This is a genomic window from Arthrobacter psychrolactophilus (assembly GCF_003219795.1).
Classification (GTDB): domain Bacteria; phylum Actinomycetota; class Actinomycetes; order Actinomycetales; family Micrococcaceae; genus Specibacter; species Specibacter psychrolactophilus.
Genome location: NZ_QJVC01000024.1, coordinates 1 through 57,671 on the forward strand (window position 1 = coordinate 1; position 57,671 = coordinate 57,671).

The window sequence follows — 57,671 nt, forward strand, 5'->3', positions numbered from 1 at the left end:
ACCTACACCGAACCAAGCTCCCCGCCCCGGACTTCACACCCGGCAGCGCTGACTACACTCTGGATTCGGAAGAGCCCGTTTACCCTGAGACCCCGAACTTCGAGTTCTTCTCTATAGACCAGACCCCGGCGACCAGAGCGTAATAGAACCGCTAATCAGATGTCGAGCCAGCGAGCTCTTCCATTAGGTCGCCGCTATTGGTGTACACCCATTACAAGTAATGGAGCATCAAGGAAGGGACCATTGCTGAGGAATCTCTACTGCGGAATCGACTGGGCGGAAGGACATCACGACATCGCCCTCGTCGACGCTGAAGGAAAACTACTGGCCTCCCGCCGAGTTGGCGATGACCTGGCAGGGTAGAACAAGCTCTGCCCTACACCGATCGAGCACGGCCACCCGGGCCAGAAGCCTGTACCTATCGCGATCGAAACGCCCCGCGGGCTCTTTGTTTCGTCCCCGCGGGACCGCGGCTTCCCGGTCTATGCCATCAACCCGCTGTCGGCCGCCCGCTGTCGGCGGCCCGCCACCGGGACCGCCATTCCGACTCTCGGAAGAAATCAGACGCCCAAGATACCACCGTGTTGGCCAATATCTTGTGCACAGTCAGTCACGCGCACCGCCGCATGGCTGAGGATTCCGAGCATTGTCAGGGCCATCTCGGTCTTGGCAAGAGGGCAACAAGACGCCGTCGAGAAAAGGCAAATACATGATTATTGGACTCGTCGTGTAATGGTGGAGTGGGTGCATCATGAGGACCAAAATAGTTTGGGCGCCACAGCAAGGTGTGGCGCCCAAACTAATTGATCTATCTATCTCTATCCGGATGGGATAGTTCCATAGTTTGCATGAAGATTAGAGAACTCCAGCTCCGACTGGAACGGAAATAGAAGTGCTTGCGGTGCGAGTAGTTCCATCGCTGAAAGTTACTGTAAGGGTTACAGGGAAGCTAGCGAGAGCCTGAATCGTGACCAAATCGCTGCTGCCAGCCAATGCGAATTCTACTGGTACAACAAGCTGTCCATTGGAATCAACCGTAACGTTCTGCACGGAGGTGTAAGTAGTCAGCGGGAACCCGTATTCAACACCACCGATACCAAAAACGACAGGAGTTTTCTGGTATTCGATAGCACGGGTCGATGAAGGAGTTGCCACGCCGCCATAAGAGTAAACGCCGAATCCGCGGGCGCGTCCCAATGAAATATTAATACCTGAGGGACGGCCAACCTGAATTGTCACCGTAGCCGGGCCGCTAATTGCACCAGGACCATTGGTGATGGTGAATGCGGTCGGAACAGTCGGCAGTACCTGAGCTGTAACCACAGTTGCACTGTCCAGAACACGCAAGTTAGCCAATGATGAGCTACTAGCAGTCCACAGAACATCGGCGGTGGCAATGGATGCGCTTGCGGCCGGAGCGGCGATGGCGGCTGCAATAACGGGCACGGACCAAGCTGCACCCTTGACTACCGCACGGCGGTTGCGCGGCTTGTTTGCAAAGTTCTGCTGTTCGAGTTCAGACACGAACTCCCCCTAAAAATAGAATATGTTGTGACCACCCCCAATTGGATGACCCATATTGATTCAACCGTGCAGCGAGTCACATCGCAGCTTAAATGTGCCAGCCTGTCGCTAAAAGTGATCATTGATGTCGCGGCGAGGTTTTTCGTGTTAAATGTTTCGTTTTACACGGCTGGATCCACAACGTCGCTTGGTGCGACATACCCTGACCTAATTTCGCGAGGCTTGCCTAATTGCGCCTCGTGGAGCGTCCGGCGCATCTGCACCAAGGAAGAGAAACCTGCATGTTCTGCAATCTTCTCTAAGGAGAGCACTTCCAACTTGGGGTCTTTCAGAAGTTTTACGGCTAGATCGATCCGGTGGTTGCGCATGACTTCCGCAATGGTGAGGTTATTCCGCTTAAACTCCCGCTGAAGCTGCCGCAAAGAGACGGAGAGCTCCTCGGCCAACCTAGCGGGCGTGAGGTCTCTGTCCCCTGCGGTGGCACCAATGTATGCCATCGCTTGATCGAAGGTACTCTTCCTGCCGGTACCTGTGACCTTGGCGCCCAGGTCTTCCAACATGATGCCACCAACCATCTCGTGCAACAGCTTCTCCATGAAGTAGCCTGCAACTGACGATATTGGGAGCTCATGCTCCAGTGCCTGCTTAACAAATCCCAATGCAGCAGGTGCCAATGAGGGTATTGAAGCCAAGGCATGCAGTGATGGGAACTCCTTAATGCCAAAGTCCCTCAATACCTGCACAGGAAGGGTTATGGCCGTGAACGTGGCCTCTTCAAGAACTTCCATCTGAAATTCCGTTGCACGGTTATACATCCACGATTGCCCAGGGTGGGCAGTCAAACCAGGTTCAGTCTCATCCTCCAGCAACCGCATGGTCCCTGTGAGAATAAAGACGAGAATCAGGCTGTCATTTCCGTCAGCCTGACTCACCACTTTGCTTATTCCCGGCGTCAATGAGAATTTGAAAACGGAAGTCTCACCGAAATCGATCCCGCGCACAGAGAAGGACTGTCCAGGCCCCAACTGCAAATTGACTCCGTATGGCGTCAGCCTAGGCAACCGCCCGGGACCCACGGCACCGGGCGCCAATGTCTCGCTGCATACGCTGAACCTTCGTGCGACCATAACCGTCCCCCAAGGATGACCTAAAGTGCAGGCCAAAAGGCCGCCTTCCCAGAATATCCCGGAATTGAAGGTCGGCTCGCTGCTATCTATATCCGTCCCATAACAAAACCGGTTGAATGATCGTGTCTCTCTAGCGAGTCTGGTTCAGCGCATCCTCTGCTGCGACCCAGGCCAGCATGGCGCACTTGACGCGTGCCGGGAACTTCGAAACACCTGAGAGAGCCGCAGCATCGCCCAAGATCTCCTCGTCAGCTTGAATCTTCCCGCGAGAACGCATGACCTCACGGAAGTTACTCATGAGCGCATCCACCTCGGCACGATTCAAGCCAACGACCATATCGCTGAGGATTGAGGCCGACGCCATGGAAATGGAGCACCCATCCCCCGCCCAATGAATACCAGAAACCTGATCTCCCTCGGTTTCAATCCGCAACGTGATCTCATCACCGCAGACGGGGTTGAGCTGATGACACTGCCCGACGTTCTCGGGAAGGTCGTTACCGGCGAGAAGGTCGTTGGGCAGGTCTCCGCCGCGGCGGGCCTTGGACTCCTCCAGAATAATTTGTTGGTAAAGCGAATCAAGTGAGCTCATGCTGGCGTTCCGTCCACGCCAAAGTAGCCGCGCACCTCAGCCACGGAGGCCAGGAACGCGTCAACATCAGCGGATGTGTTGTACAAATAAGTGCTTGCGCGGGTTGAAGAGTTAAGACCAAGGCGGCGGTGCAACGGCTGTGCACAGTGGTGACCCACGCGGACGGCGATGCCGGCAGCGTCAAGGTACTGTCCGACGTCGTGCGCGTGAACGCCAGCCACCTCGAAAGCGGCCAGACCGGCACGAGGAGCGCCCGAAGCCGGACCCAAAACGCGAATGCCCTCAATGGCTTCCAAACCACGTACCAGACGCTGTCCGAGGAACTCTTCCCACGCGTGGACGCGATCCATGCCGGTCTCGGTCAAGTAATTGGCAGCGGCAGCCAAAGCCACCGCCTGCGAGATCGGCTGCGTACCGGCCTCAAATCGCTGCGGCGCAGGCAGGTACTCGGCCTCTTCCATCGTGACCTTGGTGATCATGGAACCACCGGTGAGGAACGGCGGCATGGCATCGAGCAGTTCGGCGCGCCCATAGAGGCCACCAATACCTGTCGGGGCCAGCATCTTATGTCCAGAGAACACGGCAAAATCAACGTCGAGCGCCTTGACGTCTAGGGGAAGGTGAGGCGCGGACTGGCAGGCGTCCAAGACGACCAAGGCTCCCACTCCGTGGCCCATGGCGGTCAGCTCGGCAGCGGGGTTGATGACGCCGGTGACATTGCTGACGTGGGTGAAGGAGAGTACCTTGGTGTTTTCATTCAGCAAGGTGGCGGCGGCAGCCATGTCGAGGGTGCCGTCGTCGTGAATGGGAATGAAGCGAAGCGTGGCACCCGTGCGGCGGCACAGCTCCTGCCAAGGAATCAAATTGGCGTGATGCTCCATCTCGGTGACAAGCACCTCGTCTCCTGCCGTGAGGGCAAAGCGCTCGGCCGCCTCAGAAACCTTTCCGACGCTGGCGTTGCCGAAGGCGTAAGCAATGAGATTCAGGCCTGCCGTGGCGTTTTGAATCCATACGAGCTCGTTGCTCTGGGCGCCGATGAAAGCGGCCACGACTTCGCGGGCGTCTTCGAAGGCATCAGTGGCCTCGACGGCTAGCGTGTGGGCACCGCGATGCACGGCGGAATTACGCTGCTCGTAGTACTCCTGCTCGGCCTCCATGACACTGAGCGGATTTTGCGAGGTGGCTCCGGAGTCCAGGTAAACGAGTGGCCTACCATTGACTTCCGTTTCAAGGATGGGGAAGTCATTACGGATGCGCAAAACTTCGGCGTCACTCAAGGGAAGGTGGGTATTGTGCGTGGCGGATTCTGTCACCAATTGAATGCTCCTCGGCAATAGTGCAGCCAGCCGACAACCGACCAGCACTGACGCGCCGCTAATACGTCACGTCTATATCACTTAATTGTCGCACCGTTTGCTGACGAGGGCATCAAAGGTGGTGCTTACCTAAGCCGCTCCATCGACCTTGGCGACGGTAATTCCTCGGAACTGGACGGGTAAGGCTTCCGGGTAGCCCTTGTGCAGGCTGATGTACCCACCTCTGTCAGCGGCGTTTTTTATTTGCAGCATCCACTCGGGATTGCTGTCACGTACGATGCGAATTTCCTCCGGGTTCACGAAGATGGTGAGCGAAACCCATCCCTGCTCTTGTAAGTTCTCGGTCTGCATTGATCCAAGAAGAGTCCCTCCTTGCATTCCGGGACCACCGGAAAAGAGGCCAAGTTGCCCGTCTGGCTGCAGCGCAAGGTAATAGCCGGTGGCTGCCGCATCGCTCTGATCGGTGAGCTGGCCGAAGGCGATGGCCGCATATTGCTGTGGTTTGGGCAGCCATACTGGCCAGCGAAGGTCTACCGTAAGTGAGTAGTTCGTCTCGGCGATGGGACAAAGTGAGCCGAGCAGGTAACCGCTCGTTTCAGGGGTCTTGATCGTTACCGATCCAGCCGTGGCGTCGATGATCGGCTGAACACCCCACCCCTTCTCAAGATCGCTGGGAAGGTCGCCCGCGGCTCGCAAACCACTAGCAAAGGTGTCCGCGGAATGGAGCGCCTTGTCGCGGCAGACGTAGGGGATGTTGGAACACATCATTCCCCGCACGCCCAGCTCTGACAACCTGTCGCGTTGGCTTCGGGTGTGCACCTCCCACGCCATGACAGGTTTGCCGTATCCCACTAAGCGTCGAAAGAGGTCGTCGTCCGCGTCAACGGGTAGCCCGACGAGGTCCAGCGTCGGGACAATCGCTGCAAATTGGGCGGCCTGATCGGCGTCGAAGTATCCCCACACCTTGTAACCACGCGACTGGACCGTGGTCGTGTGCGCTCCCCGAAAGCTCTGCTTCCAAATGAAATGCTCCGTGGAATTCGGATATCCCTCCATCAGGTCCAGCAGAGCCTCGGTGTTTGTCCCCTGTTTATCCTCGATGAAAATCACCTGCGTACCAGCAAAGCGGTCCAACACATCCTTCAGATCCGGGATCGTCTGGGGCTTGGATGCCGGTCCGAGCCACAGCCTAGCATCGAGGGATAGGCCGGCGAGGTCCGCGTGCGTCAGTTGCGAAATCTTGCGAGGATCACCCGTCAGACGCTTGAGCGTACTGTCGTGATGGCATACGAGGACACCATCGCTCGTTGCGTGAACCGATACCTCCAGTGCTCCGACGCCGAGCCTCACGGACTCGGCATAGGATTCCATGCTGTGTTCGGTCCAATTGTCGCCAGAACCTCGATGAGCGACATAAAACGGCGTCCGAGATAGCAGTCCCTCAACCGTGGTGGTGGCCCCGGGCTGAAGAATGCCTTGGGGTTTCGCCACTGGCCCTACGCCTTGGCATGCCGCGAGCCCGACTCCCCCAACCAGTGCCGCGGCAGTAAAAAACAGCTGCCGTCGGCTCAGATCTGGGTTTCCCGACATCTCAATAGGCTCCCGTTGGCGCGACAACAACTTTTAGTGTTCGCCAGAGAATCATGATGTCACCGGTCAATGACCAGTTCTCTACGTAGTAGAGGTCCAATCGGACGGCCTCCTCCCAGGGGAGATCCGACCGGCCGCTGATCTGCCAGAGGCCGGTAATTCCGGGTTTTATCAGAAGTCTGCGCCGTGTGGGGCTTGCATAACCGGCCACTTCCTCCAGCAGCGGTGGCCGCGGCCCGACGAGGCTCATGTGGCCCATGAAAACATTCCAGAATTGGGGAAGCTCGTCTAGGGAGTGCTTGCGCATCCATCGACCGCACCGGGTGACGCGAGGATCATGAGCCATCTTGAAGAGCAGCCCGGAGCCTTCATTTTCTGCCAGTAAATCGATCTTGTGGGCCTCGGCGTCGACCACCATGGAACGAAACTTCACCATGTTGAAGGCTTGACCGTTCTTGCCGACTCGTCGTTGGAAGAATAGGGCCGGGCCAGCACTGTCGCGTTTGACGATCATGGCCAAGGCGGCGAGAACCGGGGACAAGATGAGGAGCGCAGCCGCCGACAAGATCACATCCATTCCACGCTTAATCATGTGACGCATTCCCGAGTAATGCGGCATCTCCACATACATGAGGGGCAGGCCCTCCACCGGCCGGAAGTGAACGCGGGGGCCGGCGATATTCGTCAGACTCGATGCAAGAACCAACTCGGTGTCCATATCCCCGAGTCTCCACCCCAACTCTTGAATGGCCGTGGCGCCACCGGGAAGTTCGCCGGCCACTACTACTGCCTCGGCCCCGCAGGCCTCCACAATCTGGTCAATGTCGGCGATTCCGTGAAGGACGGGCATGTGTTGCCATGGGGTGGCGCCGCGCATGTCCCGCGTCAGCGAGGTAAGGACGACACCACCAACGCGGTAACCCACACGAGAATTCCGCTCGAGTTGTTCAACCGCATACTTGGCTTCCTGGCTGCTGCCAACAACAACGACGGTCGATAGCATGCGACCGTTCTTGCGTTGGCGACTGAGCCAGCGACGCCATTGCCAACGTTCCAGCATCAGTAGCCCGAGGCCAAGAGGTACCGCGAGCGCGAAGAACCCCCGCGGCACGGCGATTCCCAGTGCCACCATAAGCATTGCCATGACACCAAAGGTTCGCAGGGTGGACTGGGCAACCCTGCGGTACTCTGCTACCCCCGAGCCGATCACCGAATGCCCTCGTGACTTGGCGTATTCCAGGTCGACGTTCCACAGCACAACACCGAGAAGGCAAATCCCGAGGTACCACGCTTCGGAGGTTTGCATGTGTCCAGGGGTCCAATCGGCGCCAATCCGGACTATGAAGGCCACAGCGAGGACGACCACCGACACGAGTGCGTCACTGAGCCGCAGTTTCAGGATGAAGCGCGCCCGCCAGGTACGATGGCCGGCTCGAGGCGATTGATGCGGCTGTGGACGATCGCGTGCACCGATCCGTGGTGCTGCCGCAATTGCCGATTCCATACCGACGGTGTGTGTCACGCTGTTGTAGATGACGGTTGTCGCGGCCTTGCGGTGCTTCCTATCCTGCCCGATGCCGGCTTGCTCCACGGTCATGGAGCACCCAAAGACATTGTTCCCAGACGAAGATAGGGAGCCGACGACGGCTGGGGGAAAGCCTTGGTCTCAGAAGGCTTATCCGCCGCCGGCTCCGATTTGGGAGGCCATGCGCTGAAGCATGGCCATGTGATGTGCGAGTCACGATGACGGGGATACGGTGCTGCCGCGACAACTGTGTATGTCTGAGGCATCGCCGCACCCTCTCCTGTCATGTGCCCGCCCTGCGTGTGATGTGAACTGATTCAAGTCAATTACCTGCCGGCCAGCCGTGCACGAGTGATTGTTACCCGTCATCTCTGCGCAGTCACGGCAGCTGGTCGGAGGATTTACTTGCCGGTGAGCGTGGCTACTCTCATTTGTATCGGTAGTTCCCGCGCCTTGCCCAGGACGCTGCCCGAATGGCGCGTTTTTCATTGATGTCGGCATGGGGCCTCCTTAGACTCGGAGCCACTGGGGAGGGCTTCTCCTCGCTAGGGAAAGGATAAGCGGCATGAGACCACGGGCATTTATCACCGGCATCACGGGTCAGGATGGATCGTACCTGGCCGAGCTCTTGTTATTGAAGGGCTACGAGGTGCATGGGCTCATTCGCAGGGCCTCCACATTCAACACCACCCGCATCGACCATCTCTACGTTGATCCGCACGAGGACGAGGTGAGGTTGTTCTTGCACTATGGCGACCTCAGTGATGGCGCCCGACTCGTGACGCTATTGAGTCAGATTCAACCCCATGAGGTCTACAACCTGGCCGCGCAGTCGCACGTCCGGGTGTCGTTCGACGAACCCATCCACACAGGCAATACCACCGGCATCGGCTCGGCCCGGTTACTCGAGGCCGTACGAACCATTGGACTGGGCACCCGCTTCTATCAGGCCTCGTCTTCCGAGATGTTCGGGGCCACTCCCCCACCTCAAAGCGAGTCCACACCGTTCTATCCGCGTTCCCCCTACGGCGCTGCCAAGGTCTACAGCTATTGGATGACCCGCAACTACCGCGAGGCCTATGGCATGTACGCGGTCAATGGCATCCTTTTCAACCATGAGTCACCCCGCCGCGGCGCCACTTTTGTCACAAGGAAAATCACCCGGGCCGTCGCCGCCATCAAGGCCGGGCGGCAGGACGAGTTGTACCTCGGCAATCTCGACGCCGTCCGCGACTGGGGATACGCCGCCGAGTATGCCGAAGGCATGTGGCGCATGCTCCAGGCAGACACGGCCGACGATTACGTCCTCGCCACCGGGCAGGCGTTCAGCGTCAGGGACTTCCTCAAATTTGCCTTCGAACATGTCGGCCTGGACTGGCGCAATCATGTCCACTTCGACGAACGCTATCTACGGCCCACCGAGGTCGACGCCTTGATCGGGGATGCCACGAAGGCCAAGGAGGTCCTGGATTGGTCTGCCTCCGTCACCTCTCCCGAGCTCGCGGCCATCATGGTCGACGCCGATATTGCAGCCCTCGCGAGCCCAGACGGAAAATGGGTAGACAAGGTCACCCTTGATACCTGGGCGCCGAGCCCCCAGTGGCAGATTAAGTCATGACAATCACTATGGACCCACAGGCCGTCTGCTATGTTGCCGGGCATCGCGGGCTGGTCGGATCTGCTCTGTGGCGCAACCTCAAAAACGCCGGATTCACATCTCTTATTGGTGAGTCGTCGGCCGACCTTGACCTGCGAAACCGGGACGAGGTCTTCACCTATATGAGCCATCACCGACCCAGGTACGTCATCCTCGCCGCCGCGAAGGTGGGTGGAATTCTGGCCAACAGCACCAGCCCGGTCGATTTCCTCAGCGACAACCTACGCATTCAACTCAACGTCATGGATGCCGCCGTGGCTCTCCGAGTAGAACGACTCCTCTTTCTAGGGTCGTCGTGCATCTATCCCAAGTTCGCACCCCAACCCATTCCCGAGTCGGCCCTCATGAGTGGATATTTGGAGCCAAGTAACGAGGCCTACGCTGTGGCAAAAATCGCCGGAATCACGGCCGTCAACGCGGCACGCAAGCAGTACGGCCTGCCATGGATTTCCGCCATGCCCACTAATCTCTACGGCACTGGCGACAACTTCACGCAAGGGAAGTCTCATGTACTTCCGGCCCTCATAAGTCGCTATCACGACGCCGTGTTCCAAGGCCTGGACGAGGTGGTCAATTGGGGCACGGGAACACCCCGGCGCGAATTCCTTCACGCCGACGATGCCGCCTCAGCATGCATCCATCTTCTGGAGCATTACGACGGTGAGTCACCCGTCAATATTGGTTCCGGTACGGACCTGAGCATCAAGGAACTGGCGGAATTAGTCGCTACCACGGTGGGCTACACAGGAACCACCAGCTGGGATGTTCAAAAACCGGATGGAACCCCTCAAAAACTATTAGATACATCACTTGTTACGTCGCTCGGCTGGAGACCACGCATCACTCTCGAGGACGGAATTGCCACGACTTATCAATGGTTTAGAGAGAATTTGGGGGCATTACGCACGCGCGCTTCATGACGGGAATTCGCCAGGCGGAACCGACACCGATTTGTTACCAAATGAATCGTTGGCCATACTGAAATTGGTCTCAGAGGGTAACAAAGGGCACAGCCCTATGCTCATTTCGCATTCGTGCGTCCTCCACCAAGAGAGTTCCCAAACTTCATGACAATCACGCCTACAGGCGCTCCTCAGTCGCGCTCCAAAAAGGGTCCCGCAAAAATCGCTGCCGGTGTAATAACCGCAGCCCTGCTCGCCGCATTGGTTCCGGTTATCACCGCCAATGCCGCCGAACCCAACTACGTTGCCTCATCTATTCTCCTCAATGACACGATGAGCCGCACCGTGAGCAATAGCTGGGGCAACGCCACAAGCGCCATCAACTATTCCGCTTCAAACTCTGCCCTTGGCGTCGCCAATGGCACGGCGAAAATCAGCCTGCCCACCCCGGGTAAGTCCATGACCACCGCCACGAGCGTCAAGGCAACAAACGCCGATGCCTCCTACGTGGTATCCGTTGACAAGCTGCCCACATCTGGCGCCGGACTGTCCACCTCGCTGCATCTGCGCCACAGCAGCACCGGCTTCTACCGCACGGTCCTGCACATCACCCCGCAGGGCACCACGACCCTGGAACTTTCACGGTCCAACGCGGGAAAGATCACCGTGCTGAAGAAGGTGACGCTTCCCCTCATCGTGAAGTCGGGCCAGAAGATCAATCTTGAACTGCAGGCGCTAGGCACCACCTCGGTACAGGTGCAGGCCAAGGCGTGGGCCGTCGGCACCACCACCCCTGCGAACTGGAGCGTCAGTGTCACGGATGCCACCACCTCCAAGATTTCCACGGCCGGAGCCGTTGCCGTGAGCGCCTACCTCACGGGTAGCAGCCAGGCGTCAACGCTGCGCTATGACGACATCAAGCTCGCCTCCATGGTTCAGGAGGCCGTCGCCCCCACTACTCCCCCGGTTTCCAGCGCGTACCGTCCGGGATGGGGCGAGCCTGTCTTCCAGGACGAGTTCACCTCCAATGTGAGCAAGTGGAACGTTCGCGATAACGATTCTCTTTCCTACGACAAGGCCCGTATCAAGGCAGCCAACGTCTCGGTCAGCGATGGCCTGCTCCACATCGTGAGCAAGCGTGAGACCGTGGACGGCCGTGACTTCACGAGCGGCTACCTCGACTCCATCGGAAAGTTCGAACAGCAGTATGGACGCTGGGAAGTCCGCGCCAAGATCCCCACGACTCCGGGTGATTCACGCGGCATCTGGCCCGCCTTCTGGCTCCGCAACGCCGGCGTCGGCGAAGTAGACATCATGGAAGCATGGGGTGATCCCTTCACGAACCCGACCATCGTGGGAACCTCGTCATTGACGGCTCACGAATCCACCAACGGCGGCGGCGCACGCAAGGGCTGGAACTGGGAAACCATGGCCGGCACCACGGTCAACTCCTCCGCCGCATTCCACACCTGGGCCATCGAATACACCCCTACCGAGCTCAAGGGTTACTTCGATAACAAGCTCGTCGTGACCGCCACCAAGGCTGAGTTCCCGTGGCTCTGGGGTCCCAATTTCCAGACGAAGTTCAACATGCGCCTGAACCTGCAGGTTGGTTCTCCCTACCACGGCTACCCCGTGGGTCCGGACTACGTGGACACCAAGTCCTACGCTGATTTCCAGATCGACTATGTACGCGCCTGGGCCTACAAGGGCTAATCAACAACACATCATAATTTTTTGAATAAGCGAGGGCGAGCCAGTCATTGGCTCGCCCTTAGCTGTTGGCCATTCATGATGGACAGGGCCAGTCGCAACTGGGTGCTGGAGGTGTGCGCCGTGTAGGGGAAGTACATGACTTCGACCCCCACCGCGGCAAAACGGGCCTCGAGTTCCCTGCCTTTGAGTGTTCCCCGCCAATCATCACCTTTGAAAAATATGTCGAATCGCAGCCGCTCCCACGTTGCGATCTTGTCCGGCAGAACTTCCGCCACCGCCTCGTCGACGAATTGAATGGACTGCACTATGGCCAGACGCTCCGTAAGGGGCACGACCGGCTCGTGCCCCTTGATGGAGGCGCAGAGCTCGTCCGACACTACGCCGGCGATGAGCCAATCGCATTGACTTCTGGCATGTTTGAGAATGTTCAGATGCCCAATGTGGAAGAGATCGTACACCCCGGCGGCATAGCCGATCCGCTGCACCATGACGGCGCCCCCTTAGAGATTGTTGTTTACCTCCACCAACGCTATTGATCGCATTCAAGCCGGTCACGGGTAGCAACGTCCCGTAGTACCTCGGTAATACTCGGGGACATCTCGACTGCTTACGTGCCGCGGGGTGGCGCTACTTACCACGGACTCATTCGGTACTGCACTTAGCCAAAAGCGGTGCCCGTTATGCCTTTTCACGCCATTTTTCCCTTGCTCCTCCACCATCACGCGCCTACCGTGTGAGCTATCTGCCGGACATCCAGCCGCCGGCACCTTATGGTTGCGAACTCGTAAGGAAGAACAGTGAGCAATGACAAGACTGTTCCAAGACCCCACAGGGGATCCATGCCGGCGCGACGCCGGGTGCTGTGGATGTTCGTTCTTGCCGTGGCGATCGTCGCCGCCGTGGCGTTCGCCTTGTCTCAAAACACCCCAGTGGTATTGAGCAATCCGGTGCCCGTAGAGACCGCCACCGCGCAAGGTACCGAAACCGCTCGGACAGCGATGTCCAGCGCGGTCACGGCACCTGTTCCAGCCGCAAGCAGTGCCTCGGCGATCCCAAAGGCACCGACTGCAACCACCGCACCATCCGCCGGCCGCACAGCCGAGCCGATCCCAGGATCGATTGTTCCGCCGGCGGCCATTGGCAACGAGAAAATAAGCGCCCTGGTGAAAACCGCCGTGGCGGGCTTCATCAACGAGGCGGGCCAAATCGCCACCGACTCGCCCGCCGCTCCGACCCCCGGTGTCCCGGCAAGCGCTCCAGCAGAGGTCGACTTTACGGCCGTGGCCGCAGGGGTGGCCCTGGGTGAGCTGGAGGCCCAACATCAAGAATTCGCCTCTAATGGTTGGCAGCAGTCGGGCACCGTGACGGTAGTCGGAACGCCCGCCGTGACGACACAAGGTCAGGGCGCAGATCAACGGATCACCGTGATGGTCTGCCTCGATTCCAGCGCAGTACAGCTCGTCGATAACACCGGCGCCACCGTTTTGAAGGCGGAGAAGGCCGGCACCCGTATGAACCTCAATAACTATGTGGTGCAGGAAGTCGACGGGAAGTGGTTGGTCATCGATCACTCATTCCCCGACGATCCGCACTGCTAGGAACTCCTCAAATCGCAAGGATCGAGCACATGAAATCCAGAACAGGCCAGCGCAGGCATTCGCTGCTGCGCACGGGAGGCGGCATTTTGACCGCCGCGGTGGTGCCATTGTCACTCATTTTTGCCTTCACGCCCGCGGCGGAGGCCGCGGACCCTCCCGTATATGACGGCTCGAGCGCCGGGCAGGCCGCGGCGTCGTGCTGGGAGGTCAAGGCGGTGACCCCTGCCGCGCCGTCGGGCGTGTACTGGTTGCGTACCCCGGAAATGGTGGCCCCGACCCAGTTCTACTGCGATCAGACGACCGACGGCGGCGGGTGGGTGTTGATCGCCCGCGGCCGCGATGGTTGGAAGGAAAACTATCAGGGGTACGGGACCACGGCGCAGGTCCGGGAGACTGTGACAGGTACCGGCGCATTCGTCCCGCGACAGCTCTCATCGGTCCTTGTGGATGGACTGCTCAATGGGGCGCGGCCCGATAGCCTCGCCGACGGGGTTCGCTTGGTTCGCGCGACGAATGCCGCAGGAACCAGCTACCAAGAGGGCCGCTACAAGTTCACGAAGCAGGAACGCTGGACATGGACCTTCCGCTCGGAAACACCCGTGGGCGCTTTCACTCTGGCCGGGACCAACGGCAATGGCGGCCAGACAGGAAACTTCGGAACCGATCAAAACCAGCGACGCGTCTTCATGCAGACCGCGGCGGCTCAAAGCTGGCGCATCGGGTTCTCCTTCGGAACTCAGGCTCGTGGCACCAACAGTGCCACCAGCTATATCTGGTCGGCATCTGCGACGGCAGGAAATCCGCAGCCTTTTACGCAGGTGTATCTGCGACCGAAGCTGCGCCAGAGCAACTTCACGGGGACGACGATCCCGGATGCAGGATCGACAGCCTGGGCGCAAACACCCTTGGCGGAGACAGGATCCCTGCCCACGGTATGGGGCGTTTCCGGCCTTGCCAATGGCAGCACGAGTGAAATGTCGACCGAGGTTCAGGCCTTTACTCAGTCCGGTAACACCGTGTTCGCCGGTGGTAACTTCAAGTACGTTCAGCAGAACAAGGCCGGCGCCGGGCAGGTTGAGCAATCCTATCTGGCGGGATTCAATGTCAACACGGGTGCCTGGATGTCCGGCTTCCGACCGACCTTTAATGGACAGATCAAGGCGTTGGCCACGCTACCCAACGGACTCATTGTTGCAGGCGGCGAGTTCACCCAGGCCAACGGCCAGCCACACGCCGGCGTCGTGGTTTTGAACCCCGGGGACGGCAGCACGAACACCTCGGTCAACGTCAATGTGCGCAACGCACTCACCGGCGGCGTCATTCAGGTTCGCAGCCTCAAAGTTGAGGATGGCTGGCTGTACATCGGCGGCAACTTCACACACCTTGGCGGTGGCACCCATCCGGCCACCACGGTGTATTCACGGGCGGCGGCACGTGTGTCCATCAGCGATGGCACCCCCGATGGAAACTGGAACCCGTCCTTCAACGGCACGGTCACCGAGGTGGAACCCAGTCAGGACGGTAGCCGACTCTATGCCACCGGCTATTTCACGAGCACCAACTCCGTGGCAGCCAATAAGATTGCCGCGCTGAGCACGGCCGCCGGGGCAACCAAGATCGCACCTGACTGGACCATGATCTCCAGCGGCAACGCCGACTTCCAATTCACCGTCAGCGAGGCAAATTCCCGTATCTGGCATGGTGGCTCCGAACATGACTTGTTCAGCTACACAAAGACGGACTTCACCCGCCTCTCCACCAATATTGCCAAGTACAATGGCGACTTCCAGACTTCCGAGATCAGCAACGGCGTCCTATATGCCGGCTGCCACTGCAATGACTTCATCTACGCGGGCGCAACCTTTTGGCCCAACCTTGGGACAGGGTGGAGTGTCGCCGACAAGCTCGGATTTGTGGGAGCCTGGAACGCCGAAACGGGCATCATTGAACAGTCCTTCAACCCCGTTCTGGACACGCGTGCCGGACACGGGGCGTGGGGTACCTTCGGGGACTCCACAGGCGTCCTGTGGATCGGTGGCGACTTCAGCAATTCGGTGTCCGCCGCCGGCGCAAGCCAGTGGTCCGGCGGCTTTGTCCGCTTTGCACCCCGAGATGCTGCGGCTCCTCCGGCACCAAGCAATCTGAAGGCAAGCTCCAATGGCCTGGTGGATTCACTCACCTGGCAGGCATCCTCGGAAGCTGGCGTCAGCTACCAGGTCCTGCGCAATGACCGGGTGATCGGCATCGCCAACGGCACAAGCTTAAGCACCGACACGGCCACGGGAGCTAAGTACTTTGTCAGGGCCGTCGATCAGGCCGGCAACTTCTCCGCAAGCACCGCATTCGCCACGGCACCGGTGGTTGCAAACCCGCCGGAGGTCGTCATCCCGGAGAACGCCTCGTGGTCGTACAGATTCGAGAACACGGCACCCGATCCTGCGTGGACCTCCAACGGTTACGACGGCTCGGCCTGGGCCGTTGGACCATCACCACTCGGCTGGGGTTCCGCCTCCATCGCTACGACGCTCAGCGTTGTCGGCACCAAACCGCTGGCGGCGCAGTATCGCAAGACGTTTAACGTCGCGGATGCCTCCACAATCGCCTCACTCGAGCTGACCACCAAGGCCGACGACGGCATCATCGTCTATGTCAACGGTGTCGAAGCCGGCCGGGCCAATATGCCCGCCGGGACGATCGCCTGGAACAGTTACGCGACGGCCGCACCGTTGACCGCCAATGCCGCACCGGTCACGTTCACCGTCCCGGGCTCTGTCCTCGTCACCGGCAGCAACACCGTGACGGCACAGATGAGCTCCAACTATCGCACCACTAAGGACTCCAGTTTCGCGCTGACGGCCCTGGCCATCAAGGGAACCCAGCCTCCGCCCCCGGCACAGGCGAAGGTGCTGGTCGCGCCGACTGCCTCATGGAAGTACAACTTCCAAGATTCCGCACCCGATGCTTCCTGGTTCGCCAGTGACTACGACGACGGATCATGGAACTCCGGGGAGGCACCCCTGGGGTGGGGGCACAGCTCCATCGCCACCGCCCTGACTACTCAAGGGACCAAGCCGGTTGCCACCCAGTACCGACACGCGATGACGGTGGAGGATCTGGCGACGATTGACGCCGTCCAGATCACGACCCGATCCGACGACGGACTGGTGTTGTATGTCAACGGGCAGGAGGTGGCACGTCACAACCTGCCCGCGGGCGCCATCACCCACACCAGCTATGCCACGGCGGCTCCCCGGACGGCCACGGCGATCGCGACACCCATCACGCTCTTGCTTCCCTCCTCGGCTTTTACGGAGGGCAGCAATAGCATCGCCGCCGCGGTCCATTCGAACTACCGCAGCACCCCGGACAGTAGCTTCGCCTTGACGGCCGTTACGGTCCCCGTGGAAGTTCCCCTATGAGTGGCTAGCATCCTCGCGGCGATGCCGCTCCAGCACTGACATTCACAACGCATCGTGGGGGACATCATGGAACAGTACACCGCAGGTAGGGCGGCGGCAGAACGAGCCGACACGAGCTATCGTGGCATTTCGGCGCGACTGCGGTTCGCTCAGAAACCTGGCCATGGTGTCCCCGCGTATACCCGCTGGATCAATCGCGGGTTAGCTCGCAGTGTTGCGGCGCTGTGTGCCTCTTGGGGCTGGAGCGCCAATATGGTCTCAGCCGTCAGCGCCGTCGTCTCCCTTGCGGGGCTACTTTTGCTCCTGCTGCTCCCCGTGGCGCCATTGACCGGCCTGCTTGTAGCGGTGTTGCTGGCCGCGGGATATGTGCTGGACTCGGCCGATGGCCAGGTGGCCCGGGTAACTGGCACGGGCAGCCGCGCCGGGGAATGGCTCGATCACGTCATCGACTCCGCAAGGACCCCTGCCGTGCACCTGTGCGTCGCCGTTGGATTCATCCACTTTTACGGATCCGATGCTTGGCAGTGGTGGTTGCCACTGCTGTACTGCGTGGTTTCCACCTGCCACTTCATGAGCCAAATCTTGGCCGAACAACTGCTACGCCCCACGGCGGCGCCGTCACCCTCGGCCCCGGTCCCCCGCGGATCGGTGGCACGTTCCCTAGTCATGCTGCACACCGATACGGGAATCCTGTGCTGGATGTTTCTAATCTGGGGATTCGCACCGCTCTTCCTCGGCTTTTATCTGCTCATGTTTGCGGCCAACACCCTGACCTCGATCGTGTCCATGACCCGGAAATTTCGGATGCTCTCCCTCACGGAAAGGAGCACCTCATGAGCGAGCATGTACGCCCCACTCCCGACGCCCTGATCAGCGTCGTCATTGCCACGATCGGCCGGCCCGACATGTTGCGCGACGCGGTGCGGGCGATCTTGGCGCAAACCTACCTCGGCCCCGTGGAAATCCTCGTCGTGTTCGACGGCGGCAACATCGACCCCCTATCCGACGTCGTTGTCCCCGCGAATCGTACCCTGCACCTCATGCACAATGCGCGAACCAAAGGTCTGGCAGGCGGGAGAAATACTGGAATTCTGGCGGCCTCCGGGACCATCATCGGCTTTTGCGACGACGATGACCTCTGGGCGCCACCCAAATTGCAAGAGCAGCTGGAACTGTGGGCTTACCAACCCGATGCCATCGCTATATCGGGGGGCATTTGTGTCCGCTCAGAGTCGGGGACAACGGAACGCTTACCACCGGAACGCATTCGATTCGAGGATTTTTTGGCATCCCGGGTCACGGCGGTTCACCCCTCCACCATGTTGTACCGCCGCGAGGACCTTCTTGGACGGATCGGGCTCGTCGACGAGCTCCTCCCAGGCTCCTACGGGGAGGACTACGACCTGTTGCTTCGGGCTACCCGCTTTGGTGATGTTTACGCCGTCCCGTACCCCCTTGTCACGGTGCGCTGGGATCGGCCATCACATTTCGCTGGCAAGTGGCAGGATATGGCCGCGGGATTGAGTTATATCCTGCGCAAATTCCCCGAGTTGGAACGATCACCCAAAGGTACGTCCCGCATCGCCTCTCAGGTGGCCTTTTCCTTGGCCGCGGTCGGCGAGCGCCGCACCTCCTTGACGTGGATTCGTTCGGCACTGCACCACAATCCGTTGCAACCACGAGCCTACGCCGCATTACTCGTGGCCATGGGGTGTGTCCCCGCCCAGACGCTCCTGGATGCCGTCAACCGACATGGCCGCGGGCTATGAACGCCAAGTCCTTCGGGACGGTTCCGGGCGCGCGGGCACAGATCCGCCATACACCTCCCCTGTCTCCTACCGATTCCGGGCTGCCTGCCTGGCCGATGCTCGTCCTGCTGGCCGGTTTTCCTGTGTGGTGGGCGTTCGGTGCGGCCCCCTTTGCTCCCATCGGACTAGCCGCCATCATGCTGGCGTTACTTGTGTGCCGGGGGAATGTGACGCTGGTTCCCGGGCTCTTGCCGTGGTTCGCCTTTCTCGCCTGGGCGTGTGTTGCGGCCATAAATCTCCCCGATGGTGGAACGGCCCTGGGGTATGCCCAACGTCTGGGAAATCTCATGGCCGTCGGGGTGTACATGGTGTACTACGTCAATGCCCGCCGTTCCCTTCCGGCACAGAAGGTCATGACCGGTATCGGCGTCGTCTGGTTGACGGTGGTGGTTTTGGGGCTCCTCGCCATGATGTGGCCCGAGTATCGGCTACTCACCCCGATCGGCAAGATACTCCCGGGCGGCCTTTTGAAAAACCCCCTCGTCTACGATCTCGTGTTCCCTCCCCTCGCGGAAATTCAGCAGCCCTGGGGAGCGCCGGAACCGTTCAATCGACCCGCCGCACCCTTCCCATACGCGAATAGCTGGGGCGTTGCCTTTGCCTTGTTGACACCCTGTGCGGTGTATCTGCTGCTGCAAGCAAGGCGTTGGTGGGTTAAAATTGGGATTCTCGCTGTCATCGCACTTTCCTTCCTACCCGCCCTCGCCACGAGTAACCGTGGCATGCTTCTCGGGCTCGCGGTCGGCACAGCATATGTCCTGCTCCGGGTAGCCGCACGGGGACAGCTGATCAAGGTGGCGGGATTGGGTTTGGCGATCGCCGGCGTCGTGGGAGCCCTGCTGATCTCAGGCGCTCTGGGAGATATTCTGGGCCGGCAACAATATAGTGACAGCACCTCCGGACGACTGAGCATTTACGATGCCACCCTGGCCGCGGTCCTCAACTCACCGTGGGTGGGCTACGGTGCACCCCGGATGGATGCAACCATCGGCATCTCCCTGGGCACCCAGGGGTATATCTGGATGCTGATGTTCAGCTTTGGCTTCGTCGGATTGGGCCTCTTCTTGTTGTTCCTGGGCAATGGCATCATCCGTACGTGGTCGGCTCCTGGAACCACGGGATTGTGGCTGCACGGTGTGCTCATCACAACCGTCGCCATCATCCCCTACTACAGCCTAGACATCATGCAGATGAGCGTCGTCGGCCTAACCATGACCGTGCTGCTGCGGGCACGGGCGTACGGGGAAAACCTCGAGCGGTCGGCATGACTCAACCCATCGTGTTCCAGGGCGATCGGAAGACCGTCACCCGATCAAGCATCCGAACCTTCGCGACAGTAATTTTCGGCGCCGCCGTGGCGTTCGGAACCACCCTCTTCGTCAGCAACACCGTGGGCGATGGCGGAGCCGGGGTTTTCTTCCAAATTCTGGCGTTCTTTGCCATAGCTTCCACGGCCTGCGCCTTCGGCTCCGAAACGGCCCTCGTCAAATTCCTGACGGCACAGCTAACCCTCGGATACCGAGCCGACGTGTTCAGGACGATTGCCGTGGCCCTGATACCGGTCTTCATCATCTCCAGCGTCCTGGCAGGCACACTGTGGTTCCTTGCCCCCATGCTGGCCACGTTTTTCCACGACGCCCAGGCCCAGCAACTCATTCAGCTTCTTGCCATATTCATCATTCCGGGGTCACTGTCGACTGCCATGTTCGGAGGTCTCCGCGGTTTCGGAAGGGTTGGCGTCTACACCACCTTGCAGAACGTGTTTCTTCCGTCTCTACGATTCGCCTCCGTGGCAGCCGTGATTCTTCTGGGCCTCGGGACGGTGGCCCTCGCAGCTGCCTGGGTGATTCCCGTAGCCTTGGTACTCGTCATCTCCGCGGGTTACATGTTCCACATCTATCGCAGCTACCAGTCGAGTGCCGCCGGATCCCTCCAATCCCGGACCGCTGGGACGACGGCGCACCCGACAAAGTCTTTCTGGTCTTTCGCCGCAGGGCGGGGTGCCGGATCTCTCGTGGAGATTGTGTTGGAGTGGATTGATGTGATCCTAGTGGGTGTGTTCCTCGGACCGGCCGCGGCCGGGGTCTACGGAGTGGTTAATCGCTGTCTGAGATTGGGCCAGATGGCCGACCACAGCGCCCGTATTGTGATGGGACCCATGTTGGGGGCGGCCATTGCCCTCTCGGATCAAGCCCGGGCCCGCGCCATCTATTTGATGTCGACACGGGTGTTGCTGCTGGTTGCCTGGCCGTTTTATCTGCTGCTGCTCATTGGCGGTCCAACGATTCTGACGTTGTTTGGTCCGGATTTTGTGGCCGGATATCCGGCCATGGTCATCATTTCGATCGCGATGGCATTGACGGTCCTAGTCGGTGGCGTGCAGAGTGTCCTGCTCATGTCGGGCCGGAGCCGGTGGCAGGTCAATAACAAGCTAGCGGCCTTAGCTGTTGCACTCATCGGGAATTTGACGCTGATTCCCATCCTTGGTTTACCGGGCGCCGCCATTTCCTGGGCCGCGGCGGTCCTGGTCGACTCTGGGCTGGCGGCCTGGGAAGTCCATCATTTCCTTCATCTCGGGCTTCCCCTGCGATCCGTAGCGCTGTCGGCAACGCTTCCGTTGAGCGTCTACGGCGCCGGTTTAGGTCTGGCCCGTCTGAGCTTCTCCCCAACAGGGTTCAATCTGGCAGTTGAATTGACCGTGCTCACCGCGGTGTATGCGGCCCTAGTGTGGCGGTTCCGGGTGAGGTTGGGGCTGGGCTAAAACCGCACCCACTGCTCTGGGACCAGATCCGGAGCGGTGTCACCGCTCCCGGCAATCCACTGGAGGGGTGCGATGATCGGCGATTCCTCGCTGGCCGGCTGTCCTAACCACCCGCCCCACCAGCTAAAACTACTATTGGCGATCACACGACTCGAGCAGGCAGCCATGAGCGCAATCTCGCCACCAGCGGCCGTCGTCATCCCGGCCATCATGGCCGGGGTGGCCACGATGTCCTCTGCTCGTGCGAGCTCGTTCCTGACCCACTCGGTGTCGTCACTGAACCACATGACCCGGTGTTTACCGAGGTCGCGGACCAGCTCCAACGCCTGTGCGTAATAGTCGCCCTGCAGATTTCCGTGGTGGGCAGCGGCCACCGGATTGTTGACGTAATCACCGCGGCGTACATGCACGGCCACGGTGCCGGGCGTCTGTGACAACTCCCGCGTCTTCGATACTCCCGCCGGCGTCAACATGCTCTCAAGATAGCCCAAAACAACAGTCCGTACGGCGTCTTCTTGTCCCGCAAAGTATTTGGGCGATTGGAAGTAGCCAAGCACATAATTTCGCCCGTGATCGCCAGTCAGGAGCCGATCTACCAAGTGCGGGTCATGAGAGAAGCCCGATTCCGAGACCAAGCGGAGCTGATTGGCGAGCGGCGCAGTCCGCGTCAAGAGTCCGCTCTTATGAGCCAGCACGGCCGCATATCCCCAAGGTTTGCGCAGGCGCTCGTACCCTCGGAGTAGGCCCCCGATGGCCAGGGGGCGGTTTCCACGGCACCGCACGGTGTCAAAGGCGACCCGGCCGCCGCTGGCCGCCAGTGTATGGGCAAGCCCCCATTCAAAGAGCTGGTTTCCTAAGCCGCCTTGGATGGAGAAGATGTTGACGGGCCCGTGCTTCTGACTCTCGGGAGACTGGGCCCGGTGCTTTGCTTTGCCGGCTTCAAGGTCTTGCGTACTCATACTGACACTCCTCTAGGAACCGTGCGTGTGGGATTCCCTGGCATGCAATAGTTGATTGATCCGGCGCATGACTCGGCCCTTGTCATGATCGGCGATGCCCGCCAGGAGCGCCGCCTCAAGTTTGTCGGTAGCCAGGTCCGGCCGAGCAATCCGGGGACTCGTAGCCACAGTGTCGGGCGCGGCGAGCGCTTGCTCGAGTTGAGTAATGAATTGGGGGTAATCTTCGACCATGATGGCGTCGCCTTGTTCGACCATGAGCGAGGTAAACAAGCGCTGATGACCATCCACCACTTCGTCAAGATCGGCTCGGCGGGGAATGGCTATCGGGATGCGCCCAACTTCACGGGCATCCAGGATGGATCCAGGTCCGCCTTGGACCACCACGACATCAGAGCGCCTGTACAACTCAAGCAGTTCCTCCCGTGGCATGCGTTCGACCGACCTCGCCACACGAGGTTCCTTGCTGAATCCTCGCTGCACGAGGCAATCGACGGGTTCCTTACGGTCCAGAATCCATTGGTCGATCCAGTCAATGAGCCGGTCAAACTTATGATGATCTGTGCCCAAGGAAACGACCACGAAGGGCTGCCTCCCCTCCGACATCACAGAACAGGTCCCAAATTGATTGCGTCCGGATAGCTACGCAGTTGTTGCGGCCACTGGACGCAAAAAATGTCGGACATGGGGTAGCAAATCCGGCCACTGAGGGTGGGCATTTCGACTCGATCAAAGCATTCAAGGTACACGGTCTTGATGCGTAGAACCTTGGCCACCAGGAAGAAGGGGACACTGACGCCGGCGCCGTCGGAAATTACCAGATCGGGGCGCACCTTCAACAGGGTGGGCCAGGCTAGGAAGAAGTTCCTCGTCGCATTGACGATGCTTCTGGTGGTAGGGAAATACGCCCACACGACCTTTTCCCCGGCTAACGCGGATTCCACCTCCGGCAGTTTGAAGGACACCCATGTCCGTTCATGCTTGCTCCACCAGGGTTCGAGTGGCAGCAGCTGTGCTAGATGGCCTCCGGCCGATGAGACAAGAACAATTTTCATTGTGAATCAATTTCCTTTCTTGAGCCTTTGTGGGACGAGAACGCCTCGAGGAGCCTCGCGTGGAGCGGACGAATCGAGCTCATGACCCGGTTCGAGGTTCTTTTGATTCGCACGGCCATCAAGCCGCGATTCCGGCGGTACATACCGCACCGGAATGTGAGGCTTCCTGGACTTCCGCCGCGAGGTCTTCTTCTTCCGGCTTGGTACGTAGTAGATGGGCTTAATCCGCTCCTGTGGCATGCCCGCGATCAGTGTCATGGTCGCCCTGAGGTGCTTGAGTCGAGTCGACTTCCCCGAGATCACAAACAGCATGTCCATACGCTCGGCCAGATCGGCCAGTCGGGTACCGGTGAGCTTATTGTCTATCTCCACATAGACGACATCGTGTTGAATCCATTGCTCGGGATTACTCCTAGCGGGCCAGCCTAGATCGATGGATTCCTGGGAAATGTCATGAGCTACGACGGTGGCGACATTGAGTTTATGGGCCTGAGTTAGCTCCGCAAGCCACCAGGCCAGCCCGGCCGGGCCGCCACCGGGAAGACTAATAATTCCGACGAAGGTGGTGTGCTGCCGTGGCTGGCGGGAACCCAGGCCTCTGACGTTGCGGACCAGCCACCGCACCGATTCCTGATCGTCGTCATTGAGGCGAACCAGCTCGCTGTCAAAGAACGCGCCCTGTCGAGCGGTGCGGCGAACCAGCGGGTCCGTCCGTTCCCGCAGTAGCGCCAACCCCATTCCGAGCAGGAGGCCACCCATAGTGCCGGCCGCTAGGAACACGAGTATGCTCATCGACGACTGCCCCGATGAGGACGTGGCGTAGCCGATGATGCGCCCCGGGGTCGCAGACGCCAGAATGAGGGACGTGCGCTGTTGCATGAGGTCCTGCAGTTGTTGCAGCTGCCCATCGCTAAGAACGCTCTGATCGGTCAGGGTTTTGATGCGGGCATCAAGTTGCTCGATGTAGCCAGCGGCGACCTCGGCTGCTCCCTCCGAGCGAAACTGCAGGTACGCCTTCGCCAGTGCGTTGGCTTGGTCCGCGGCCTTCTGACCGTCCGGCAACGTCACGCTTACCTGAAGTACCTGCGACCCTGACGGTGCCGCGGTCTCGGAGTTGCTCTGCAAGGTTCCCGGGGTGACCTTCTCGCCCAGATCCTTCGCGGCCAACGCGGCCACCTCACCGGAGGCCAGAATGGCCCGTTCCGTGGTGATGTTGATTTGCTGGTTCACTGCGGCACTCGAAAATGGGTTGGTGGTAATCGGCGACACCGTGAGGCTTGCGGTGGCCGTGTACGTTTTTGGTGCAGCCATGCCCAAAAAGGCTGCGATGCTCACGCAGCAGGCAAGAGTGACCACTATGACCAGCCAGCGGTGGGCAATAATCTTGGCCAGGTCGGAGAGCTTCACGGTCGGTAAAAGTTCCTTCTGTGACATCGTTGATCCCCCTAGCCATCGCTTGTTCGGCGGACCGTCAAGAGTGTCCGTCTACTTGTCAGCCTAAGGGCGGCTTCCGGCCCCGTCCCGAGTAATCTCTACCCCTTCCCGCCGCTGCTACTTGGGGGTCGAGACGCACATACCTAGCCTTGGGAACAGCTACTTACCCGTCGTGGCGAGCAGTTGAGGCAGCCACGGTTCATAGAGCTCTTCACGACTGCTGATGCCGAGTTTCGAATAGATCTTATAGAGGTGGCCCTCGATGGTGCGCTGTGAGAGCGTGAACTTTTCGGCAATATCCCGATTCGAGAAGCGTCGGTGCACGAGAACCGCGATCTCCGATTCCCGTGCACTCAACTCCGCCGCGCTCGCCAGCACGGCAATGGCCGGGCTGCCCGTCGCTTGGAAGGGAAATTCCATACCTCGCAGTTGTGCCAAGACCTTCGCGCGGCCGTCATGGTTCCCGCGGCGACGATGTAGCTCCAAAGCGTGACCGAGAGCCTCGGCGGCGAGCAGGGTATTGCTCTCCGCCCCGGGGAAATCCGCAATACCTTCCAACATTTCGGCGTCCTCAGAGATCAGCGCCCGTGCCATGGTTTTGATCATGGGGACTACAGGGCCGGTGCTGACGATCTCGATGTCCAGTATCCGCTCCAGGTAATCGGAGCATCCTGCCTGCATCAAGACCTTATGGATGGCCAGTTCGACGGCGGCCGCCCCATAGCCGCGGGCTTGTTCGGCTAAATCATTTAACGCCACGAAGCTGCCACGCCGCGACGTGCCCTCGACAACCACCAGACAAGCTTTGGCCACCAACAAGATGGGGACGGCGTCGTCGTCGATGAGCTGGTGATACTGCCGGGCAAGGTCCCTGGCCCGCGTTGAGTCTCCAACTAAATAGCTGGCGTAGGCCGCCTGCGAGAGCGCATATGGCAGGACGTACACGGGGTCCGATTCGGCTAGGGCGCCGATGGCAACATCGAAACCAGCCACAGCCTGGCGGAGCCTGCCCTGACTCATGGCGGCCAAGGCCCGTACAAACTCATAAAGTCCCTGAATCTCGCTGGCCGCCGGGTGTCCCACGGCCGCGGCACGTCGCTCATGGACTATCTCAAGGGCCCGATCGGGGTAGCCAAGCTCGGCAAGGAAGAGCATGTGCTGACCCAGGAGCACGTTGTTGAATAGCCCCAACCATCCGAGGTGTCGTACCAGAAGCGACCTAGCTCGGGTGAAGTCACGTTCCGCACCACAATGATCGCCCCGGAGGACGGCGGCATGGGCCAGCAATGCGGTTGCCGCGCATTGAAGCCCGATCTGCCCCTCAGCGGCCGCCATCGACAGCAGCCGCTCATGCTGACCCTCTGTCAGGGGGTATCCGGAGCGAACAATGACCAGCGCCTGTACCAGATCCGCCCCGGCACAATCGTCAAGACCAAGAATTCGATAGTGCTGGCGCCAGCGTTGCGCGAGAATCTCCAGCCTGTCGGCCGGATAGCCATCCAACGCCAAGATCATCACACCCAATGCACCAAGGGCATCACATTCCTCCCCGGTGGTCACCATGGTCACCAAGTCTTCCAGCAGAGCCTTGGCGACGGATATTTGGTGCAGCTTGATTCTTGCCAGTACACCCTCCAGCCGGGCCCGAAAAACATACCCGGAATCGTTCACCGCCACACACAGACGCAAGGCAAGTTGCGGCTCCTCGTGCGAGTTGGCGAGCCGCGCAGCGTGAAGCAAAGAGCGATCCGACACGGGGACGCCGCAGTCGTAACTCCACGCGATGTGCCGCATAAGCGCCTCGCTCGAAAGCGAGACCTGCGCCCGAGCCTCCACGAGTTGCCGCCGGATCGAAACGCTGCGGCCAACGGGGATACATTGCCGCAGGACCTGTCCGAAGATAGGAGCCGTAAACTCCACCGTCGAGGATGCCCCCGGGGCCAGCCGAATGAACTCCGATTGGATCAGCGCCCCATATCCCTCGCCCGGAAACAGCCGGTGCAAGAGGGCCACGGACAATGGCTCCGCTAGGGCAATGGCCTCAAGAATGCCTTGTTCAGCCTCCGTGTACTCCTTCAAGAGGTCCAGGGAAAGATCGGCAACATGGCTAGAGATGTCGGTCGCCGCAGAGGTAAGAACCCAAACATTCCCATGCCGCACAATCGTTCCCAGCTCAACTGCCGCATCCAGCATGACTCGCAGGAACAAGGGATGACCACCGCAGGCATGACCGAGCACCAGCGCGGCTCCCGGAACAATTTTCCCGCCGAGGCGGCGCTCGCAGATACCGACGACCTCGGACGGGGTGAGAAAAGGAATCCAATGCTGGGCAAACAGGGTGTCATCGGTAAAGAGCGGGCTCTGCGCCACTTCGTTGTCTCCGGGACGGCAAAGCAACAGGATCCGAACAGCGCCGGACACCGCCAGCTGCTCCACCACCGCGCAACTATCCCGGTCTAACCACTGCGCATTGTCAACGACGAGAAGACTCTCCTGACCTAACTCCGCCCCACGGTCGAGTAGAGCCGTGTACAACATTTGCACGATACTCATGCCAGCGGTTGTCTGATCCGCCGCCACGACTGCCGGAATGCCCGGCAAGATCGACTCAAAGATAGCGAAGGGCTGCCCCGACAGAAGCCGCTGCCCGCTCAGCCAAGTCACCAGAATCCTGCCCGCGAGGGCAGCCTCAACTTCCTGCCCCATCATGGTTTTCCCAAGTCCTGCGCCGCCCCTCACAAGGCATCCAGCCAGACTCGGATTGGTCACTTCCCCAAGGACGCGTTCAAGTATTTCCGCCCGTGGATTATTCACTGGGCATCCTGCCGCAGTAGGGGGGAAAGCTCGACGCGGCTGGTGACCTGCAGCTTTGCGTAGACCTGGTACAGATGACCCTCGACCGTACGAACAGAGACGCCCATGTCATGGGCGATTTCCTTGTTGCTGGCGCCGGCGGCGGCCAACAGCCCCACTGACTCCTCGCGTTCGGTGAGTCGTGCGCTTAGTTCATGTGCCGGCTCCGATAGGTCGGCGGGCAGGTGAACAAGTCTTTGCAATTGCCTCCGAATGCTGCGGACACATCCCGGTGAGGCAAAGCTCAGTGCCTTCTCAGCCGCGCGGGCCGACAGCGCGAAGTGGTTGAGTCGGCATGCCCGTTCAACCACCTGTACCAGTACGGTACTGTCTCGGCTGAGTACCCCCTTGGCGTAGATGCCAAGGGTCTCGGCCAGCGCTCCCTGCTGTGTTCCGGCCACCATGATCAATTCTTCGCTGCGTTCAGCGCCTCCCTCGTCCAGCCGTGCGGCCAGAAACAGCATGCATTGCAGCGACGTGGGTGCGGGGAGGCTCAGGTCCACTGCGAAATTGCTTGAGAGCCACAGCGTGTCGGGAATCCGTGTGTGAGACGGTACTTGTTCCAGAAGCAGGCACTGGACCAGTGTGGCGAGAAGGGTAGGAATTGTGCGGTCCGCCAGAACGGAAGCGAGCATTCCCTCCAGTGCGGTCAGTTCCTCTGAGGTCATCCGGCGCGTCAGGTGAGAGACTCCTTCGTCTGACTTCTGCTGAGCGAGCGTGGCCCCGTACTCGCCTAGGGAGGCAAGAGCCTGCCACCCCGGCCGATCCGCTTGTTTGAGCTGGGCTGATGCCTGGGACAGTTCCTGAAGCCCCGCGCCATAATTTCCTTGATAGCTCTGGATGATTCCGCTGCTTACCTCGAAGTCCACGCAATCTACGGCGTCCGCGTCGAATCCGCGTTCCTGACATGCCGCTAAGAGCTCTTCGAGGAGTTTCCATTCTCCGCTCGCCGTGTAGATGCGCTGGAGCGGAGCGGCAAGCCGAACGGATAGCGGTGCCGATATGGAGGCCCTGACCGAGGCCATGTCCGTCAAACCCAGTCGGTGGGACAGCATCTCGGCAATACCCAGGGCATCATCCTGCCGCCCCGTCATGGCCAATTGCTCCGCGTGCTCAGCCACGGCGATCGCCTGGATTTCGGAGCAGTGCCTGATGGTCTCCGCGTCAAGATACACATCACTAAGCGTCGCTGGATTCTCCGGTAGGCGGATCGCCGACTCGCCCTGGTGGGTTCCGTCGCGGTGTTCTTGATCCGCCGATATCGGCGGGACGGCGTTGGCAATGAAGGGATGGGACACCACGACGGCGAACTTCCCGCTGCCGGCATAGTCCAGATCCCCAAAGTCAAGGAGCTCATCGATCTCAGGGCAGGAAAACCGTTCGGTCAGGGCTGCCACAGACTGAACTCCGGCAGCGGCGACACATTCGAGGATCTCGATGTTTCCGTGGGCTGCATTCATGAGTCGCCTGATGGTCCCCGAGGCCAGCGGCGTCGTCGCGCCGAGGCGGCCTTCGTGCCACACCCAGGTCTCATCGACCATCGTCACGGCCCCCATGGAAACGGCTTGATTCAGGAGCGCCTTGAGGAACAGGGGGTTGCCGCGGGAGCGCCGCCACAGTTCATTCGCCACGCTCAAGGAGCAGACACCTTCGAGTTCCTGGCACAGCAGTGAGCGGGTTTCAGAGGCGGTCATGGCCGTGAGCTCGACACGGAGCAGCTGACCGGCACGCCATAGGCTAGAAAATTCTAGGGTCAGGCCGGTGATGCGTCGACAGAGAAGGATCAACCGGATCTTTCCGGTCCGTGCGAGTTCCGAGAGGGCCAAGGCCGACCACGTGTCGGCACATTCTGCATTGTCCACGACCACCAGCGGGATGCCTCCCGAGCCCGCGGGCCTCATCCGTTGGGACAGCGCTGTCATAACTTCTGCCAGTGAGAGCTGCCGCGCAGCGGACAGCCCGCTCCTGCCCAGCAGCAGCCCCAGGATGCCATAGGGTGTGCCGGCTGTGAGTGCCGTCCCGCGCAGATATTCGGTCACTGTGTGGGCGGGAACGGTTGCTAAAAATTCCTGAATCAGTGCCGTCTTGCCAATTCCACCCTGTCCGAGGACGACAGCCCCGCGCCACGGAGCCTCCTGCGTGGCACGCCTGAGCTCTAAAATATGAGGTAACCGACCGATGAAGGTGCGGCCGGTGGGCGTGTGGCGTTCGGGCAACCGGGGGGATAATTCGCTACGGTGCTGGTCCACGGCGGATTCAGAGCTGAACATATGTAAGACCTTCTTATGTGAGACCCTCTGACACATCTAGTAATGATTCAATCCGAGGGGACACATTTCCACACGAGTGAGCCATACTTGTTTCTCGCTGTCTCACATACTCAGAGAGTCACCGAGTACTCACGTAATACCTGTTCTGTACTCGGGAAACCCGTCCGCCGCGGAGAGGGACAGCGCTAGTTCCTCGCGGGTGGAGATGCCCAGTTTGGCGTACGTGCGGTACAGATGGCCCTCCACAGTGCGTAGAGAAAGCGTGAGCTCCTCAGCAATGTCCCGATCGCTCAACCCTTGTGCTGCGAGCCCTGCTATCTGACGCTCGCGCTTGGTCAAAGCTCCACCCTGAACTGATTTTGTGGGCACAATCGCCGCACCCGAACGGTCCGAGAGCTTGCGCAGCTCCTGCCGCACAGTGTGAGCATGATCCTCTAAGCCTGATCCACTGAGCAGTGCGGCGGCTTTGCTCAGCGACAGCTTGGCAAAGCCCAGCATCCCGACCTGACTTAGATACTCGCCGGCCTCTGTCAGAGCAGCACCGTCACCGGCAAGCAGCGCACTCGCGTACTGCCTCAGGCCACGAGCCCATGGGCCTTCAACCCCGGACGCCACGTCGACCACTCGGCTGGCAACGCTTTCATCCCCGAGTTCCAGCATGAGTGCTAGGGCATTGAGTTCGACCATGGCAGATTTCGATTCATGGGCGAAATTTGCCAGCGTCAGCAGCTCGGACGGGCCTGTGCCGTCGGGCTCCAACAGTTCACGTGTTGCAGCAAGATAGGCCCGTTCGTGGGCGAGCACGATAAACATGCCCGTGCTGTCGATATGTTCTGCAACCAACTTGGCAGCCAGCTCTCGCTGCCCCAGGCGCGCGGCGCAATACGCGGCCATGGCGGTGCAGTAGCCCAGGAGCTGCTGCGGATCGCTGAGCTGGAGAGATTCAAGACCACCCCTGAGCGTGATGAGCGCATTCGCCAGAGCCCCGGCACGCACCATCGCCATGCCGCGCACGACGCTGGCACCTCCCCCGAAGGTAAACACGATCGGGCCGTCCTCCATGGAGAAGCTATCCATGACCTCGGTCGCGGCTGACCAGTAGCCCGCACACAGCATGGCGGTCAGATGCCGGAGCATAATGTTTTCGGGCAGGAAGAAGACCTCGTTTTCTTCGGAGTGCTCTATTGCGAACGCCTCGGCCGCGCGTTGCGCGCCTTGCTCCGGGAAGCCTTGGGCGGTCAGCCGTTCCGAATCCATGGTCAGCGCCATGGTTCGGTTCAGCCGATCGGCGGCGGTAGGCAATCCCTGCTGCGATGAGAGGAGGTCCATGAGTTCGGTCATTTCCGAATATCTCCCAGCCTGCGAGAGCCCCATAAGTTCCACCATCAAGGCGCTACTTTGCGAGTAGGCAAGGATGATTTCGGCTCCTGCGGGGTTCGCGAACGCCATGGCTTCCCCAGCTTTCCGAAGATCCTGTGCGTCTGCCAGAATCATCGCCACCGACATGCCCAGGGCCGACCGTGTAGACGCCCGTAGCAACGCCCCGTACGTGAGGTCCTGTACATCAGCCGGGTGCTGCGGCTGTTCCATGAGTGTGAAAGCACCGCGGTAGTCGCCCTGGTTATATTTGGCTCTGGCCTTGACCATCGTGGCCCGGAGTTGATAATCCGGGCCACGAATCGCTTCGGCCAGGTGTAACGCCGTGGCCGATTGGAAGAGTTTCGTAGCCAGGACGGCCGCCCGCAACAGGGTCGCATCACTAACCTCGACACCCACTTCAAGGGCCCAGAGAACTCGGCGCAACAACGATTCCTTAGGTGCGCCGTCGTCCGTCAGGTCCCCTATCAATTGTTCGTGAAGAACCCGACTTTGGGTGATCGGCACCAGCTCGCGAATCACCTGTCCATAAATGGGGTTGGCCAGCACCAGGTGCTCGGACGACGACGATTGGTAACTTATCAGGGGCCAGGCAAGAAGTTCCGCAACCGCATCAGGTGAGAAGAGTCGTTGCAGTTCTGATTCGGCCAGCGGCTCGGCCAAGGCAACGAGATTCAGCGCCTCTTGTCCTTCTCTGGTCAGTCCGCGTAACATGCCCATGACGGCATCATCTAGCCGCCGCCCGTGCACTAACGTGGCAGGTTCCCCCACCCATGTCCCATCGTGCTGGCGGAGTAAACCTTGTTCCACGGCCTCGTTGATCAAAAGGTACAAGAACAACGGATTGCCCGCCGCCGTCGACCAGTAATGCCAGCTCGTGGCCGGGGTAACGTGGCCCGCAAGCATGCTTTCACAAAAGGTGTGGCCCTGCTCCTGATTCAACGGCTTCAGAATAATATTCTCGGCTATGCCGGTGGACCACAGTTGCGGGAGCGGGTCAGGCATTCGTTTCCGTTTGGAGTGAGATGCCACGATGTTGATCGTGCCGGACTTGACCAGGCTGACAAAGAGTTCTGCTGTTCCTTCATCGATGGCGTGGGCGTCATCGATCACCACGAGTGGTAGATCTGAGTTGTGGGATTTGGGGCCGCCGCGTTTTGCCCGCCGCTCGTCGATGGTCGACAGGATTTGACGCATCACCCCCAATCGGAAGGTTTCCGTGGGCGTGTCTTGCAGGTTGAGAAATGGGGCCAGCACACCGAAAGGAATACGCGCCAACGATTGCGATCCGTGCACCGCGAGGACCGGAACATTTCCCTGCGCGGCCTCAGCCAATTTCTGCAGAATGGTTGACGCACCTAGTCCGCTGTCGGAGGTCAAGAAGACTGCTCTACATTCTTCGGCGCTGATGGCTTGGACGATGTCAGCCAGTTCCTCCTCCCGGCAAAACGGCATGTTGAGTCCTCCCGGCCGGCCCCGCCAGAGGCCCGTCACAGGTTGACCCATTTTTCGAGCTCGGTGCGTGAGGTGATGCCCAACTTGGCAAACACTTGATAGAGGTGGCCCTCAACCGTGCGGACGGACACGCCGATTTTCTTGGCGATGTCCCTATTGCTCATGCCCCGAATGGCATGACGGGCAACTTGCAGCTCTCGAGGAGTCAAGGCAACGACGCCCGGCCCCTGTGCGTTTTTCTGCTCTTCCGCCCATTCAAGCCCGCGCAGTCCGGTTTTCGCTTCCCGCTGTAATCTCTTATCACCTGTTGTCGTCGCAAGTTCGAGGGCTAGCTCCGTGGCGTACCGCTCCATATCGACAAGTTCCATGCGATGTGACTGCATCGCTACATCAAGGGCCATACGGGGACCATCATCTCCCTGAGCCCGCACCGCCTTCGCCAGCTCGATCGAAAGGGCTGCCAATTCCCCTTGGCAGTATTGCGCGGCCTCACCTAGGCGTTCCAGCAATGCACTGCCGCCACAGATGACGGCGGCACGTAAGCCACTGGCGGCTGGTCCCGCCCGCCCGGCAGAAAGGTCTTGCTCAGCGGTTGCGGCGAGCCGTCCGACGGCGGCCACGTCACCCAACGCGTGGGCGGCCAAGGATTGGAAATAGTCAGAAAGTGTCCGGTTGACCCACATGTTTTGTGGTCCAGATTCCTGTGCCAACTGCAGATAGTGCCGGGCCTGATCCGGATCCTCCAAACGTGCAAAGACACACGCTAAGGCTGAATAAACTACCTCAGAACTCGTGTAGGTATTCCTGACTTCAAGTTGAGCCGCAGCAACCAGCAGAATCGCCGCCGCATCCATATCTCGCCCGGCAAAGGCATAAAGTACCCCAAGGGCAAGCTCGATGACCCCTGCCTGATAGTGGAGGGCGCTGTTGGAATAGTCGATACCGTGTTGCAGAGTCTTTTCACAGCTGCTCCATTGGCCACTCCAAATGTGGGCCAAAATGCTCCCGTACATCTGCCAGCCCTGCATTCTCAAGACAACGTCGAAGCGTTCCGCCTCTTCAAGAATCTCCTGAGACAGTTTGATGGCGTCCAGCTCCTGCCCCGTCGCCGTCAACGCCATCGTGAGCAAACAGCAGCAATTCAACCGGTACGTCCTGTCGTAGCGATCCTTACTGGCAATCTTGAGATCATCAAGCACCTGGGAAAATTCTCCACGGTTGGCGTGCACCTCAAAGCGAGCGACGTTGTAGAACTTTTCAGCGTCCAAACGATCGTCACCGGATGCCTCTTCGATGCGTGACGCCGCGCCCCAGAGGACCTCATCCACCCGGTTTCTTGTCCCGGGTAACCAGACAAGTGCGGTGGCTAAGTCCATGGACCATGCGGCATAGTCAGCAACAGACAACGTCTCCAGAACCGAGCTGTCAACGGCCTCTAATACCTCGGCCGCCTTACTATAGTCGGCCATGAGATAGTGGGCGCGGCTCCGCTTTTGGGCGGCCTGGACGGCCAAGGGATGATCAGGGGGGACGTGCCTGGCGCAGGCCAAGGCGAGATGTGGATCAAAGAGCTGCAGCGCCGTTTGTGCAGCAGCCACAGCCACGTCCGGTTCCATGACTAGGCCTGCCTCATTCATCCAGCTGGCATAGGTCAATACTTCCTGTGGGCTCAGCGCTGCCACATCAAAGGAAAAATTGCTCGAGAACTCCCGAAAATAGTCAGCCTTCTTCGACGGCGACAACTGATTGCGCACTGTCTCCCCCACGAAGGGTTCGGCGAAGCTCACGGTTCTACCGTGATCTGAGGCGATGGCCATAAAACCATGCTCTTCCAAAGCTGTCACCTCATCGGAACCCAGTCCTTGAATGGCAACCGCCAGCGGCACATTCTTCAGCAGCGAAAATTTCTCCAGGTTGATGCGCATCTGCGGCGATTCACGAGCCAAGCGTGACTCGACAAGATCGAAAAGGACATCGTCGGTCCCTTTTTCCAGGCGCCCTGCCTGCACCCACACACCTTCATTGGCACGCAGGACACTACTATTGAGGAATTCGTGGACGAGCGCATGCAGGACCAGCGGGTTTCCCCCGCTGGCCGTAAAAAGTGTTGCGACAACAGATTCGGCGACCGGGCCCTCCAGTGCTTTGACCAGCAAACGGCGCACCTCCACCCTGGTAAACGGCGCCAATCGCTGCTGCGCGAGCAGACCGTCTCTGACCATCCAGACGAGGTCCTCTGGCAAGTCTGTCGCGGATCGGGCAACGACTAGCAGCTTTGCCTTGCCGCTCAGGATCATGTGCATTAAGATGCCCATGCTCAAGGTGTCTATCCCGGGCAACTCATCCAGTACAATAACGATGGGTCTGCCGCTTGCCTCGTGAAATATTTGCTCGACCACGGCGCCAAGAATCGCTGACGGGCTACCACTTTGCCGAGCGTTGAGCCTAGCCATTTGCATGGTGAAGATGGAATAAGGAACCTCAGTTGGCACGCCCGTACCAAAAAGGCTGACGACGTGAGAACTTTCCTCGAGGCGCTGGGCAACATTACGCGCCAACGTGGTTTTTCCTACGCCCGGGGGTCCCAGAATGACGGCACCATGAAGCTGCGGATCGGCAATATACGCCTGAACAATGGCAATATCGTCTTGGCGCACTAAGGAAGACCAGCGGCGCCTGTCACTTGCGCCTAATGCTCGTCGCTGTGAGCGCGGTTCTCCCCACCGCGCCCTCGAAGCCGCACCAATCCCCCAATTGCTGGTCATAGTCATTCACCCTCTAGGTCACGAAGTACCCGCGAGACCGGAGCACCAATGCAGACGGTCGCAACCTAGGGAGATTATAACAGCGATTATGACTTAACTCACGTGAAAGAGAGCGGGTGTGTCAAGCAATAATGCAGCTCGAGGATAGCAGCACTACTAGTGGAATTTATCCTGTGCGGCGAGCAACCCGTCTGTGACAAGGAGTTCCACGGCATCTGCTGAGTTATCAATCAGGAACGGCAGGGTCTTATTCTCCACTGTTGAGAAGTCACGCAAGACGTGACTTGCCGCGTCCGCGCGACCGGGAGGACGGCCTACTCCGGAGCGCACACGGTAGTAGTCTTTGGTGCCCAATGTCCGGGAAATATCACGCAAACCGTTGTGACCACCTTCGCCGCCACCAAGTTTCAGCTTCACCGTGTCAAAGGGAATGTCGATCTCGTCGTGGACGGCGATGACATTCGCTGCGGGGAGGTTATAGAACTTGGCGAGTGACGCCGTCGGACCTCCACTGAGGTTCATGAAAACTGAAGGCTTCGCCAATATCAGTTTGTGCCCACCGATAGGAAGCCTGAGTGTCGCCACCAGGGCCTTAGCTTTGTGGGTCTTGAAAGTGGCCCCATGGCGGGAGGCTAATTCCTCGACCACCATGTAACCAATATTGTGCCGGTTACGGCTGTAGCCGGGCCCGGTGTTCCCGAGCCCGACTACAAGCCATGTATCACTCATAAGAAGTGAAGACTACTCAGCAGCCGGAGCAGCTTCGGCTTCAACAGCCTGCTCAGCCAAGTGAGCGATCAGCATGATGTCTTCGTTGCCCAACGCAGCGTCGGCCGGCAGAACCAGGTCCGAAGCGTAGATGTGCTGACCGGCGGTGCGGCCGGTGATGTCAACGTCAATGCGAACCGGAACGTTGGTGGCATCAGCGGAGAGGCTGATGGTCATTTCTTCCTGGTTGACAACAACGGAGGGAGCAGGCTCGCCAACGAGGTGAACGGGAACGTCAACGAGGACCTTCTCACCCTTCTGAACGGTCAACAGGTCGATGTGCTCAACGATCTGAAGTACGGGGTCCTTCTGGACGTCCTTGACGAGGGCGAGGTGCTCAACACCATCGACCGTAACGGTCAACAGGGCGTTGGAGGCGCGGATGGCGCGAACAGTTGCGCGCTCCGGGAGAACGATGTGCAAGGGAGCAACACCGTGGCCGTAGATGACTGCGGGGATCTGGGCTGCACGGCGGATGCGACGTGCGGCACCCTTACCGAATTCGTTGCGTGCTTCGCCGATCAGGTTCAAATCAGACATGAAAAAGCTCCTTCATTTCTTAGGGGTGGGCGTGGACTAAACAGGTCGACACAATCCACAACAAGAACGTCAGGAGCGTAGAAGACCCAGTCGATCACGGACACTTTACGCGTCCCTCGCCAAGGTTTACTGATCAAGCTTAGCAGACTGCAGGTGCGCGGACGGACCACCCTTGTTCCCCCAAGACTCAGGATCCGCGTTGAGTTGAGCGCATAAGTCAGCATGCGTTGCGCTGCCTTACGGTATGGAGCATGCCGAAAGTCTGTTAAGCCTATGCGCCGAACTCAGCCCTCAAAGTGATGCAGAACTGATCATCGCGAGCGTCTGACGAACCCACTTCAGCATGATGTCTGGGCGCCCTAGCACCACCTTTGCTGGAATGCGCAAGCACCACAAGCCTTTGATCACCAGCAGGTTGTCTCGCCGCAGATCCTCAGCCCAACCACTTTCGGTGTTGTGGTATCTCTCCCCGTCTGTTTCCACACCCAGGACGCCTTCAACTAACAAATCCAAATGGCCAACATCTTTAACGTAAAACTGACCTTGGACGTTGAACCCGGCCGTGCGTAGGTAGTATCTGGCCACGGTTTCGGCAATGGACATGGCCTGAGGGTCAATCATGTCGATGATGGACCTGGCACGCGCATCCTCGCGTCTAGTGAATTCTGCCCGAAGTTCAAGGATGGTGCACTTCTTGAGTACCACGGCAGACTCCAGCACCACCAAACCATCCACCTCGGAACCACATTTGACGCACTGGCGCAGAATATCCATAAAGGACAGAGGGCCACTCACTTTGTGAACCACGCACCCAAGAATCGGCCTGCCATGTGCGGCGGCAACGTGTGGAAGAGACGGAGGCCTGATGATCCACAGCCCCAGCTGGGCAGCCTTCGTCAAGCATGACCGCCGGGCCTGAAACTGGGCTAGGTGTAGGTCCAAGGGATCAGCGTCGGGCAGCGCATAGTAACCACGGCAAATCTGGCGGACGGTTCCAGCTGCCACGGCTTGTTTTAGGCCCCAGGCCGTACATCCCCTCGAGAGTAGGTCTTTCCTTCTGGCAACCTTGCCGTACCAGGCCACTTCATCCGCTACTGAGTGCTCTTTTACTGCTTCTGAAAGGGTCATACACTCAAGCCTGCCCATCAAGCTGCGGACGTGGCATCCCCGCCGGCAAAACTGTGAAAAAGTAAGCCTGAGCGGGGCCTGTGGAGGAGCAATGGCTTCCTTCATGCGCAGAACTGCACCGGGAATCTGCCGCATACAGTCGGGATGGTTCTCTTGTGCTCCGGGCTCGTGATGAGTTGAGCGCTCGGAACACCGCGCGCCGAACTCCGTGGCAATGGGGCGCATAAGCGACGGAACGGGCAATACAATCGGGGCACGGAACGACGGGCCCAGCGTGCGCAAAAGGCACACGGTGAGGTGTGCGCCGTCGTGCTTCCTTAAAAACAGCTGCGGCCGCCTCCCCCAGGGGAAGCGGCCGCAGCTTTACTGCTGGGACTTAGGCGTCGCCGTCGAACAGGCTCGTGACCGAGCCGTCCTCGAAGACTTCCTTGATCGCACGAGCCAGGAGCGGGGCGATGGAGAGCACCGTGAGGGTCTCGAAACGCTTTTCTTCCGGGATGGGCAGCGTGTTGGTCACAACAACCTGGCGCGCGCCACAGTTAGCCAGACGCTCGGCGGCCGGGTCGGAGAAGATGGCGTGCGTGGCGGCGATGATGACATCCTTGGCGCCAGCATCCTTGAGGACGCGAACGGCGCCGGCGATGGTTCCACCGGTGTCGATCATGTCATCGATGAGCACACAGGTGCGTCCCTCAACCTGACCCACAACGGTCTTGGAAACAGCCTGGTTGGGAACCGTCAGGTCGCGGGACTTGTGCACGAAGGCCAAGGGTGCGCCACCCAAGCGTTCTGCCCACTGCTCGGCAACGCGCACGCGGCCGGTGTCAGGGGAAACAACGGTCACGTCGTCGTCGCCGACGATTTCGCGGATGTGATCAGCCAACAGCGGGATCGCGAAGAGGTGATCGACGGGGCCGTCGAAGAAGCCCTGGATCTGCGCGGTGTGCAGGTCAACGCTCATGATGCGGTCGGCGCCGGCGGTCTTGTACAGGTCAGCGACCAGACGTGCCGAGATCGGCTCGCGGCCACGGCCCTTCTTGTCCTGACGGGAGTACGGGTAGAACGGTGCAACAACCGTGATGGCGGCGGCCGAGGCGCGCTTCATGGAGTCAACCATGATGAGCTGCTCCATGAGCCAGTTGTTCAACGGTGCCGGGTGCGCCTGAATGATGAACACTTCCTTGCCACGTACGCTCTCCCCCGAGCGGACGTAGATCTCACCGTTGGCGAAGTCGTAGGCCGACATCGGCAACAGTTCGGTGTTCAAGCAGCGTGCCACTTCCTCGGCCAGCTCTGGGTGTGCTCGGCCCGAAGCCAACACCAGTTTCCTGTCGACGTTATGACTTAGTTCGCTCATGATTTTCTTTCTCGCGGGGGTGGGGTAGGTGAGAAGTCTTAGTTAGTGGCGTTTTCGGCAGCGGATTCCGCCGCGTGCGCGGGGATGCTGCCGGGCCGGTTCGCGGTGGTCCAGCCCTCAGCGTTGCGCTGCGGGGCAACGGTCAGCGTGAGCGCTCCGGCCGGAACGTCCTTGCGAACGATGGCGCCAGCGCCCGTGAAGGCACCGTCACCAACCGTCACGGGAGCCACGAACACGGTGTTGGAACCGGTGCGCACGCCCGAGCCGATCTTGGTCCGGTGCTTGTTGACGCCGTCGAAGTTGGCCGTGATGTTGCCGCAGCCGATGTTGGTGTCTTCGCCAATTTCGGCGTCGCCGGCGTAGCCGAGGTGGGACAGCTTGGAGCCGCGGCCGATCGTGACGTTCTTGGTTTCATAGAACGCGCCGATCTTGCCGTCTGCGCCGAGCACGGTGCCGGGGCGCAGGTAGGTGAAGGGGCCAACGTGGGCGTTCTCGCCGATGATGGCGCCGGATCCGTGGGTGCGAGTCACTTCAGCGCCCTCACCAATCTGCACGTCCGTCAGGGTGGAATCGGGGCCAACGACGGCGTCACGGGCCACGGTACTCTTGCCGTGCAGCTGGGTGCCGGGCAGGATCGTGACGTCCTCAGCAAGCTGAACTGTGGAGTCGATCCAGGTGGTGGCGGGGTCGATGATGCTGACGCCGGCGCGCATCCAGCCTTCGACGATGCGGCGGTTGTGCTCGGTGCCCAGCGCTGCGAGCTGGACGCGGTCATTGGCGCCTTCAACCTGCCAGCGGTCAGTCGTGGCAACGGCGGCGACGCGGCCGCCGGCGTTGCGGGCCAGCGAGAGCACGTCGGTCAGGTACATCTCGCCCTGGTTGTTGTCCGTGGTGACGCTCTTGAGTGCTTCGCGCAGGACGGCGGCGTCAAAGGTGTAAATTCCGGAGTTGATCTCACGGATTTCACGCTCTGCGTCGGTGGCGTCCTTGTGTTCCTTGATGCCGAGCACGGTGCCATCTTCGTGGCGCATGATGCGGCCGTATCCGGTGGCGTCCTCGAGCACGGCGGTCAAAACCGTCACGGCGTTGTTGTCGGCGTTGTGCGTGCCGACCAGTTCGGTCAGGAGCTCGGTGGTCAACAGCGGCACATCGCCATAGGTGACGACGACGGTTCCGGTGAGGAGTTCATGGGAGTCCAGGGCTTCCAGAGCCTGCTGGACGGCGCGGCCGGTGCCGGGAACTTCGTCCTGGTCCACGATTGTGGCGCTGTCATCGAGGCTCGTGATGTGTGCGGCGACGAGATCGCGTTCATGGCGGACAACCACGGCGAGCTTGGCAGGGTTCAAACCCTGTGCGGCTGCGATGGCGTGACCCACCATGGAGATGCCACCGATGGTGTGCAAGATTTTGGGTGTGCGTGACTTCATCCGAGTGCCTGCACCGGCAGCCAAGACGATGACTGCTGCTGGGTTTACGGTGGGGATTTCTTGGGGGCTCACTAAGTAGCACTCCTGCCCGGACCTGTAGTCCGTTTTCAAACGTACGCAATGGGAAACAGTTCCATGGTACCCGCTCGAGCCACTTGACAGATGCGCTCGATATTGTTCCGCCCATAGGATTCGAACCTATACTCCACAGCTCCAAAGGCTGGGGTGCTGCCATTACACCAGGGCGGACCATGCACTTCCCGCTCTTGGCGGAAGGTCACGAGAATATAGTGTGCCATGACGAGGGCATATTTCGCGAGTTGAGAGCGCCGTCGCGTGCATATTTCTCAATGCCCGGTGGCCAACGTCACATAGAAATCCCGGAAGCTGGCGGCGCCCACCTCATCTCATCCCGGGCAGCTGCGTTGCACGAATCCGTTTGAGGGCCTGTTCCACCCATCCGAGCATGATGTGCGGCTGATAGAGCGCCACCGCCGCCGGAATTCTCAGACGCCACATCCCTTCAAGGACGTACATGGTGTCTCGGCGCAGATCTTCCTTCCACGCAACTTGATCGTTGTGATAGGCCTCGCCATCTATTTCTAAGCCCAGAATCCCATCGACCAGGATGTCTAGGTGACCTGCATTCCGGATGTACGCCTGGCCTTGGACGTTGTAGCCAGCCGCGCGCAAGGTGTATCTGCAACAGGTTTCCGTAATGGCCATGGATTGCGGATCGATCATGTCCACGATGGCGCGCCCGGCAGCATCCGAGCGGGTGCTGAACGAGGTGCGGAGGCTATTGATGGAGCATTTCTTCGTGACCACGGCAGATTCGAGCACAATCAGGGCTTCTAGTTCGCTGCCGCATTTCACGCATTGATGCAAAATGTCCATGAGGCTCTGCCGTCCGCTGACGCGATGGCTCACGCAGCCCGGAACTGGGCGGCCATGTGCCGTGGCGACATGGAGCTTGCCCGGCTTAGTCAAGAGCCACAACCCCAGCCCGGTGACGGCACTCAGGCAGCTGCGCCGGGCTTGGTGACTGGCCAGAAAGGCATCTTCGGCAGAAATCTCTGGCAGGCCATAAACGCCTCGGGCGCAATGTACCAAGCGCCCGTCAGCGACGGCCTGGCTGATGCTGCGGCTGGAGTAGCCGCGGCTCGCGAGCACATTCTGCCGTGCTGTACCGCCGCATGCGGCTATAAAAGTTTCCAAGGGCGGCCGTTGACGGCTTCTGCGTGGGCTCATGACACCAGATTCGGCGATGCCGCGCCGCGGCGACAGGCCCAGTGCCGCCAAGGTGAATAAAATACCCGGTTGCCCCTGCTGTGGAGGATGCAATCCCCCAGTTCGGGGATCCCCCGGCGTCTGAATGTTCGGTTCTGCGTTGAGTTGGATACGAACTTGCCGCACAACAGTGTTGTGCGGCAAGTTGGCGCCGAACTTTACGCAGAACCGAACATTCACCGCAGAATGGGCGCGAATGCTACTCGAGAACCTCGGAGGCGCCGAGCCATTCCAGCTCTAGGCCTTCGCGCTCTTCGGCCAGCTTGGCCAGCTTGGTCTGAAGCTCGCCCAGGACGTCGTAGTTACCCACATTCTCAGCCATCTGGGCGTGAATCTTGGCATCTGCTGCCGAGTTCTTGCCCAGTTGGCGCTCCAGGCGGTTCAGCACCTTGCGGGCATCACGCTTCTGCGCCTCGGTGGGACCGGACGGTGCGGGGGCAGCAACGGGGCTGCCGGAGGACGGTGCCAGGCCGGCCTTCTCGCGCAGTTCCAGGTACTGGTCCACGCCGCCGGGCAGGCCGCGCAGCTTGTTGTCACCCAGAAGCGCCATCTGGTGGTCAGTGACGCGCTCCAGCAGGTACCTATCGTGCGAAACCACAACCAGCGTTCCCGGCCAACCATCGAGGACGTCTTCCACGGCCGCGAGGGTGTCGGTGTCGAGGTCGTTCGTGGGCTCATCGAGCATGAGCACGTTGGGCTCACCGACCAGCAGGCGCAGCAGCTGCAGACGACGGCGCTCACCACCGGAGAGGTCCTTGACCATGGTCCACTGCTTGTCCTTGGTGAAGCCGAGCTGCTCCACGAGTTGGCCGGCCGTCATGTCCTTGCCACCCACATCGAAGGAGCGCTTCTCCCGCTCAATGACCTCGATGACGCGCATGTTCAAGACATCATCCAGCTCACGCACTTCCTGCGTCAGCACCGCCGTGCGGACCGTGGTGCCGGTCTTGACCTTGCCGGAAGTGGGTTCCACCTCGCCGTTGAGCAGGCGCAACAGTGTGGTCTTACCGGCACCGTTGACGCCGACCAAGCCAAGACGCTCACCCGGAGCCAGGCGCAGCGTGATCTTGTCGAAGAGTGACTTCTCGCCGTAGCTCAGCGAGACGTCCTCGAGGTCGATGACGTCCTTGCCGAGACGGGCCGTGGCCATCTTCGACAACGCCACGGTATCGCGAGGCTCGGGGACGTCAGCGATGAGCTCGTTAGCTGCCTCGATGCGGAACTTCGGCTTGGCTGTACGGGCCGGGGCGCCGCGACGCAACCAGGCCAGTTCCTTCTTGACCAGCTGAACGCGCTTGGACTCGATGACGGAATTCATCCGGTCACGCTCGGCGCGGGCCAAGACATAGGCGGCGTAACCGCCGTCGAACGGGTCAATGATGCCGTCGTGAACTTCCCAGGTACGGGTGCACACTTCATCGAGGAACCAGCGATCGTGGGTGACCACAACGAAGGCGCCTTCGTTGGCACGCCAGCGCTGCTTGAGGTGTTTGGCCAGCCAGGCCACACCCTCCACGTCGAGGTGGTTGGTGGGCTCATCGAGCATGATGACATCGTCATCACCAATGAGCAGCTTGGCCAACGCCACGCGGCGCTTCTGGCCGCCGGAGAGCGAGTGGATGTTGGCGTGCCAATCCACCTCGCCCACGAGCGCGCCCATGATTTCACGGATCTTGGGGTTGGAGGCCCATTCGTGATCGGCGGCCTCCCCCACAATCGCGAAGCCCACGGTGTCATCGCCGTCGAGCACGTCGGTCTGGTCGAGGTAGCCGACCTGAACGCCGCCGCGCACGGTGACGCGACCGGAGTCTGCCGTCTGCCGCCCGGACAGGAGGCGCATCAGCGTGGACTTGCCGTCGCCGTTACGCCCCACGATGCCAATGCGGTCCCCTTCTTCAAGACCGACGCTGACACCGTCAAGGACGGTTCGGGTGGCGAAGGCAACGCTAAGATTTTCGCCGCCAAGCAAATGAGCCACGTGGTACCACTTTCCTTCAAGAATTAATGAAACAAGAAAATTTAGGGGATGATTGCTGCGCCGTGCACGGGACCTGTCACGGCCCACGCCTCATGGCCATGGCCCGCCAACGCCGCCGCCACAGCCTGCGCATGATCGGCATCCGCGACCAAGAAGGCCAGGGTTGGTCCGGAACCAGAGACAAGCGATGCCAGCGCACCGGCGTCCTCACCCTGTCGCAGAACCTCGGCCAAGGACGGCGCGAGCGATACCGCAGCCGCCTGCAGATCATTGTGCAGCCACGGAGCTAAGGCCTGCGCGTCCCCGACTCGCAGTGCGGCCAGCACTCCTGGATCAATCTGCCCCGGTTCCGGGACCTCCGCACCAGCATCGGCGCGTAGCTGATCCAAAGTTCCGTAGACGCGCGGCGTGGAGAGTCCAAAGTCGGCCGGCACCAGAACCCAATGCAGCGGAGTGGGGGCCAGTGCGGCTGTGAGCTGGTCACCTACGCCAAGTCCGACGGCGGCACCCCCCAAGAGCGCGAACGGCACGTCAGCTCCCAATTCAGAGCCCAACTGGGAGAGTTCTTCCCGGGATAACCCGGTGTGCCACAGCGCGTCGCAGGCTACCAACGCCGCAGCGGCGTCGGCCGATCCCCCGCCCATGCCACCGGCGATGGGAACCCGCTTGGTGATCTCAATATGCGCGCCAGTGGGATTCTCGGAAATTTCGGCAATCAAGAGCGCGGCGCGCACGGCCAGGTTACTGGCATCCAGGGGAATCCCGGCAAGCAGATCGGCGTCGAGGGTGCTCTCGGGGCTGATGCTGACGGTGATATCGGTGGCCGGTGTCCCGGGCTTCGAGGTCACGGCCAGCTCTTCATAGAGCGATACCGCCAAATAGGTGCTGGCGACGCCGTGATAGCCGTCCTCGCGCAGCGGGCCGACACGGAAGAAGGCATTGATCTTGCCCGGCGCACGAACCTTGACGCGCCGGGGTGCTTGCGCCCAGGCAGGTTCGCCGGCAAAGGGATCAAGGGCTGTTGTGGCAGCCCGCCGGGATTCGGCCTTCTTCGATGTGTCCATGGCTACGCCGTGAAGGGAAGCTTGGCTTCGGCGATCCGGGCATAGGCGGCCACATCGATGACCTCGCCGCGGGCGCTGGGATCCACTCCGGCCTCACGCAGGTACTTCTCTGCCTCGGCAGCGCCACCGGCCCAACCAGCTAGGGCCGCACGGAGCGTCTTGCGGCGTTGCGCGAACGCTGCGTCGATGACGGCAAAGACCTGCTCGCGTGAGGCCCGCGTGACGGGAGGTTCGTGGCGGACAAAGCCCACCAGGCCAGAGGAAATCTTCGGCGCCGGCCAGAAGACGTTCATGCCGATCACCCCGGCCTTACGCATCTGCGAATACCAGGCGCCCTTGACCGACGGCACGCCATAGGTCTTGGAGCCGGGGCCCGCCACCATACGGTCAGCCACCTCATCCTGAACCATGACCAGGCCATGCTTCAGCGACGGGAAGTGTTCCAGCAGGTGCAAGACCACGGGTACGGCGACGTTGTACGGCAGGTTCGCCACGAGCGCTGTGGGCTCGGCCGGCAGTTCGGTGACCCTCATGGCGTCGGAGAGTACGACGTCGAGATTGCCCGCCAATTCTGGGCGGAACGCGGCAACCGTCGACGGCAGCTTCGCGGCGAGGACCGGATCGATCTCGACGGCGACCACGCGGGCGGCGGCATCGAGCAGGCCAAGGGTCAACGAGCCCAGGCCAGGGCCCACCTCCAGCACTGTCTCACCGGGGTCAACGTTGGCTGCGGCGACGATGCGACGGATGGTGTTGCCATCGATAACAAAGTTTTGTCCCAGCGTCTTTGTGGGGCGCACACCGATTTCTTCCGCGAGTCGGCGGATTTCGGTGGCACCTAGCAGTGGCAAGGGTGTGGGGCTGGGATCTGTGGAGGTCACTGAACAATGGTATCTGCTATTAACGCACACACTCCCCTGACTGTGCCGAAGCTATCAAGGGAGTGTGTGTAAAACGTGTGAATCTTAGCTGACGCTAGTGCCTAGCCTGCTGCGTGTGCGCAGCCCCAGGGCTGCAAGCCGCGGGTTGCGTAAACCTTGTTGGCGATGTCAATCTGCTGAGCCTTCGTGGCCAAGCTCGCATTGGGAGCGTAGGCTCCACCACCGGCACCGAGCCAGGTTCCGATGTCGAACTGCAGGCCGCCGTAGTAACCGTTGCCGGTGTTGATGGACCAGTTACCGGTTGCCTCGCACTGGGCGATGGCGTCCCACATGGCCTCGTTGGCCATGGCCGGGGCAGCTGCTCCGGTGTTTGACCCTGCAGCGGTCGTGGTCTTTTGCTTCGCAGCGGGACGTTCCTTGCTGCCGACGGAAATCTTCTCGACAACTGCTTCCTTGACAACCTTCGAGGCGATTTCGGTGCGGCTGACGACGGCACCATCAACGGTGACCGTGCGGAAAGTCTTTTCGACGGATCCGGCGACACCGGCCGTCACCGTCTTCTTCTGGTCTACGTAGAGGGCTGCATCGGTGCTCTCGACGGTTTCGAAGGGAACGTCCGAGGCCTCGGTAACGGTGCCTTCGGTGTTGACGCGGCTGACCTTGACGACCATGTTCTCAACGACGGTGGCAACACCGGGTGCTGAGACGCGATCTTCCTTACCCAGTGTGACTCCGGTTTCAGCCAAAAGGTCTGAGACGTCGTGAGCCGTAGTGGTGGTGACCCGCTTCTTGCCATCGGCAACAACCGTGACCTGCTTGGGGGTGATGATGCTAACTTCACTCGAGTTCGCCAGAAGCGTGTCCACAGGAGCGGAGATCTTGGCATTCGCGGCGATGCCCAACTGGCTAATCAAGCCGCTGATTTTTGTGGAAGTCGTGGTCACGCGCTGCTCGGCACCATCGAGCTTGACCGTGATGTCTTTAGCCGTGTTGACGGTGATGACGTCACCATCTGCAACTGCGCTATCCAAAGCCGGAGTGACGTGGTCTGCGCCGCTGACGGAAATGTCAGCAACCTTGAGCACATCGGCCACGGATCCGCCGTGGGCTTGAACTGAACTGCTCTGACCATCAAGGACCAGTGTGAAGGTCTTGTTGGCCGTGACAAACGCCATGACGCCGGCAACGAGTGCGAGCAAGATGGCCGCCTGGCAGGCAAGCTTTAGGTAGCTCAGTTTGCCATTTACGGTAAAGATTGAAGACACGAGTGCTCATAACTACTAGAGGACCCGGGCACGGAAAAGTAGAGAGCATTTCATCCCTGACGTGCGCACCACGCACGTGGGCACAGATCTAGTTCAAAATGTTCCTGCGAACGGAAGTGATGAGCTCTTTTGAACGGTGAGCGCACCAGCATTTTGTCCGTTGGCCTTCCCCGACCACGGCTAATAGTCACTCAGCGTAACCTAATCGTGACCTGATGGACAAGGTTTTTCTTGCCAAAAGTGACCAGTCGTACAGGGCTAATCGGTCCAAGAGCCGTAAAAAGCCTCGGTATTTGTGGCGATCTGCCGGCAGAATTCTTCCAGATCTCGACCCATCAATTGACTCATGCTTTGCACCGTGTACGGCAGCATATAGCTGGCATTGGGGCGCCCTCGGAAGGGATGTGGCGTCAAAAATGGTGCGTCGGTCTCGGCCATGATGAGCGCCGGATCGGCAACAGCAAGCGCGGCGCGAAGATTGTCGGCATTTTTAAACGTCACGGTGCCCGAAAAGGACATGTACCAGCCGTTGTCATTGCAGATTTGGGCCAGTTCAGCGTCTCCCGAGAAGCAGTGAAAGACCAGCCGGGAGGGTGCGCCGACCTCGGCCAGAATCTTCAGAACATCTTCGTGCGCGTCACGGCAATGAATCTGCAAGGCAAGGTCGCGGCGCTTGGCAATATCCAGGTGCTCCCGGAAGGAATGATGCTGTGCGGCAACGCCTTCTTCTCCGGTCCTGAAATAGTCCAATCCCGTTTCGCCGATGGCCCGGATGCGAGGATGGGCCGCCATGGCGTCGATCTCGGCCAATGCTGCTTCCAGTTCACCCGCGTCGGCCAACTCGGGTGCGTCGTTGGGATGGATCGCGACGGCGCCCAGCAACCGCGGGTCGGCGTCCACCGCGGCCACCGCGAACCGGGAGGAGGGCAAATCGCAGCCAACCTGCACGGCTCCGGCAATGCCCACTGCCTCGGCTGCATCAAGGGCGGCCGTCAGCTCGACGGGGGTGTCCCCAAAGTCAAAGTGTGTGTGGTTGTCATAGACCGGGAAAGGTAAGGCCAGCGGGGCCGGGGCAAAGTCGCCGCGACGAGTTTCGCCGTCGTTCTTGAGCATTTCCGGGCGGTAAGGGCGAGGGACATCTTCGGAGCACATGGTTATTTACTGTACCCGCCCGGGACCTCCAAGGCTGATGAGTGAGGGCAGATTTGTGTCGCTGGGTGGGCTGATCTGCGGGCAAGTTAGCGCTAAAACGAGGCCAAGCTAGTAGCGTAGGTCACAACATCCGATAATTCTTGAATCGGACGCCAATTGGGAAGGTGGGGCATGCACCCTCAGGAGACTTTACTGACAGCCACTTCGGCGGTGGCGCCTCAGGCTCCGCAGCGCCGTCCGCGATCGGCCGATGCGAGAGTTGAGGGTACATCTCCCATGAGCGACGAGCACTTTTCCGCGCTAAGCACCGAGATTATGCGTGTCATGAATACCGTCATCGATGGCAAGGAAGAGTCGGTCCGGCTGGCGCTGACAGTTCTCCTGGCCGGCGGGCATCTGCTGCTGGAGGACGTGCCCGGGGTGGGCAAGACGCTGCTGGCCAAGACGCTGGCCCGGACAGTTGACTGCTCGGTCAACCGGATCCAGTTCACGCCGGATCTGCTGCCCAGTGACATCACCGGCGTGTCCATCTATAACCAGTCCTCGCAGGTCTTTGAATTTCGCCCCGGGGCAATCTTCGCCAATATTGTGATCGGCGACGAAATTAACCGCGCCTCGGCCAAGACCCAATCCGCGCTGCTGGAATCTATGGCCGAGCACCAGGTCAGCGTGGATGGCACTACCTATAACCTGGACGAACCGTTCATGGTCATCGCAACACAAAACCCCGTGGAAATGGAAGGTACCTACCCCCTCCCCGAGGCGCAACGAGATCGTTTCATGGCGCGCATCTCCCTCGGCTACCCGGATACGGCGGCGGAACTGGCCATGCTGGAAAGCCATCAATCCGTGAACCCTCTCGACGCGGTCCAGGCCGTGGTGAGCGCCGCACAGGTGGCCGACATGATTGAAACCGTCGCTGCCATCCATGTGGCTCCCGCCGTGCGTGCTTATGCCGTGGCTCTGGGCCAGGCCACGCGCACGTCGCCGCAGTTGCGTCTGGGCGCCAGTCCCCGGGCGCTGCTGCAGCTCTTGCGGGCCGCCAAGGCTGCTGCGGCGTTAGCCGGGCGTGGTTTTGTGCTGCCGGATGACATTCGCGATTTAGCTCATCCGGTGTTGGCCCACCGGCTGCTGATAGAACGTAGCGCGGCCAGCCAAGGTGTGAGCGCCGATTCTGTCATCACGGAGTTGCTGGCGACCGTTCCGGTCCCGGGCGCGGCTCCGGGCGCGACGATCGGCCGCACGCCGATCCCCCGAGCCACGAGGGATTCCCGGTAGGCGGTCCGGGCGTGCCTCTTCTACGATTCTTTCGCCCTCGCGGCTGGATTCTCTTAGCCATCGGCGCACTGGCACTTCTGCTGGCCCTGTACTTTGGCCGCCGAGATTTGCTCATGGTCGCCATTTTCTGCTGTGCCCTACCAGCCGTTGCCTGTGCGTCCGTCTACCTGCTCAAGCCCGGATTCACGGTGAAACGCACCCTCGCTCCGGCTCTGGGCCGTGTGGGGTCGCCCGTTGCCGTGACCTTGGACGTCCACGGACGAACTCCCGGCGGCGGACGCACCATGCTGGTGGAGGACTTGCCCGTCAGTTTCCGCGATGTGCCACGCTTCAGCCATCCTCGTCCCGTGGCGCCGCGCAGCCTGCTGAGCCGATACACCTACACGCTCCATCCGGCCCACCGCGGCATCTTCACGATCGGTCCCCTGAGCGGCCAGTTTGCCGACCCCTTCAACGTCAGCTCCTATCACCGCGGACTGGACGACGGCGCCCGGCTCACCGTGGCCCCTGCCGCCGTGGAACTGCCCGCGATTTCCCTCAGCGATGGCAGGGGCCACGACGGATCGCACAGCACCCCCGAGCTCGCCCATGCGAGCCAGGACGATGCCATGACCCGCGAGTACCGCTACGGTGATCCGCTGCGTCGCGTTCACTGGGCGGTAACCGCGAGTCAGGGCAAACTCATGGTGCGGGCCGAGGAGTCTGTCACGACCCCCGAGGCCGCCCTGATCCTTGATCTGCGAAGTTTTGCCTTCGGCGAGCGCAGCAGGGCTATCGAGCGTTTTCAGATCGCAGGTCACAGCATGGTGGGGCTCCCGGAGCTTCGCACCACGGCACTGTTTGAAACAGCGGTTGTTGCGGCGGCCTCCATTGCTACCCACCTCTTAGAACGCGGCTATGTCCTCCGCGTCCTAGACCATCAGGGTCTGCCGGGCTTCTCATCTTCCACCTCGGCCTCAGATCCCGGGGTCGCCGAGTACAGCGGAATCCAGGGTGTCTTTGATGTGGCGACGGCGCTGGCGGCCCTTGAACTCAACGAAAGCGCGGACAGCCCGTCACTCCCCTTCGCCAACGAACTTGTTCACAAGCTTCATGAGGGCCGGCGGCGCGGCCCGCTCGTCGCCATCGTTGGCATGCTGGGCGAAGGCGAGGCGCATCTTCTGGCCCAGACGGCCGAGTCCACCCAGAGCGCCTTCACCATGATTCTGTGCCCCGACCCAGATCTCGCCGATCCCGCAATCGCGATTCTGCGCCGCGCGGGATGGCGCGCCACCGCGCTCACCCCGGCCATGGCGCTCGAGCAAGCCTGGCTGCAATTGTCCCAGCCGTCCGCAATCTCGGGACGGCGTATATGAGTCGCGGTATTTTCGCCACTCCCCGCACCGGGCCAGCCCGCTGGGTGCTCGCGGTGGCCATCCTTGCCGCTGTCATGGGCGCCTCGCTGAGTCTGGGCGGAGTGCTGACGGACTTTGGCTGGTGGCCGCGGGCCGTCGTGGTGGTGTCCGGTACGCTCCTGCTACCGACGCTCTTACGCCGCTACCCTGCCCTTGATGCCTACGCTCCTCTAGGTGCACTGGCGGGCTGGCTCCTGAGCCTGACTTTTGTGTTCTTCCCCGGTTCCTCGCTGCTGGGCTTCATTCCCACACTAGCTACGGTTGATGCTGCGCTAGCGATGGCGTCGGAAGCGTCCACCACCATCATGAGCAGCAATACCCCGGTGACCTCCACGGTTCCCTTGTTCTTCCTCGTGTGCGCAGGCTTGGGGTTCGTGGCGTTATTGATCGATACAGCCGCGATCACCGTGGCCATGCCGGCCGCCAGTGCCTTGGGCTTGATCATGGTCATGTTGCCTCCCGCGTTCACCACCAAGGGCGGTATTGGCACGATGGGGTTCATCGGTGCCGCCGCCGGTTTCCTGCTGATCCTTGGCTGCTGCCAGTGGTATGCACCCGAGGGCAAGGTGCGAGCCACGGGTGTGCGCTTCTCCAGCGGCACCCTGTCCCGCGCGTCGTTGCTTGGCGCCGCCGTCGTGCTTGTCATGGCCTTTGCCCCCACCATTATTCCGGGCTTCACGGAAGGCTCCTTCCCTCAGGGCTCGCGGCTGGATCAGTCGGGTACCGGGACGCGGCTGGACCCGATGATTTCGCTCGGCAACGATCTCCGGTCCCAGTCGACCGAGGTGAATCTGACGTATCTGAGCACCACGGCGCAGCCACAATATCTGCGCCTGAGCACGCTGGAGAACTTCACGGGCAAGTCCTGGCAGCCCTCGGACATTCCGGATTCGCTGCCGTCTGGCACCACGAACCTCGTGCCGGCCGCGGGCCCCTCCCCCACGGTCACCACGGCCGAAACGCTCACCATGGTGACGATTGAGGCGCTGCGCAGTGAGTGGCTGCCGGCCCCGCTGTCCCCCAGCAAGGTCGAGAATCTCTCGGGGCAGTGGCGCTGGAATCCTGCCACGCAGACCATCAAGGGGCGCTTCATCTCGACCCTGGGCCAGTCCTATCTGGTACGCAGCGAAACGCCGGTGCTCTCGCAGGCGTCCCTCGAGGCGGCGTCGGGCGATCCGAGCGGGGTGGATCCGGTGTTCCGGCAGCTGCCCAACGATGTCCCGGCGCTCGTGAAGGACACCGCCTTGTCGGTGGTGGGCACCGAGACCGACGCCTTCGCCAAGGCCGTGGCGCTGCAGAACTATCTGCTCTCCTCCGAATTCCGCTATGACCTCAACACGCCAGCCTCGGCGGGATATGACGGCTCCGGCATGGAGGTGCTCGAGGCGTTCCTGACGAAAAAGAGCGGCTACTGTGTGCACTTCTCCGCAGCCATGGCCGTCATGGCGCGCGAGGTGGGCCTGGCCTCGCGCATTGCGGTGGGCTATGCGCCGGGGACTCGCACCACGGCGGTGGGCGAGATCGAGGGCCGCCAATTGCGCGGGTACGAGGCCACGGGGCAGGACGCCCACGCCTGGCCGGAAATTTACTTCGAGGGCCTGGGCTGGGTGCCGTTTGAGCCCACCCCCTCCCGCGGCAGCGTCCCCGACTACACGCAGGAGGAAAGCACCTCCGTTCCCACGGCCGATGCCACGGCCGGCCCCAACGATGTCCCGACGGCCACGGCCACCGCGACGGCCACCCCCAGCACGGCCGCACCCCTTGCCGGAGGTGAGCAGGCCACCTCACAGCTGGGCCCGGTCCTGAAGTCCTCGGCGATCATTGTTTTGCTGCTCTTGCTGGCTTCCGTTCCTGCGGCTCTCCGCCTCCTCGTACGACGGCGCCGCCTGGCCCGGGTGCGCGGCGGTACCGGCGCTGATCCTCAGCCAGGTGACGACGCCCGAGCCCCCGAGGTTCTGGCATGGCGCGAAATGTTGGCCACGGCCGCAGATTATGGCTGCCCCATCGATCCGGCCCTGACCCCTGCCCGGCAGGTGGCAGGGGTGGCCGAGCGGCTCGGCGGTACGACGTCCCCGGCATTGGCCCTATTGCTGGACAGCTACGAGCAGCGGGTCTTTGGGCCGCCAACGCCATCCCCCGCCGGCCGGGAGGACCTGGTCGACGCCGTCGAGTCTGTCACCGCCAGGCTGCGGTCCCGGGCGACGACATGGGGGCGGTTCAGGGCGCGGGCTCTTCCGGCATCCCTCATCTCCCGCCCCTAGAAACGCCGCACCACATTAGTGCGTTTAAACCGTTACGCTCCATCACTTTGCGGAACACAGTGATGGAGCGTAATGGGCCTAAGACCCCGGAGGTGGCGCCTCCTCTAGAGAACTAGACGTTGTTGGGGTTCGCCATGCCCACGTACTGGGTGTACTGGTATTCCTCGATGCCCTCGACACTGCCCTCACGGCCCAGCCCGGACTGCTTGACACCGCCAAAGGGGGCCGCGGCGTTGGAGATGACGCCAGCATTCAGGCCCATCATGCCGGTCTCGATGCGGTTTGCCATGCGCATGCCTCGGTTGTGATCCTTCGTGAACACGTACGCCACCAGGCCGTACTCGGTGTCGTTGGCCAGAGCAACGGCCTCATCCTCGTTCTTGAACGTGACAATCGGGGCCACGGGGCCAAAGATTTCCTCGCTCAGGATGCGAGCGCCAGGCTCCACACCGGTGAGAACCGTAGGCTGGTAGAAGTAGCCGGCTCCGTCCACGGGGGCGCCACCAACAAGGGCAGTGGCGCCGTCGGCCACGGCGTCGCTGACCAGCGAGTGCACCTTGTCGCGGCTCTTGGCGTCAATCAAGGGGCCCACCTTGGTGTCCGGGGCAGTTCCACGACCCGTGGTCATGGAGCTCATCTTGGCGGCGAACTTCGTGGCGAACTCCTCCGCGACGGATTCGTGCACAAGGAAGCGGTTGGCTGCGGTGCAGGCCTCACCCATATTGCGCAGCTTTGCCGCCATGGCACCGTCTACGGCGGCGTCAAGATCGGCGTCCTCGAAGACGAGGAACGGCGCGTTGCCGCCCAACTCCATCGAGGTCCGCAGCACATTGGCAGAGGCATCAGCCAACAGACGCTTGCCCACGGGAGTGGATCCGGTGAAAGAGAGCTTGCGCAGGCGGCTGTCCTTGATCAACGGTCCCGTAACTCCCCCGGCGTCGGTGGTGGAGACAACATTGAGCACACCGGCAGGCAGGCCGGCCTCGATCATAATCTGGGCAAAAAGGTGGCTGGTCAGCGGCGTAAGGTTGGCCGGCTTGAGCACCATAGTGCAGCCGGCGGCGATGGCCGGGGCAATCTTGCGGGTGGCCATCGCGAGCGGGAAGTTCCACGGGGTAATCAGCAGGCACGGCCCAACAGGCTTCTTCTGCACCAGAATGTGCTGAGTACCCTCGGGGTTCGACGAGTACCGGCCAAAGGAACGCGAGGCCTCCTCGGAGAACCAACGCAGGAATTCGGCGCCGTACTTGACCTCACCCATGGACTCGGTCAGCGGCTTACCCATTTCCAGGGTCATGAGCAACGCAAAATCATCCGCCCGCTCCATGACCAGGTCAAAGGCCCGACGTAAAATCTCGGCCCGAACCCGCGGAGCCGTAGCAGCCCATTCCTCTTGGACGGCCACAGCGGCATCGAGCGCGTCGGCACCGTCTTGCGCCCCGGCGTCGGCAATCTCCAGCAGCGCCCCACCGGTGGACGGATCCTCCACCGTGAAGGTCTTGCCCGACGCAGCGCTGCGCCACTCACCATTGATGAGCAGCCCGGTGGGAACACTGGCCAGCAGCGCGGTTTCGCGTTCGGTCAATTCGGTTGCGGCGATCACAGTCATGGTGACTCCTTCGTCTTGTGCCGCTTCCCAGACAGGGCGATGCGGCGGCGTGGTGTGCATTAAATTCACGGTAGTTCCCGCCGCCTACGAATGTCTACGCATCCCCGCACTGCCAACCAGCCTTTCCCTGTGCATTTGTCCAATGTTCGACGGCGGACGGGTACGGCAGCTGCCTCCTCGCCCGAGGACGGCCCCTTAACCAACGTTGAGGCGCCATATAATGCCCCTTAGAACGTTCTAAGGGGCATTAAATGGCGACTCAACGAAGAGGCGGAGGCGTTTTAGGCTCGTGCGGCCAAAACGGCGCTGTACAGCTCACGCTTGCTGACGTGAACATCGTGCGCCACGACGGCCACGGCTTCCTTCATGCGCATACCCTGCCCCATGAGCTCATTGACGGCGGCCACGTGGTCCTCGGGCGTGCCGGGGTCTGCATCGAGCGCGCCGCCCACAACAATCGCGATCTCACCACGGATCTGGGTGGTTTCGGCCCACTCGAGCAATCCGGACAGCGGCTTGCGGATCACTTCTTCATAGGTCTTGGTCAGTTCCCGGCACACTGCGGCCGGACGAGCCGGACCAAAGGCGGTGTGCAGGGCGCGCAGCATGGCCTCGAGCCGGTGCGGCGCCTCAAAGAACACCATGGTGCGCTTCTCTATGGACAGATCGTGCAGGCGCGAGGCGCGCTCCCCTGACTTGCGGGGCAGGAATCCCTCAAAGCTGAAGCGGTCGGTGGGCAATCCCGACAACGCCAGCGCGGTCAGCACAGCCGACGGGCCAGGCGCCGCGGTAACCTTCACGCCCGCTTCCACGGCTGCAGCCACGAGACGGAAGCCGGGGTCGGACACCGACGGCATACCGGCATCGGTCACCATCAGCAGCGTCTTGCCCGTCTGTACCTGGGTCAATAGCTCGGCGGTCTTTACGGCTTCGTTGTGCTCGTGGTAGCTGATGATCTGCCCGGCGACCTTGACGCCGAGGCTCGTCACGAGGCGGTGCAGGCGGCGCGTATCTTCAGCCGCCACAATGTCTGCCGCACCCAACCACGCAATGAGGCGTGATGAGGCGTCGCCCATATTTCCGATGGGGGTCGCCGCCAAAACGATGAAGCCCTCCCCCGGCTTGATCGACGGCGCCAGGCTTGAATCCATGGGTCCTTCGGCCACTTCTAGACCGGCTTGCGATCCATCTACTGCGTTGTCATTTTCTTGGCCAAAGTCATCTTCCATGACTCCAGCGTAGTTGCCACAGCAACAGAGTCCCACTTAGGTAGCATGGAGACCGTGCAACCCCACGCTATGGATACCGCGCCGCCGGCCCCGGACCGAAAAGTTCCAGACGACCACCCTCACGGTTCCCACGCGTCCCGCGCCAGTGCACAAACGGCCAAACCGTGGGTTCAGGACCCTCAAAACGCCTTCACGCGGACCGCTCTGAAGGAGCGTCTGTTGGGCCGCCACTTCACGCCTCCGGGACTGCGTCTGTGGTTTTGGTTGGCCCCGGCACTGACGGCGCTCATCGGCGGGCTGCTGCGTTTCATTCGCCTCGAGCAGCCCACATCTCTGGTCTTCGACGAGACCTATTACGTCAAGGACGCCTACAGCTTCCTGCAGAGCGGCTACGAGCGCAATTGGGCCGAGAAGGCCAACGACCTCTTCAACCAGGGCATCTTCACCAGCCTTGAAAGCACCGCCGAATACGTGGTCCACCCACCCGTCGGAAAGTGGATGATCGCCTTCGGCATGTGGATTTTCGGCTCCGACAGCACCTTTGGCTGGCGATTTACGGCCGCCCTCGTGGGCACACTGTCCATCTTCATCCTGGCCCTCATCGCCCAAAAGATGTTCCGCTCCACGCTGCTGGGCGCCATGGCCGGCCTGCTCTTCGCGGTCGACGGCCACGCCATTGTCCAGTCGCGCACCTCGTTGCTGGATATTTTCGTGATGTTCTTCGCCCTGCTCAGCTTTGGCGCCATCCTCATGGATCGTGATGATGGACGACGGCGGCTCGCGGCTAAGCTCTCGCAGCTCGCCACAGCAGCTGGACCAGACGGCACGATTCCAGCCAAGGTTCTGGTGTACGGCCCCTGGCTCGGCATCCGCTGGTGGCGTCTGGCAGCAGGTGTGTCGCTGGGTTTGTGTATCGGCACCAAGTGGTCGGGTTTGTTCTTCCTAGCAGGCTTCGGACTGCTGAGCGTGCTGTGGGATATGAACGCTCGCAGGATTGCTGGCATTAAGTTCTGGATCGCCGGCGCCATCTGGAAGGACGGCATCCTGGCTTTCGTCAGCATGGTTCCCGTGGCCGCTGCCACCTACATTGCCACCTGGACCGGCTGGTTCCTCTCCAAGGACGCCTACGACCGCAACTGGGCCGCCACGAATCCCGCCGGCCCATGGGGCTGGGTACCGGATTCGCTGCGCTCGCTCTGGCACTACCACTCCACGGCCTACAACTTCCATACGGGTCTCGGCTCCGATCACCCCTACAAGGCCAATGCCTGGTCTTGGTTCGTCATGGGCCGCCCCACCTCGTTCTACGTCAAGAACTTTGAAAATGGCGACGGCGGCTGTGCCGTAGAT

The 57,671-nt window shown here is 60.8% G+C and carries 41 protein-coding genes and 1 tRNA gene (1 of these 42 running past the window's edge); 13 read left to right on the top strand and 29 right to left on the bottom strand.

Annotated features, from left to right (window positions below):
• Window positions 1-855 precede the first annotated feature (855 nt).
• The 6 genes from CVS30_RS18340 to CVS30_RS15955 form a co-directional block, all read right to left on the bottom strand.
• Complete coding sequence (locus CVS30_RS18340; protein WP_245934645.1) at window positions 856-1,524, bottom strand: hypothetical protein; 669 nt, start codon at window positions 1,522-1,524, stop codon at window positions 856-858.
• 161 nt (window positions 1,525-1,685) lie between these two features.
• On the bottom strand, window positions 1,686-2,525 hold the full coding sequence (locus tag CVS30_RS15935; protein ID WP_181419827.1) for a helix-turn-helix domain-containing protein: 840 nt from the start codon (window positions 2,523-2,525) through the stop codon (window positions 1,686-1,688).
• Between the two features lie 256 nt (window positions 2,526-2,781).
• Entirely contained in the window at window positions 2,782-3,243 is a 462-nt protein-coding gene (gene sufU / locus CVS30_RS15940; RefSeq protein ID WP_110486549.1) for a Fe-S cluster assembly sulfur transfer protein SufU, read from the bottom strand.
• Complete coding sequence (locus tag CVS30_RS15945) at window positions 3,240-4,565, bottom strand: SufS family cysteine desulfurase (RefSeq protein ID WP_110486588.1); 1,326 nt, start codon at window positions 4,563-4,565, stop codon at window positions 3,240-3,242. Before CVS30_RS15945 ends, sufU begins: the two co-directional genes overlap by 4 nt.
• Window positions 4,566-4,688: 123 nt before the next feature.
• Window positions 4,689-6,050, bottom strand: a complete 1,362-nt coding sequence (locus tag CVS30_RS15950; RefSeq protein WP_181419828.1) for a glycerophosphodiester phosphodiesterase — start codon at window positions 6,048-6,050, stop codon at window positions 4,689-4,691.
• 100 nt (window positions 6,051-6,150) lie between these two features.
• Window positions 6,151-7,746: a sugar transferase gene (locus CVS30_RS15955; RefSeq protein ID WP_110486551.1), complete on the bottom strand. Its 1,596-nt coding sequence runs from the start codon at window positions 7,744-7,746 to the stop codon at window positions 6,151-6,153.
• A 493-nt stretch (window positions 7,747-8,239) separates the two neighbouring features.
• On the opposite strand from CVS30_RS15955, the gene gmd reads away from it, so the two are divergent.
• The 3 genes from gmd (at window position 8,240) to CVS30_RS15970 (ending at window position 11,949) form a co-directional block, all read left to right on the top strand.
• A complete protein-coding gene (gene gmd / locus CVS30_RS15960; RefSeq protein WP_110486552.1) occupies window positions 8,240-9,292 on the top strand; it encodes a GDP-mannose 4,6-dehydratase in 1,053 nt (350 codons plus the stop codon).
• A complete protein-coding gene (locus tag CVS30_RS15965; protein ID WP_110486553.1) occupies window positions 9,289-10,251 on the top strand; it encodes a GDP-L-fucose synthase family protein in 963 nt (320 codons plus the stop codon). Before gmd ends, CVS30_RS15965 begins: the two co-directional genes overlap by 4 nt.
• A gap of 147 nt (window positions 10,252-10,398) precedes the next feature.
• On the top strand, window positions 10,399-11,949 hold the full coding sequence (locus CVS30_RS15970; RefSeq protein ID WP_110486554.1) for a glycoside hydrolase family 16 protein: 1,551 nt from the start codon (window positions 10,399-10,401) through the stop codon (window positions 11,947-11,949).
• A 44-nt stretch (window positions 11,950-11,993) separates the two neighbouring features.
• Here CVS30_RS15970 and CVS30_RS15975 read toward each other — a convergent pair whose 3' ends face one another.
• Window positions 11,994-12,437, bottom strand: a complete 444-nt coding sequence (locus CVS30_RS15975; RefSeq protein ID WP_110486555.1) for an FAD synthase family protein — start codon at window positions 12,435-12,437, stop codon at window positions 11,994-11,996.
• A gap of 309 nt (window positions 12,438-12,746) precedes the next feature.
• On the opposite strand from CVS30_RS15975, the gene CVS30_RS15980 reads away from it, so the two are divergent.
• From CVS30_RS15980 to CVS30_RS16005, 6 genes are all read left to right on the top strand, one after another.
• A complete protein-coding gene (locus tag CVS30_RS15980; protein ID WP_146233422.1) occupies window positions 12,747-13,547 on the top strand; it encodes a hypothetical protein in 801 nt (266 codons plus the stop codon).
• A gap of 29 nt (window positions 13,548-13,576) precedes the next feature.
• Window positions 13,577-16,966, top strand: coding sequence for a fibrinogen-like YCDxxxxGGGW domain-containing protein (locus CVS30_RS15985; RefSeq protein ID WP_110486557.1), 3,390 nt, complete (start codon window positions 13,577-13,579; stop codon window positions 16,964-16,966).
• A gap of 66 nt (window positions 16,967-17,032) precedes the next feature.
• Complete coding sequence (locus CVS30_RS15990; RefSeq protein ID WP_110486558.1) at window positions 17,033-17,803, top strand: CDP-alcohol phosphatidyltransferase family protein; 771 nt, start codon at window positions 17,033-17,035, stop codon at window positions 17,801-17,803.
• Complete coding sequence (locus tag CVS30_RS15995) at window positions 17,800-18,735, top strand: glycosyltransferase family 2 protein (protein ID WP_110486559.1); 936 nt, start codon at window positions 17,800-17,802, stop codon at window positions 18,733-18,735. Before CVS30_RS15990 ends, CVS30_RS15995 begins: the two co-directional genes overlap by 4 nt.
• On the top strand, window positions 18,732-20,042 hold the full coding sequence (locus tag CVS30_RS16000; RefSeq protein ID WP_110486560.1) for an O-antigen ligase family protein: 1,311 nt from the start codon (window positions 18,732-18,734) through the stop codon (window positions 20,040-20,042). The genes CVS30_RS15995 and CVS30_RS16000 overlap by 4 nt, the downstream gene beginning before the upstream one ends.
• Complete coding sequence (locus CVS30_RS16005) at window positions 20,039-21,535, top strand: oligosaccharide flippase family protein (RefSeq protein ID WP_110486561.1); 1,497 nt, start codon at window positions 20,039-20,041, stop codon at window positions 21,533-21,535. The genes CVS30_RS16000 and CVS30_RS16005 overlap by 4 nt, the downstream gene beginning before the upstream one ends.
• Here CVS30_RS16005 and CVS30_RS16010 read toward each other — a convergent pair.
• From CVS30_RS16010 to CVS30_RS16105, 20 genes are all read right to left on the bottom strand, one after another.
• A complete protein-coding gene (locus CVS30_RS16010; protein WP_110486562.1) occupies window positions 21,532-22,494 on the bottom strand; it encodes an alpha-1,2-fucosyltransferase in 963 nt (320 codons plus the stop codon). The genes CVS30_RS16005 and CVS30_RS16010 overlap by 4 nt on opposite strands.
• Window positions 22,495-22,506: 12 nt before the next feature.
• Entirely contained in the window at window positions 22,507-23,073 is a 567-nt protein-coding gene (locus CVS30_RS16015; RefSeq protein WP_181419829.1) for a glycosyltransferase, read from the bottom strand.
• Between the two features lie 23 nt (window positions 23,074-23,096).
• Window positions 23,097-23,546 (bottom strand): PssD/Cps14F family polysaccharide biosynthesis glycosyltransferase, encoded by a 450-nt coding sequence (gene pssD, locus CVS30_RS16020; RefSeq protein WP_110486564.1) that lies wholly within the window; start codon window positions 23,544-23,546, stop codon window positions 23,097-23,099.
• A gap of 6 nt (window positions 23,547-23,552) precedes the next feature.
• Window positions 23,553-24,953: a Wzz/FepE/Etk N-terminal domain-containing protein gene (locus CVS30_RS16025; protein WP_181419830.1), complete on the bottom strand. Its 1,401-nt coding sequence runs from the start codon at window positions 24,951-24,953 to the stop codon at window positions 23,553-23,555.
• 186 nt (window positions 24,954-25,139) lie between these two features.
• Entirely contained in the window at window positions 25,140-27,689 is a 2,550-nt protein-coding gene (locus CVS30_RS16030; protein WP_110486566.1) for a helix-turn-helix transcriptional regulator, read from the bottom strand.
• A 101-nt stretch (window positions 27,690-27,790) separates the two neighbouring features.
• A complete protein-coding gene (locus CVS30_RS16035) occupies window positions 27,791-30,103 on the bottom strand; it encodes a LuxR C-terminal-related transcriptional regulator (protein ID WP_181419831.1) in 2,313 nt (770 codons plus the stop codon).
• Window positions 30,104-30,232: 129 nt separating this feature from the next.
• Entirely contained in the window at window positions 30,233-32,935 is a 2,703-nt protein-coding gene (locus CVS30_RS16040) for a helix-turn-helix transcriptional regulator (protein WP_181419832.1), read from the bottom strand.
• 35 nt (window positions 32,936-32,970) lie between these two features.
• On the bottom strand, window positions 32,971-35,592 hold the full coding sequence (locus CVS30_RS16045) for a LuxR family transcriptional regulator (protein ID WP_181419833.1): 2,622 nt from the start codon (window positions 35,590-35,592) through the stop codon (window positions 32,971-32,973).
• A 264-nt stretch (window positions 35,593-35,856) separates the two neighbouring features.
• The gene (gene pth, locus CVS30_RS16050) at window positions 35,857-36,429 is read right to left on the bottom strand and encodes an aminoacyl-tRNA hydrolase (RefSeq protein ID WP_110486570.1); all 573 of its coding nucleotides are present in this window, start codon (window positions 36,427-36,429) and stop codon (window positions 35,857-35,859) included.
• 12 nt (window positions 36,430-36,441) lie between these two features.
• Entirely contained in the window at window positions 36,442-37,008 is a 567-nt protein-coding gene (locus tag CVS30_RS16055; protein ID WP_110486571.1) for a 50S ribosomal protein L25/general stress protein Ctc, read from the bottom strand.
• A gap of 291 nt (window positions 37,009-37,299) precedes the next feature.
• A complete protein-coding gene (locus tag CVS30_RS16060; protein ID WP_146233423.1) occupies window positions 37,300-38,241 on the bottom strand; it encodes a type IV toxin-antitoxin system AbiEi family antitoxin domain-containing protein in 942 nt (313 codons plus the stop codon).
• Between the two features lie 271 nt (window positions 38,242-38,512).
• On the bottom strand, window positions 38,513-39,493 hold the full coding sequence (locus CVS30_RS16065) for a ribose-phosphate diphosphokinase (RefSeq protein WP_110486573.1): 981 nt from the start codon (window positions 39,491-39,493) through the stop codon (window positions 38,513-38,515).
• 38 nt (window positions 39,494-39,531) lie between these two features.
• On the bottom strand, window positions 39,532-40,992 hold the full coding sequence (gene glmU / locus CVS30_RS16070; protein WP_110486574.1) for a bifunctional UDP-N-acetylglucosamine diphosphorylase/glucosamine-1-phosphate N-acetyltransferase GlmU: 1,461 nt from the start codon (window positions 40,990-40,992) through the stop codon (window positions 39,532-39,534).
• A 105-nt stretch (window positions 40,993-41,097) separates the two neighbouring features.
• Window positions 41,098-41,169, bottom strand: a tRNA-Gln gene (locus tag CVS30_RS16075).
• A gap of 153 nt (window positions 41,170-41,322) precedes the next feature.
• The gene (locus tag CVS30_RS16080) at window positions 41,323-42,171 is read right to left on the bottom strand and encodes a putative endonuclease domain-containing protein (RefSeq protein WP_146233424.1); all 849 of its coding nucleotides are present in this window, start codon (window positions 42,169-42,171) and stop codon (window positions 41,323-41,325) included.
• A 238-nt stretch (window positions 42,172-42,409) separates the two neighbouring features.
• Entirely contained in the window at window positions 42,410-44,188 is a 1,779-nt protein-coding gene (locus CVS30_RS16085; RefSeq protein WP_110486576.1) for an ABC-F family ATP-binding cassette domain-containing protein, read from the bottom strand.
• Window positions 44,189-44,229: 41 nt separating this feature from the next.
• Window positions 44,230-45,252: a 4-(cytidine 5'-diphospho)-2-C-methyl-D-erythritol kinase gene (locus CVS30_RS16090; protein ID WP_110486577.1), complete on the bottom strand. Its 1,023-nt coding sequence runs from the start codon at window positions 45,250-45,252 to the stop codon at window positions 44,230-44,232.
• Between the two features lie 2 nt (window positions 45,253-45,254).
• Window positions 45,255-46,133, bottom strand: a complete 879-nt coding sequence (rsmA, locus tag CVS30_RS16095) for a 16S rRNA (adenine(1518)-N(6)/adenine(1519)-N(6))-dimethyltransferase RsmA (protein ID WP_110486578.1) — start codon at window positions 46,131-46,133, stop codon at window positions 45,255-45,257.
• A 101-nt stretch (window positions 46,134-46,234) separates the two neighbouring features.
• Window positions 46,235-47,398, bottom strand: coding sequence for a resuscitation-promoting factor (locus CVS30_RS16100; RefSeq protein ID WP_110486579.1), 1,164 nt, complete (start codon window positions 47,396-47,398; stop codon window positions 46,235-46,237).
• A gap of 258 nt (window positions 47,399-47,656) precedes the next feature.
• Complete coding sequence (locus CVS30_RS16105; RefSeq protein WP_110486580.1) at window positions 47,657-48,550, bottom strand: TatD family hydrolase; 894 nt, start codon at window positions 48,548-48,550, stop codon at window positions 47,657-47,659.
• Window positions 48,551-48,721: 171 nt separating this feature from the next.
• On the opposite strand from CVS30_RS16105, the gene CVS30_RS16110 reads away from it, so the two are divergent.
• The 3 genes from CVS30_RS16110 to CVS30_RS16120 are packed head-to-tail and all read left to right on the top strand — an operon-like array spanning window position 48,722 to window position 53,483.
• The gene (locus CVS30_RS16110; RefSeq protein WP_220033940.1) at window positions 48,722-49,828 is read left to right on the top strand and encodes an AAA family ATPase; all 1,107 of its coding nucleotides are present in this window, start codon (window positions 48,722-48,724) and stop codon (window positions 49,826-49,828) included.
• An 11-nt stretch (window positions 49,829-49,839) separates the two neighbouring features.
• Entirely contained in the window at window positions 49,840-51,183 is a 1,344-nt protein-coding gene (locus CVS30_RS16115) for a DUF58 domain-containing protein (RefSeq protein WP_110486581.1), read from the top strand.
• The gene (locus CVS30_RS16120) at window positions 51,180-53,483 is read left to right on the top strand and encodes a transglutaminase TgpA family protein (RefSeq protein ID WP_181419834.1); all 2,304 of its coding nucleotides are present in this window, start codon (window positions 51,180-51,182) and stop codon (window positions 53,481-53,483) included. The genes CVS30_RS16115 and CVS30_RS16120 overlap by 4 nt, the downstream gene beginning before the upstream one ends.
• A 112-nt stretch (window positions 53,484-53,595) precedes the next feature.
• Here CVS30_RS16120 and CVS30_RS16125 read toward each other — a convergent pair whose 3' ends face one another.
• Both CVS30_RS16125 and rsmI read right to left on the bottom strand, forming a co-directional pair.
• Window positions 53,596-55,092, bottom strand: a complete 1,497-nt coding sequence (locus tag CVS30_RS16125) for an NAD-dependent succinate-semialdehyde dehydrogenase (protein ID WP_110486583.1) — start codon at window positions 55,090-55,092, stop codon at window positions 53,596-53,598.
• Window positions 55,093-55,373: 281 nt separating this feature from the next.
• Window positions 55,374-56,243: a 16S rRNA (cytidine(1402)-2'-O)-methyltransferase gene (gene rsmI, locus CVS30_RS16130; protein WP_110486590.1), complete on the bottom strand. Its 870-nt coding sequence runs from the start codon at window positions 56,241-56,243 to the stop codon at window positions 55,374-55,376.
• 123 nt (window positions 56,244-56,366) lie between these two features.
• Here rsmI and CVS30_RS16135 point away from each other — a divergent pair, with 123 nt between their 5' ends.
• A protein-coding gene (locus tag CVS30_RS16135) for a dolichyl-phosphate-mannose--protein mannosyltransferase (RefSeq protein WP_110486584.1) crosses the window boundary here: on the top strand, window positions 56,367-57,671 show its 5' portion. The gene runs 417 nt beyond the window's last position; the window shows 1,305 of its 1,722 coding nt (coding positions 1-1,305); the start codon lies at window positions 56,367-56,369; the stop codon falls past the right edge of the window.

Bases quoted from the DNA above. Each gene is read 5' to 3' on its own strand.
- sufU (WP_110486549.1), bottom strand. From the start codon at position 3,243: ATGAGCTCACTTGATTCGCTTTACCAACAAATTATTCTGGAGGAGTCC.
- CVS30_RS15955 (WP_110486551.1), bottom strand. From the start codon at position 7,746: ATGACCGTGGAGCAAGCCGGCATCGGGCAGGATAGGAAGCACCGCAAG.
- gmd (WP_110486552.1), top strand. From the start codon at position 8,240: ATGAGACCACGGGCATTTATCACCGGCATCACGGGTCAGGATGGATCG.
- CVS30_RS15965 (WP_110486553.1), top strand. From the start codon at position 9,289: ATGACAATCACTATGGACCCACAGGCCGTCTGCTATGTTGCCGGGCAT.
- CVS30_RS15970 (WP_110486554.1), top strand. From the start codon at position 10,399: ATGACAATCACGCCTACAGGCGCTCCTCAGTCGCGCTCCAAAAAGGGT.
- CVS30_RS15975 (WP_110486555.1), bottom strand. From the start codon at position 12,437: ATGGTGCAGCGGATCGGCTATGCCGCCGGGGTGTACGATCTCTTCCAC.
- CVS30_RS15985 (WP_110486557.1), top strand. From the start codon at position 13,577: ATGAAATCCAGAACAGGCCAGCGCAGGCATTCGCTGCTGCGCACGGGA.
- CVS30_RS15990 (WP_110486558.1), top strand. From the start codon at position 17,033: ATGGAACAGTACACCGCAGGTAGGGCGGCGGCAGAACGAGCCGACACG.
- CVS30_RS15995 (WP_110486559.1), top strand. From the start codon at position 17,800: ATGAGCGAGCATGTACGCCCCACTCCCGACGCCCTGATCAGCGTCGTC.
- CVS30_RS16000 (WP_110486560.1), top strand. From the start codon at position 18,732: ATGAACGCCAAGTCCTTCGGGACGGTTCCGGGCGCGCGGGCACAGATC.
- CVS30_RS16005 (WP_110486561.1), top strand. From the start codon at position 20,039: ATGACTCAACCCATCGTGTTCCAGGGCGATCGGAAGACCGTCACCCGA.
- CVS30_RS16010 (WP_110486562.1), bottom strand. From the start codon at position 22,494: ATGAGTACGCAAGACCTTGAAGCCGGCAAAGCAAAGCACCGGGCCCAG.
- pssD (WP_110486564.1), bottom strand. From the start codon at position 23,546: ATGAAAATTGTTCTTGTCTCATCGGCCGGAGGCCATCTAGCACAGCTG.
- CVS30_RS16030 (WP_110486566.1), bottom strand. From the start codon at position 27,689: ATGATGGGGCAGGAAGTTGAGGCTGCCCTCGCGGGCAGGATTCTGGTG.
- CVS30_RS16035 (WP_181419831.1), bottom strand. From the start codon at position 30,103: ATGTTCAGCTCTGAATCCGCCGTGGACCAGCACCGTAGCGAATTATCC.
- CVS30_RS16040 (WP_181419832.1), bottom strand. From the start codon at position 32,935: ATGCCGTTTTGCCGGGAGGAGGAACTGGCTGACATCGTCCAAGCCATC.
- pth (WP_110486570.1), bottom strand. From the start codon at position 36,429: ATGAGTGATACATGGCTTGTAGTCGGGCTCGGGAACACCGGGCCCGGC.
- CVS30_RS16055 (WP_110486571.1), bottom strand. From the start codon at position 37,008: ATGTCTGATTTGAACCTGATCGGCGAAGCACGCAACGAATTCGGTAAG.
- CVS30_RS16060 (WP_146233423.1), bottom strand. From the start codon at position 38,241: ATGAAGGAAGCCATTGCTCCTCCACAGGCCCCGCTCAGGCTTACTTTT.
- CVS30_RS16065 (WP_110486573.1), bottom strand. From the start codon at position 39,493: ATGAGCGAACTAAGTCATAACGTCGACAGGAAACTGGTGTTGGCTTCG.
- CVS30_RS16080 (WP_146233424.1), bottom strand. From the start codon at position 42,171: ATGAGCCCACGCAGAAGCCGTCAACGGCCGCCCTTGGAAACTTTTATA.
- CVS30_RS16090 (WP_110486577.1), bottom strand. From the start codon at position 45,252: ATGGACACATCGAAGAAGGCCGAATCCCGGCGGGCTGCCACAACAGCC.
- CVS30_RS16105 (WP_110486580.1), bottom strand. From the start codon at position 48,550: ATGTGCTCCGAAGATGTCCCTCGCCCTTACCGCCCGGAAATGCTCAAG.
- CVS30_RS16110 (WP_220033940.1), top strand. From the start codon at position 48,722: ATGCACCCTCAGGAGACTTTACTGACAGCCACTTCGGCGGTGGCGCCT.
- CVS30_RS16120 (WP_181419834.1), top strand. From the start codon at position 51,180: ATGAGTCGCGGTATTTTCGCCACTCCCCGCACCGGGCCAGCCCGCTGG.
- CVS30_RS16125 (WP_110486583.1), bottom strand. From the start codon at position 55,092: ATGACTGTGATCGCCGCAACCGAATTGACCGAACGCGAAACCGCGCTG.
- rsmI (WP_110486590.1), bottom strand. From the start codon at position 56,243: ATGGATTCAAGCCTGGCGCCGTCGATCAAGCCGGGGGAGGGCTTCATC.